Source organism: Legionella sp. km535, assembly GCF_003990085.1.
Classification (GTDB): Bacteria; Pseudomonadota; Gammaproteobacteria; order Legionellales; family Legionellaceae; genus Legionella; species Legionella moravica.
Genome location: NZ_RZGU01000021.1, coordinates 1 through 57,671, shown reverse-complemented (window position 1 = coordinate 57,671; position 57,671 = coordinate 1). Strand labels below are relative to the sequence as shown.

Sequence of the window (57,671 nt, the reverse complement as noted above, 5' to 3'; positions counted from 1 at the left end):
AACCCGCCATAAAACGTGGATAAATCACTCTGCCCAATGGATCAACACCCATCATATCCATACTGGATAATTGCTCTGTTGCTTTCATCAAGCCAATTTCGGCAGTCAAAGCTGAACCAGCCCGTCCAGCAAACAACAAGGCACTGATTACCGGTCCTAATTCTCGTGCAATGCTTAATGCCAGCAATTGTCCCAGCTGGCTGGCAGCGCCGAATTTTTGCAAAGTATTATATCCTTGCAATCCAACAACCATACCGATGAATAACGCCGATACGACAATAATCAAACAGGACAACACGCCAACAAAATGAAGTTGCTGACGCAACAAAGGCCATAATTTAGGTATATTAGGCTTTCTGAACAACATGGTAAATAAAAATAATCCTGAATTACCAATAGTACTTAATACCTGTATACCACGATTACCAAGACGCGCGATTGAATCAAGCATCTAATAACTCCTCTGTATAAGGTCTGGCAGGATAATGGAATGGAACAGCTCCATCCGCTTCACCATGCATGAACTGCTTAACTTGCGGTTCTGCAGATTGAATTAACTCATCAGGAGTTCCCTGACCAATAATTTTTCCACCTGAAATCAAATAAATATAATCCGCTATTGAACAGGTTTCTTCAACATCATGAGATACAATTATGGTTGTGGTGTGTAACAACTGATTCAGCCGTTTTATTAAACGCACCAAAACCCCCATTGAAATTGGATCCTGTCCTGTAAAAGGTTCATCATACATCATCAGCTCAGGGTCAAGCGCTATAGTTCGTGCCAATGCCACACGCCTTGCCATTCCGCCAGATAACTGGGCTGGCATTAAATTCGCTGCACCTCGCAAACCGACTGCTTCGAGCTTCATTAACACTATATCACGCAACATGGAAAAATTTAATTGAGTATGTTCTCTCAAAGGAAAAGCCACATTGTCAAATACAGAAAGATGAGTAAACAGTGCACTGCTCTGAAATAGCAGGCCCATATTACGCCTTGCCTCATACAACGCTGAACGAGAAAGCTGATGCATGTTTTGACCGTGTACGAACACCTCACCATTGTCGGGTGTTAATTGGGCGCCGATCAACCTGAGCAAGGTTGTTTTTCCAGAACCGCTTGGACCCATGATAGCAGTAATTTTTCCCTGCTTCACCACCATATCTATGCCATCAAAAATGTAGCGGTTATCCCGGGTAAAGGTCAGATTATTAATTACAACCCAATTTTCAGGCATGCTCTCATTTCCAATTTTAGTCTGAATTTAGAAGTATATACTGGTTAAAAAAAAAATGTGGTTTTTAATTGCGTTTGAATTAAAAAAAAGTTCATTTATAAAAAAAAATAGGGTTACATCATTCAAAAGCAATGTGTTAGAATGAAAAATACACAAAAAATAATACACTTTGCCTATGAATTTTTGCACACTTGGACTCGCAGTTATTGAAACTGAAGCACAAGCTGTCTTCGAATTGACTCAGCGAATTGATGCTCGATTTGAAAAGGCCTGTGAGTTACTGCTTGCCTGTAAAGGGCGTATCGTAGTCACAGGAATGGGCAAATCCGGACATATAGCCAACAAACTGGCCGCTACATTCTCCAGCACCGGTAGCCCCGCTTTTTTTATGCATCCTGGAGAAGCCAGTCATGGTGATCTGGGGATGATCACTCCTCAGGATACCGTTGTAGCAATATCACATTCCGGCAACACTGTTGAACTGGTAACCATCCTCCCATTATTAAAACGCCTTGAAGTACCGCTGATTACCTTAACCGGAAATGTTGACTCAACCCTGGCCAAATCAGCCGATGTCAATCTCGATGTCAGCATCAAGCAAGAAGCATGTCCACTAGGACTAGCCCCGACAACCAGTACTACCGTTTCTCTGGTCATGGGAGATGCATTGGCAATAGCCCTTCTTCAAGCACGCGGCTTTAGTGCCGAAGATTTTGCCTTGTCCCATCCAGGCGGGGCATTGGGTAAAAAATTATTACTCCGAATAGACGATTTATGTCATAAAGGCGATCAATTGCCACTGACCAATGAGAAAGCAACCATTAGTGAAGCGCTGATTGAGGTAACCGACAAAAAACTGGGCATGACCTGCGTTGTGGACAATCACGGGATACTGGTAGGCGTGTATACCGATGGAGATATTCGAAGAACCTTAACCAGCCAATACGACATCAATACGACTCAGCTCAAAGAAGTAATGACCCGCAATTGCAGAACCATTCATACGGGAATGCTCGCAGCCGAAGCCCTGGCGATAATGCAAAAATACAGCATCACTTCCCTTGTAGTGGTAGATGAAATGAACAGACCTCATGCGGTGCTTCACTTACATGATTTGTTAAAAGCCGGCGTTTTTTAACCTAGAGAATAAAATGAATGAATTAATTGAAAAAGCAAAAAAAATTCAATGCCTTATTTGTGATGTCGATGGAGTCCTTAGTGATGGACTACTTCATATTGACAATCATGGTAATGAATTAAAATCCTTTCACGTCCAGGATGGAATGGGTCTAAAATTGCTTATGGCTATTGGCATAGAAGTTGCAGTAATTACTACCGCTCGCAATGCCGTTGTAGATCACAGGATGAAACAGCTAGGAATAGTCCATTATTTTAAAGGACAAGTTGATAAGCGAAATGCATACCAACAACTTAAAAAAAATCTGGGCTTGCATGATGAGCAATTCGCCTATATCGGTGACGACTTACCCGACTTACCATTAATCCAGCAAGTTGGATTGGGTGTAGCCGTTGGTAACGCAGTCCCCCAGGTAAAAGAGTTTGCTGATTGGCAAACCCAGCAAACAGGTGGTCGTGGAGCAGTAAGAGAACTGTGCGACTTAATTCTGAACGCACAAAATAAAATGGATTTAGCACTGGAAGGTTATCTAAAACAATGAACGCCATCAAACAAGCAGCATGGTTGTTTTTTGCAATTGCACTTCTGGCATGTTCCAGTTGGTATTTTACCAACTCAAAGAAACTCATTAGTTTGGATAACGATATACTGTCCAATACTATCGATACGACAATCACTCAATTGACCGTAAGTCAATTCAATAGTGAAGGCGTACTAATTAACTTATTAACCACTCCGTTAATGGAACACATCCCCAAAGATGACATCCACCTGCTTAGGACACCCCATATTATTATTCATCAGGATGATCAACCTGCATGGGAAATTAATTCCAAGCGCGCTAAATCCTTCGAAGGCGGTAAACGCATCACGTTTATAGAGCAAGTTGTTGTTCACCAAAATCCTGGCGATAAAACCCAGGAAAGCACCTTGAAAACAGAAGAAGTAACCTATTATCCAAAAGAAAAGAAAGCAACTACCGACTTGTTCGTGACTTTTGAACAACCAGGAAACATCATACAGTCAACGGGAATGAATGCTTATCTTGATGAAAAACGCGTCGAACTGCTACACCAAGCCAGAGGTAGGTATGAGCCAGCGAAAGGCTAGCTTCAGTTTATTACTGATTTTGATGCTGAATGTTATGGTTGGTTATGCCCTTCCCTCAGACAAAGAACAGACTATGCATGTCATCTCTGACTCCGCCGATTTAAGCCAAAAAAATCATAAAGGTGTCTACACTGGTAACGTAGAATTCATTCAAGGTTCAACCAATCTGAATGCAGCAAAAGCCATCACCCAAGGTGATGCCAAAAATCAGTTAGTCCTGGCCATAGCCAATGGTGAAAAAGGGAAACAAGCTCACTACTGGACCGAAACCGGCCCCGACAAGCCACCTTTTCATGCCTATGCTGATACTATAAAGTATTACCCATTAAAACATCTAATTGAATTAATCGGCAACGCGCGTATTGAACAAGGAACCAATTCATTGTCCGCGGCTAAAATTAGCTACGACACCCTGGAGCAGCATGTTGTATCTGAAAGCGACGGGAAAACCAGAACAACCATTATCATTTATCCAGAAAAGAAACCGACATGAGTCTATTAGAAGCCCGAGAGTTAAAAAAATCTTTTAAATCCAGAACTGTTGTTAACGGCATTAGTATTAATATCAAAAAAGGCGAATGTGTCGGGTTATTAGGGCCTAACGGAGCAGGTAAAACCACCTGTTTCTATATGATAGTAGGCCTGCAGTCCTGTGATGAGGGTCAGATCATTCTCAATGGTACAGACATTACCCATTCCGCAATGCACCAAAGAGCGCGATTAGGTATAAGCTATCTACCTCAAGAAGCCTCAGTATTCCGTAAACTAACCGTTGCGGAAAACATCATGGCAATCCTGCAGCTTAGGACTGATTTAGACGAACAAGCCCGAGAAGAGAAGCTGGATTTGCTCCTTCAGGAATTCCATATTACCCATATTGAAAAAAGTCTGGGAATGTCCTTATCAGGTGGCGAAAGAAGACGGGTTGAAATTGCCAGAGCTTTAGCAATTGAACCCTCGTTTATTCTTCTTGATGAACCCTTTGCCGGTGTTGATCCAATTTCGGTTATCGACATTAAAAGAATTATTCAGCATTTGTGCGATCAGGGCATTGGTGTGTTAATTACGGATCATAATGTCAGAGAAACATTGGATATTTGTGAACGCGCCTATATTGTAAGCCAGGGAAAAATTTTATGTGAAGGTGCTCCGGAAGTCATCCTGGCTAATAAACAAGTGAGGGCAGTATACCTCGGTGAGGATTTTGCCTTATAGGATCTCAATGCTAGTACTGATTGATAATTACGACTCATTTACCTATAACCTGGTACAATATTTTCAATGTTTGAAGCAAACGGTTTCAGTTCATCCCCATGATCACATTAGCATAGCGGATATAAAAAAACTTGCCCCCAAATTTATAGTCATTTCACCGGGCCCCAATTCACCTGATGAAGCAGGCATTTCCCTGGAAGCAATCAGAGCATTTCATCAGGAAATTCCTATATTAGGTGTTTGTCTTGGCCATCAATGCATGGCTCAGGCTTTTGGAGGAACTATTATCTCAGCTCCTGAAATCATGCATGGCAAAACTTCTGAAATCCGCCACAATAATAGAGGACTCTTCAAGAATATTCCTAATCACTTTAAAGCCACGAGATATCACTCGCTGGCAGTCGAAGAATCCAGTTTGCCCGATTGTTTTTCTATAGACGCCTGGGCAGATAATACAATTATGGCAATTTCACATCGTCAATACCCTCTTTTTGGTCTACAATTTCATCCCGAAGCAATTTTAAGCCAATACGGTTTGCACATATTAGAGAATTTTTTAAGTTATGAAGCCCAATCAACTATTTGAACAACTCATCGCGAAGAAAGATCTGAGCCCCTCTCAAATGCATGAAGTCATCCATGACTGCATGACGGGTCAATTAAATGATCTGCAGATCGCAACTTTTTTGGCTCTCATGCGAATGAAGGGCGAAACAGCCAATGAGTTGACTACCGCGGCATCTGTAATGCGTCAATTAGCTCATCCTCTTGCACTTGGGGAGAATCTGATTGATATCGTTGGCACCGGTGGCGATGGCAAAAATACCTTTAACGTATCTACTGCCTGTAGTTTTGTAGTAGCTGGAGCAGGAATTCAAGTTGCCAAACATGGAAATCGCTCCGTCTCAAGCCGAAGCGGTAGTGCCGATTTATTGGAACAGGCGGGATTTGCCCTGAATCTTACTGACGACCAGATGATGGCCTGCATGAAACAATGCGGCTTGGCTTTTCTCTTTGCACCCCATTATCATCCTGCCATGCAGCATGCACGTTCAGCGCGCCAACAGTTGGGAATTAGAACACTGTTTAATTTACTTGGACCACTGGTCAACCCTGCGCGAGTTAAAAAACAGGTGGTTGGAGTGTATCCAGCAAGCTGGTTAAAACCGTTATCCATCGTATTGGCTAATTTGGGCAGTGAACGCTCATTAGTCATCAGTTCACACGATGGCCTTGATGAAATCAGTATTGCCGCACCTACCGATGTTGTAGAGTACCATGATGGAGTTTATAAAGAATGGCTAATTCATCCGGAACATTTTGGTATAAAACACCAATCACTGGATGCCATTATTGTTGACTCACCCCAGCAAAGTCTGGAATTAATTTCATCAGTACTTTCCGGAGCCCAGGGTGCTGCTAGAGACATGGTGCTACTGAATTCTGCTGCGGCCATTTATTGTGCCAGGGATGAATTATCATTCGACCTTGCTCTTGAACAGGCTAAAGCGTCAATAGACAGTGGTAAAGCAGCCCAATGTTTCACCAATCTTCGAAATCTAACTCAACAATTAACTAAAGAATCTCACCATGAATAGTATTTTACAACGCATTGCTCAACATAAGCAGGAAGAAGTTGCCCAATCTAAAAAAGATAAGCCCCTGAGTTCCCTTGCAAATGAACACGAAATTCAGAGACGAGATTTTCTGGCAGCACTTCAATCCGGTTCGTCCCCTTCAATCATCGCAGAAATTAAAAAAGCCTCTCCCAGTAAAGGATTAATAAGAGAACACTTTGATGTCGCAGAAATTGCAACTGAATATGCCAATAATGGCGCAAAATGCCTTTCCGTTTTAACCGATAGAGATTTCTTTCAAGGACATCCTGATTATTTGGCATTAGCAAAATCACAGTGTAATCTACCCGTTCTAAGAAAGGATTTTATCATTGACCCATACCAAATCCATGAGAGTCTGGCATTGGGTGCGGACTGTATTCTTCTTATAGTTGCCATGTTAGATGACATGCAATTAACTGATTTTTGTCAATTAGCCCAGGAGCTTAAGCTGTCCGTACTTGTTGAAAGCCACACCAGGGAAGAACTGGAGCGAGCCATAAAATTACCAACTCCATTGATAGGCATCAACAACCGCAGCCTGCATACCTTTAAAACAGACATGCAATTAAGCATTCAACTAAAAGACTGTGTGCCCTCAGATAAACTCATTATTTCGGAAAGTGGAATCAATACACGAAACGACATTAAATTAATGCAGTCTCATGGGATTAATACCTTTCTTATCGGGGAAAGTCTCATGCGAGCCCCAAACATAGGCGAAGCGCTCAAAGGATTAACCTGCGATCCCAGTTAATTACTCTTCATATCCTGGCTCAGGAGTATCAATGGGTTCTGGTTCGGGTAATTCCGGATATCCTGGTTCCAACGGTTCTGGATTTATTGGATACTCTATTGGCTCCGCGGGGTACTCATATGGGGATTCCGGTATTTCACTATTTCTCAAAGTAACACCTTTGGGTTGTCATTTTATTTAATTATAGCAAAGCCAAATTCGACTACATTGAAACACTAAAAATATTTATGTCATGCCTTGGTCTGTAGCTCGTGATTGCTGAAAGTTTAGTATTAAAGCAAATTATGGTACCCTTTCGAAATTAAGTATTTCTTCACTACTCAGCCATCTGCATGAGGCAATCGAAGATAAAATGACAGAATATTGGGGAACTCGAATGAAAGTTGCTTTAATTACTGGTGCTGCCAGTGGCATAGGACTAGCCCTAAGCCAACTATACCTCCAACGTGGCATCAAGGTAATCATGGTGGATAAGGACAGCTCCAAACTTATAAAAGAGGCCAACGAACTGAATGAGTTATATCCTGGATCGGTACTCAATAAAACGTGTGATATCACCAAGCCTGATGACATTGATCAACTGCTTGCCTATGTCGATACTCATTGCGGTAGAATAGACTGGCTTTATAATAACGCCGGGATTATTGGATCTTTGGCTCCAGTCTGGGAGTTGCAGCCTGAACAGCTTAATCAGGTCATGGATGTTAATTTACATGGAATGATCCATGTCATCCGAATTTTTATACCTTATTTATTTAAACAACCATTTCATTCTCATATAATTAATATGGGAAGCTTGTATGGACTGTGTTCTGGTTCACAAATTGCAGCTTACTCCATGTCAAAACATGCGGTATTGGCTTTATCTGAATCCCTGTTTTATGATTTGAAAAGACTGGAAAAGCCAGTCGATGTATCAGTCGTATTCCCTTCATTCACCGACACCTCGTTATTATCAACTAATCCGGCTGAATCCAATTCGGTATTTCACGAATCATTAAATTCGCTATTAGCACACTCACGGCCCGCATCTGATGTTGCGTTACATATCATCCAGGAAGTAGAGCAGAAACGATTTTATATATTGCCAGATAAAGAAGTCAAAGGTTATTGTGAAGAACGGACAAACGCCATCGTTCGTCAGGAAAACCCTTATATTAATAACATTGAAAAGCTAATGAACGCTCTAATCAAACGCAAACACGCTTTAAGGTCAGTAGATAATTGACTTTTTTCATTGCTCGAAAACGCTTATTTACCGTACTCTAGGTGCGGTATCGAGACAATAGTATCAATGAGCGCGCTTTTGCGCGTCAGTATTTGAACCCCCTCACCCTAAACCTTCTCCCCCACGCTTTGCGCGGTGGAGAGTGGATTTGATCGGAAGAAGCTCAATTTCCCCGGGCACTAGTGTGCTTTCGCGAGGATGACTACCTTATATAATGGTACATTAGAATTGATGAATAGTAGGATGGTGTATTTAAAGATGCATCCTGTATAAAGGCTCCTTCAAATACCGAGAGCCATTTTCTAGCGTTTAATTCTGAATTAAAAATTCAACCAAATCGTTTTTGACCCAACATGTCCAATAATTCACGACGAAACCTGTGATAGTCAACTTCCAGAGCATGACGCCTGTTGGATTTAAAACGATAATGCGGTTTATTAATCTCTTTCTCTATTTTTTTATGCAATTGCTCTGGTCGCTTTAAACTTCCAGTAATGATGCGTGCAACAATTTTCGATTGATAATCAGCGAGTGGCCAAATACACCCTTGTGGCTGGCACAAACCGATAAAATACAAATTATCAAATTCTGGATGCATCATTTTTCGATACAGAGGAATTTTGGTGGAATTGCTAAAATCCAGGCACTCTTTATCAAAAAATGGAAAACTGATTTGATAACCCGTCGCAAAGATTACCGTATCAAACTCATCTTTGCTGCCATCAGTAAAATGCACTACATTCCCATCGAAGTGGGAAATGCCAGGACGAGGCAAAATTTTTCCATGACGAATAAAGTACAATAATTCCGAATTGATTGTTGGATGTATTTCCAGAGGGCCACAATCGGGCTTCATTAATTTGTATTTACCATAACGTCCCTGTAAGCCTCGAACTACCAGGCTAATAAATTTCTGTCTTAGCCAGGATGGCATCCATTGAATTTTAGCTACAGCAACATCAGTAGGTTTACCAAAAATGAATTTGGGGAATATATGATAGCCTCTGCGCATGCTGATACAGGTTTTAGGAGACACTCGGGAAATTTCTACTGCCACATCACAAGCTGAGTTTCCACCACCTACGACTAATACTCGCTTATCTTTAAAGATCGATGCCTTTTTATATTGATGGGAATGAAGCACCTCACCGGTAAATTCCCCCTGATATTCAGGCATAGTGGGATCCCAATGATGGCCATTTGCAACTAACAAATAGTCATAACATTCCTCATGAGTACCTTGGGAGTCTTCATAAAGGACATTCCATTTCTGCTCTTCAGTTCGCGCGACTTTCAAAACTGTTGTATTAAAACGAACGTATTTGTTCAGATCGAAATGTTCTGCGTAACTCTTAAAATAATTTAATAGCTGTGCATGAGATGGATAATCAGAATATTCCGCAGGCATAGGAAAGTCTTCAAACTGTGACCATCTCTTTGAACTTATAATATGAGTGGTTTCATAGACACTTGAATGATTATTATTCTCATCATATACCCAATTGCCACCTATTTGATTGTTTTTTTCAAAAGCCGTAATACTGGTTAAACCCTGTTCCTGCAAGTTTTTAATTGCTGCGATTCCACTCGGGCCAGCTCCAATAACACAGATACGAGGAGATATACAGTCTTTATGCGCCCTTACTATTTCCATCAATTAACACCTTTTCAACTTTATCCAAAATCATCGCCTGTACGACTTTATCTTTATCAATAGTGAAGTGATTTACATTAACCTCTTTTAATGAATTCACATTAACATTTTCAATTTGTGTTGCTTCAGGATTCACTGCCCTTAACTTTAGGCCACTAAACATAGGAACGTAACCGGGTTTATAAACATTGAGTACCTGCTTTACATTTGGAGGTACTATGGTTTGAGATACGGCATCAACGGTAACTAACAGAGCAACAGGTACACCCGCTTCATTAAGATTACGCGCAACCTTAATCTGCTCGTTAGCTCCTAATGAATGGCCAACTAAAATTATAGGCCGGTGATCTTTTTGTTTGTAATAGCGAGTGATGATGTTTCGACTGACTTCACCCGCGTTATACCACATGGTACTTCGGGAAGAGATATGATATTTGTCCGCTACAGTATCTCTTAATTGATTCATCCCCTTGCTGAAAATACCTAATCCACCGCGCATGGTATGCACTTCACCCTTTTTAGCAGGTGCTGAATTCACTTTTGACGTATTATTTTGCCCAGTACTTGTATGATGTGTCGCTTTTTTTCTATAAGCGCTTCGAGAACCGGATAAATCGACACATCCAGTTAAAATAACACTCGTTAACAACAATAAGAATGGTATGAAAAAATACGTTTTCCGGGTGCGATAAGAGTTCATATTATTTTTATTGTGATTTATCGAAACCTCATCATAACGTATTCTTGATTTATTTTACAGAGGCTTAGCTATTCAAATAATAACTTCTTTCCCCCATGCAACATCATTCCGAATGTAATGAGAGATCAACTTTTCCTCTTACCTGTTGGGAAGGTAGCGTGAAGCAAAATCCATTAGTCTAATAAAACAATAGGATCCAGGTAACGCCCTTGCCCCCAGGAAACGTGGACTAGCTCCAATGCATGCCATTGAGCTTCCTGTTCTACCTGCGTAGCAATCACCTGAATATCCAGAGTTTTTGCCATCTCGTTAAAATAGTGTATAAAAAACTGTTTACTTTCATTTTCATCAATATCCTGCACCAGACTTCCATGCAATTTTAAGTAATCAACATGAAGCTCACTTAAATAATGCAAAGGAGAAAAATGAATTCCAACTCGATCCACACCAATCTTTACACCCAACTTTTGCACTTGTTTTGCAAATAATTTCACTTCTGTGAATGATTCAAGAACTTTACTCTCGCTTATTTCTAATGACAGATTTTTTAATACAGCCTGGGGTATGTTTTTTAATTGATGTAAATATGCATCTCGATGCTCATGATTCACTATAGTATCTTCAGATACATTCAGCGCAAAACACTCATTGGAAGCAATTTTTTTGGCAGCCAACTCGTTAAGCGCGTACTGGTCAATCAGATATGCCAATCCCATTTTTTCAGCTGCCGGCATAAAATAACCAGCACCCAACTGCTCATTATTCTGATCTAGAATTCTTACGAAGATCTCTTTGTGTAAATATTCTTTACCGTTGGTAACCCCTTGCGCATATAAATGCATCTTTTTTTGGTTTAAGAATACAACCAAATCATCACGGGTAATTAACCGTCGATACTTAAAGGTATCATGTTCTTTTTGACAATAAAAAACCTGCTGTTCCCGGGCTTTTTTAACCGACAAATCAACCATGGATAATAAATTGGATACACTTTGATGAGCAAAATAACCAGAAGCTCCCATATGAACCTGACACAATTTAATGTCACTGATTTCCTGCCTTAAGCTGCTTTCAAACTCCATACATTGGTTATCAAATATCTCAGGATCGAGTTCATGGCTAATTAAAGCAAAGGTACTTCCACTAATTCGTGCAATTGAACTGACCGAAGAGTGACTCCAGAATTCCTTGCATATTCTTGCAACGAGTAAAACCAGGTTATCACCCTGCTGATAACCCTGTTTATGATTCAGCTCATCCAGACCATCAATAACGATCATTAAGACATAACCGGGAATATACTCATCCTCATTATCTAAAATTGCAGATAATTGCTGTAAAAAATAACGCCGGTTACTTAATCCCGTCAGAGGATCCTGATAAACCTGTACCCGTAAAAGTTCGGCTTGCTGTAATTGGTCTTCGAATAATGATTTAATTTTTAACACCATCTGATTCATAGCAAGAGTCACCTGCTTCAATTCTGGAGTACGAGGTATGTTCGTTTCGATGGGAAACTCATGCTCTGAGATTGCTAAAGCCTGTGAAGTGACTCTTTTTAAGGGTCTCATCAATAACTGAATAAACCCATAAGTTAAGAGCAAGGCAGCTAAAGCAAATACAAAATATGCCTTAACCATTTCAACAGCGTTTCGCCACAAAGAAGAATAGACATTATTAGGATCACTGATCACCGATACCTCCCCTGCCTGCATCCACCCGTCCATAACCAATGAGTTCTTTTTAGTTAAGGGCCATTGGATCAAATGGACAAACCACTGGGGTATGTTATTGTGCGGCGACACAAATTGTTTGGTCACAATGACTTTACCCTTGATGTCTTTAACCTGAATAAAGGAAAAATAGCCTCTATCAAATACTGCTTGAACCATGGAATTCACAGTTGGCAGATCATGATTTAATAATGATTGAGATAATGACAATCCTAATGAGGTAGCCGTATCCTGAGCGTTGCTCTCCAGTTGCTGGATAAAAAAGTTGCGGGCATTATTCATCGTTATGAAATAAGTGCCAATAAAAACGAGGAGTAACATCATTAAAACACATAATGCCATTTTCTTGTTCAGTGTCATGGTCTTTCACCTTTTATTGCATACGCTTCATTAATTCATCCCATTTGCCCAAACCGTTGGATTGCCCCATAAAGGAACTTTGACCCCGTTGTTTGGCCAGCCATAAACCTTCACCATTAAAACTGTATATTGGTTTGAGATCTTTACGCTTGGATGCCCGCATGATGTCAGGCTCCAAACTGTCTAATATAAGAGGCTCTGCTTCAGGAGTTGGATAGTAAGACAAAACCATATGTGCCTGATTTAATTTAAGGGATGTAACATAAGTAATTCTTAACCGCTCTGTTGGCACTCCCAGGGCAATTAAAGTGAAATATTTAATTATTGCAAAATCTTCGCAATCCCCGCCGCCATCGATAATGAATTCCTCAGGAGATTTCCAATAATCATCCACACCCTGGGATTGCAGATCGGATTCATAATTGAATTGATTAAAAAACGAATTTACTTTCTCTAACTTGATGTCTTCAGATTTATTCTCAAAATCTTTTATTAAATTACCCCAGGCTCGAAATCTTTTTTTAATATCACCCTGGGACTTAAGCTCCATTTGGTGAATTTTTTCAATAGTTACGGGTGCTGAAGCATGAAGACAGGAGCTGGTTAAATAAAAAAAAGCCAGGCACATCAAAAAAAATGTACCTGGCGTTCGATTATGCTTTTTGGGGCTTATTTTTGAATGTAACAAGTACCCCTTGTACATGAGCCAGTTCCTTTAATCGTTCCATTCCATTCCCCGCATGCCCGCGATATTCATAAGGCCCTACAAGTACAGTCAGGCGCTTATCACACACAGTCATGAAGGCTGAAAAACCAAGTCCTTGCAAGCGATTTACCAAAGCAACGGCATTACTTTTCACATTAAACACACCCGCGGAAACATACCATAATTTAGGGGTTACTTGCTGAGGATAAGTAGTGTTCTTATCGATTATCGCCTTATTAATTGGAGTCGTTTCCATATTTTTAACGGGCTGAGCTAAAAGCATGGGACGATCCGTATCATTAGGATAAGGTATCTCATCCATCTTTTTATTTAACAGAATATGCGTCTGAGCTGAGCTAAATACATCGTTATTTACCACATTGACAGGCAATCTTAATTTTAAATAATTCAATAATTTACCCATACCATTCAGAATTCTAAAGCGAGACAGCATCTCGTCATTTTGGCCACGAGCCAGCTCAATTTCTGATTGATAATATTCATTCTGGGAATCCAGCAAGTCGAGCAAGGTTCTTTTTCCTACCTTAAATTCATCCTGATAGGCAGCACGTGTTTTTCGTGAAGCAACGACATGAGTTTTTAGAGGTTTTAATCTAAGCGCTGCGGAAGTATATACATTCCAGGACAAACGGATTGCTTCTTTCAATTGAAGCAAACTACGATTTTTTACTTCATATGCTTCCTGTACCTGATAAGCTGTCTGACGTACATAAGCTTCGTCTGCGCCACCACGAAACGCATTATAGTTCATTCGAATTGCAGCAAGATCAGAATTATTGGGACCAACCAAACCACTAAGATTTCTGTTTTTGGAAGCACTCAACACCAAATCAACTTTAGGATAATATGCTGCTCTGGCTACCTCATACTGAGCTTTAGCTTGCTTGATGTCAGCATAACTGGATTTAACAGTAGGATGATTATCCAAACCTTTTTCAAGCGCTATTGCCAGAGTGCTGGGCAACTCCTTATCGGTCGGTATGTGTGGCCATGTTAAATGTTCCGGCCATTTTCCTACCAGTTTTGCGTAGTTGATTCGCACTTCCTGAAGGTTAGCCTGGGCACTGATTTTATTGGATTCAGCAAGAGCAAGCCGCGCAACAGCCTGATCTACTTCAGCTTCACGCGAAATTCCAGCATCAGCCCGTTCTTTAATCATCTTAAAAACAGCTTTATGGGCCTGAAGGTTACTTATGGAATAAGCATACAAACGCTCATGCATTAACACAGCCAGGTACGCTTTCGTGATATCCAGAGCCAGATCCTCAGCAACACCCTGGGTTTTCCACCGTTGCCCCTGAGTTAAATATTGATTCCGCTTTACTTCATTAACTATCCCACCGCCAGAAAATAAATTCTGCTTGAACTCAACTGCAGATTCGGTACGGTCTAATATAGCAACATTAGTATCATCAATTGCAGTAGTTGTCGGGTTTAAACTTCTCTCACGACCAAACCCACCTGTTACATCAATAGTAGGATAATAAGCTCCCTTAGCTTTATCTATTCCTTGTTTAGCCGACAATCCTTTTGCCGTATTGGACAACACATCAGGATTTGAAATCATCCCATGTTGAACAGCATCATATAATGAATCAGCTGCCGCATACGAAGAAGTAAAAATAGCAACCGATAATATTACATGTCTCATCCCGCGTCCTTATTCCATCAAAAAATAAGATGATAAAGTTATCTGATTCTACTAAGTTAATTCATGTAACGACATGCTTCAATAGATTTTGAATTCTTTTTATATCTGTTAGTATAAGCAAATGATTGATATGTTGGATATTTTTTCATTATGACTGGTAATTTTTCAGTTGTCTCGGTTAGCCAGCTTAACAGACAAGTAAAATCCTATCTTGAAAATGAATTAGGGATCGTTCATGTTGAAGGGGAAATTTCAAATTTGAGCAAACCCTCATCAGGACATCTTTATTTTACTCTCAAAGATAACTCGGCTCAAATACGGTGCGTATTTTTTAAAAATCGACATTTTGGATCTTCTGCAAGAGAACTTGGTGACGGGAAACAAATCGTGGCCAGTGGTACATTGAGTCTTTACGAAGCACGGGGAGATTATCAACTCATTGTCGACGAAATAACAGACGCAGGCTTAGGCGAACTCTACCAGCGATTCGAGGAGTTGAAAAAAAAACTTGCAGCTGAGGGCCTCTTTAATCCAGCCAGGAAAAAAAAGATACCTGAAATACCAAAGACCATAGGTATTATCACCTCATCCAGTGGTGCAGCACTTCGTGATATTTTATCTACCCTGGCGCGACGTTTTCCATTGGCAAAAATCATCATCTACCCGAGCGAAGTCCAAGGTGCTACAGCCCCACAGCAACTGATTAAAGCATTGCAATTTGCAAATGCTCACCCTCGCTGCGATGTACTGATACTGGCTCGAGGCGGAGGAAGTATAGAGGACTTATGGGCATTCAATAACGAACAGTTAGCCCGTGAAATTGCTGTCAGTACCATTCCTATTGTATCGGGTGTAGGACATGAAACCGATTTCACCATTGCGGATTTTGTAGCGGATCTCCGAGCCGAAACCCCGACTGCTGCTGCAAATGCCGTAACCCCAAACTGTATTGAGCTATTCAATCGTATTCATCATGCCATTGCCCGTTTACAAACTGCCCAAAACAGACTCATGCAGAACTATCAGATAAAAGTGAAGCACCTATTAGACAAAATCTCCTCACCACGGCAAGCCATCAGTGCTTACTGGCAAACAATTGACTATCTTGAACGCCAATTAATTTCAAACCAGGCACAATGGATTATCCGAAAGAAACATGATGTATCCCGCTTTCTATCTCTGTTGCAGGCTAACAATCCCAAGACACAGATTGAACAAACCCAACTGCACATGAATCAGATTGTGGCGCAATTAATCCTTCAAACCAAAAGTAAAGTCACCCAACTAAGGCATCAATTGACAAATAATTTATCAACTTTGCACGCAGTAAGTCCCTTGGCTACACTAGACAGAGGATATGCCATTGCTACTATAGACAATAAAGTGATTTTTTCGACACAACAAGTACGTATTGGAGATGCAATCAATGTGCGTTTGGCAGAAGGCCAAATCGCCTGTGAAGTTACTAACATTAAGGACTAATAACAATCATGAATAAATTAATTCTTAGCGCCACTGTATTTTTATGGAGTCTGTCTGCTCACCTTTTTGCGCTAGCCTTGCCTGAAAATCATGCGGTCAATGGCGGATTAACGATTATCCCCATTGACATTAACAAGCAACCAGAAGCTTTTTATCATGGGAAGAAAATCCCGGTCATTCCCAGCTCCAAACCGAATCAGTGGTTGCTGATCGTGGCCATACCTTTATCTAATAATGAACCGATTCAATACCTGGATCTTACAAAACCCATAAAAACCACCATTCCATTTCAAGTCAGTGATAAATTGTACACAACGCAATTTTTAAATATCAAAGACATCAGCAAGGTTGATCCTCAACCTCAGGATTTAGTTCGTATTGAAAAAGAAACCCGCAAACTAGCCAAAATCTACGCAAACTACTCCAATGCTAATCCTTTCAAACAACAATTTGCAGCGCCTCTACGAGGACCTATCAGCAGTTTATTTGGCTTGAAAAGAGTTTATAACAAACAACCCAGAGATCCTCACTCAGGACTGGATATCGCGACACCAGAAGGTGAGCCAATTCATGCAGTAAATGACGGTATGGTTGTAGAGACTGGAGATTATTTTTTTACTGGAAATACGGTGATTATTGATCATGGCATGGGTGTATTCTCTCTGTATGCTCACCTGAGCAAAATTCTCGTAAAATCCGGCGAACCGGTGAAACAGGGACAAGAACTCGGCCTTGTAGGAATGACTGGTAGAGTAACAGGTCCTCATCTTCATTGGTCGATGATAGTGAATCAAACGTTGGTTGAACCCCTGCTCTTTGTACCTGTTCGCAATATTGCAACGCCACCGGTACAACCCAAAAAAGCGGTTAAAAACGAAGAGCAGTCCATGGTCAAATCATGATTAATGAACTCGGCAGCAGCCTTGATTTAATCATCCTGCAAACGAAAAATAACTTCAAAGTTCTTGGAGTTATTTTTCTGCTCCCCTGGTCCATTTTTTTTATTAGTCAATTTGTTACCAAACGAATTCTGTTATTGGGTATCATTCCGAGGCACCTTCGAGGACTACCTGGAATTATTTGTACCCCACTACTCCATGCTAACTTTAATCACATATTTTTTAACTCAATTCCTTTGCTTGTATTAAGTAATTTCATTCTAATCAATGGCCTTAATTATTATCTGACAGTGACTGTATTAATAACTGTTTTGAGTGGTCTGGCAATCTGGTGCTTCGCAAAACCTGGTTTACATATCGGTGCCAGTGCATTAATAACGGGATACTGGGGATTTCTGATTTGTAACATTTATCAACAAGGTACATTAACTACAGTAATTCTGGGTTTAGTCAGTCTGTATTATTTTGCCGGTATTTTTTTTGGAATTTTCCCAAGAAAAAAAGGAGTATCCTGGGAAGGACATTTGTTTGGATTACTCGCGGGTTTAGCAACCAGTTATTTGGTTACACACGATACAAATCAACTCGTTTTAACCACTAATATCCTCTCATAAGATTCATTTCTACCGTTTCACTAATGACCGTTCGGGAATTGATATGCATCCTCTAATATTCTTCCTTACTCTGTGCTATCCTAAAAATAAAGAATATTAAGAGACAGAAAATGCCATCACTTAAAACTCTATTGATATCAAGTATGTTAAGCATGGTTTTCTCACCAGTATTCGCTGGTGGATGCTGTGAGAAAATGGGTGGGACAAACTACTGCGATTCATCTGCCGGCCGTTTAGTCTGTAATAATGGGTTTTACTCAACCTGTTACTGTGATCGCCATGCAGTGATGGATTTGCAACTACTAAAAGGGTGTTGCTTATGGCAAGGAGGAGTTTCTCCAGATTATGTTACATCTGGCCTGGTCGTATGTAACGACGGCTCAATATCAGAAGAATGCTCTTTACAAAACCCTCAACAAAGCGTCGCTACCTGGTAATCTGTACGAACGTTATAAACTCAAAAAAATCGATTCTTCACACTTCATATGCTTCATACAATGAGGATCTATAGCAAGGATCCTCTGAATGCTGCCTATCAAAAGCCTGATTGGATTGGATAAAACGAATAATTAAGTGGTCACAGCAATTTGCACATTGCATAAAAACCGTCTAATCTGAAATCATGTTAAACTAAAAAAAAGCAAGTAATTAAAATGGAAAACTCCAAATCGCCTAAATTTTCTGGCTCCACTCTTGTTGATCTATTAGAGTTTCAAGCTATCCAAAACAATAATAAGATTGCCTGCAGCTTCATGACAGTGGATAATAACGGTGAGGAACAAATCCAGACGTTGTCTTATAAAGAGCTTGATATAAATTCACGAAAAATTGCAGCTCTATTACAAAATAAACAATTCAAAGCAGGCGAACGGGCTATTTTAATTTATCAACCCGGGTTGGATCTAATCAGTGCATTTTTTGGGGCGATGTATGCCGGCTTAATACCTATACTAGTTTATCCTCCTCACAATCCCAAATTAGTCCACAAATTACAAAATATAATACAAAACTCAAATCCATCCGTCTTGCTTTCAACAGAAGTGATTTTAAAAAAATTAAAAAATCTTAGAAGGCTAAAATGGATTAACGGAGTACCACTAGTCAATTATTTTACAAATAAACTAATTCCTTATAACGTCCAACTTACAAACTGGAACCTGGACCAGTTAAAATGGATCGCAACTGATACAATCCCCATTACCTTAGAGACAAAATGGAGCAAACCCGATATTCAAGGAGATATGTTAGCATTTCTCCAATACACATCAGGCTCAACTGGTGTACCCAAGGGGGTAATGATATCTCATAAAAACATTATACATAATCTTGAAAAAATCAATCATGCCTTTTGTATCAAAAATGATGATGTTTTTGTATCCTGGTTGCCTCCCTACCATGATATGGGATTAATTGGCGGTATACTTGAACCTATATACAGTGGTACAGAAACCAATCTGATGAGTCCTATAACATTTCTTAAGCATCCTGCTAAGTGGCTTACTACCATTAGCAATATGAAACAAAGAGTATATAGTGGCGGTCCTAATTTTTCATACGATTATTGTGTCAAGAAAATACCTTTAGAAGTTCGAAATAAACTCGATCTTTCCAATTGGTTTGCAGCCTGGAGTGGCGCTGAGCCAATTAGATATGAGACTATAGAATCTTTTATTTCGGCTTTTAAACCTCATGGATTTACAGAAAATGCCTTATGCCCTAGCTACGGATTAGCAGAGTCGACTTTAGTTGTTACATCTCATTCACCAGGATCAAAACCAAAAGTTATCGAAGTATCCAGAGACAGTCTTAACCAAGATAGCAGCATTAAAATCAATTCGGCTAAAGGAAAGACTAAAAAACTGATTAGTTGCGGATTACCTATTGATGACCTGGTTATTATTTCAAATAGTACCAACCTTCCATGTCCACCCAATGTAATCGGTGAGATATGTTTTTCAAGCCAAAGTGTGTCGAAAGGTTATTGGAATTACACCCAAAGTAACGATAAAGAATTTTTTTCTTCCTATAGAGGTGTTAATAACGATAAATTATATTTAAAAACAGGTGACTTAGGATTTTTATCAGAAGATGGGGAGTTGTTTGTTACCGGCCGAATTAAAGATCTGATAATAGTCAATGGTGTCAATCACTACTCTCACGATATCGAACATACAGTTTCTACCGCACACCCATTAATACGTGTAAACCAGTGTGCTTGCTTTGCATTGGATCATAACAATAATGAACGGTTAGTGATCGTTTGTGAAACCAACGCAGAAGACATCAAAAATGAAGGGCCGCAAATAATTGATGCAATAAAACATAAAGTACAAATTGAACATGAGTTGCCTGTGTTTTGGATTGCCTTAATAAGCCCTAAATCCTTACCTAAAACAACCAGTGGTAAATTAAAACGATTTGAAACCAAAGAACTCCTGATCAGTAAAAAGCTCGAGATTATGCATGAATGGAAAGAAAATGAACATTAAATTTTTGGAGCCAAAGCTATGAAAAGCAACTCTTCTAATACAGAAATCTATGAAAAGCTAATCGGCGTTATTTCGAAATCTTTGCATATCGACCAAATACAAGTAAAGCCAAACACCAATTTAAACTATGATCTTGGTGTATCTTCAATGCAACTCACTGAATTAGTATGTGATATTGAAGATGAATTTCATTGTACACTTTCCGATGAATCCCTGGCCTCTATTCAGACCGTTCAAGACCTTGCAAACAGCATTATTTCCGGACAAAAAAATACACATTAAATAAGGTATTTCTTTATGGATAGCACATTATTTTTAGATATAAAAAATCACTATGCAGATATTGGCAAAAAATTCGAGAATGCCTGTCAGGAAGCTCGCAAAAAAGGGTGTTTACCCGAAGGACTATGGAAAAGGCTTAGTGATGAACATTTTTTTCTTAATTCAATTCAATATAATAACGAAGATGGTCTTCATTTTTTAGCCGCTGCACTTGAGGGATTGTCTTATGGAATGCGATGTCCCGGTTCATGCTCGTCATTGATAATCCAAGCCGGTGTTGTTATGCCAATGATAAATCAATTTGGATCTGACGCATTGAAAAACAAATATTGGGACTCACTGATCTCTGGAAAATTAATCACCGCACAAGCAGGATCAGAATTACATGGTGGTTCAGAATCCAAATTAATACAAACAAAATTAATTCCAAATGATAAAGGATTTATCCTGAATGGAACTAAATGGTCTATAACTAATGGATCAATTGCAAATTTAATGCTGGTGACTGCGGAAATAATGGATACTCACCAGCCCGTTATTGTAGCAGTTGATTCTTCATGGAATGGGGTTGATAACACACATTCTTTATGTGCATCAGGCGTTGAAGATTCTGCGACCGGTCAAATTGATTTTAGCAATGTTCAAGTTCCATCAGAGTTTATTCTTGGAAAAATCGGAGATGGGTATACTATTTTACACTCAATTTTTTCTAGAGAGCGATTATTAGTAGGTTTTGTTAATATCGGTGTTCTGGAGCGAATCATGGAAGAAGCCATAGAATATACCGATACACGCATCGTTTTTAATAAAAAAATCATTGAGCATCAATACATCCGCAAAAGATTGACTGACATTAAATGCAATTACGAAATTTCAAAATTGCTTGCCTACCAGGCTATTGAAAAATTTATGAATGGACAGGAATCCTCCCTATTAGCATCGATATCAAAATTCTATGGTGCTAATTTAGCGACGGATGCGATTATGCATATTATCAAGATTTTTGGTAGTTATGGCGTACAGAAAGATCGCTACGATTATTTACTAGCATCCTCAATAGCATCATCAATTGGCGGAGGAACAGAAGAAGTTCAACGCGAAGAAATTATAAAACATATGTATTTGAATTACAGAAGGGAGAAATCTATAAAACATCAAGATTAATAACATAATGGGGACTAACGATACGATTTGAGTGAACCACTGTCATCCCGTCGAATCCTATCACCAATACACAAGTATAATGAGTTAATATGTTTCTCCCTGTGAAACCGTGAGTTGATGACTATTTTGATTTGGAAAAAAATTACAACTGTTTGATATTCCATTACCACGGCTGTCCCATTAAAAATATGACGTCTTTCCGAGCGTAGCGAGGAATCTCCTGCAAATTGGCACAATCTGAATTAATGCAATAATTATCATTACCTTTTAAACTCACTGTTTTTACAAGGAATTTAATGATGTCATTAGGCGCCTGCAGAAAAAGGCTGGCTGGGGAGACTCAACTCTTGATATGATTTTAATGGCCGCATTGTAATGGGATCGTGCAACCTTGCAGGAGATTCCTCGCTACGCTCGGAAAGACGTCACATTTTTAATGGGACAGCCGTGATTCCATTGCAAGCACGAAGAATTGGATTATTTTCGTGCTAATTTGTGTACCCCTAAAAACGAAACATATGAATTATGGAGCAAGCCTTGTAGCAGACGCTCTAACCCTGATCCATTAGACAAAATACGGTTGTTCAGTTAGTATTGACGTACTAAAAATTGCCCCATCCAGATAATGAAATATGGGTGAAACAGGTTGTTATGAGCGTCGAATTTTATAAATTAATGTTGATTACTCATCGACAGACTACTCCTATTCCTCAATACCTGAATTTTATAAAGCAGTGCATCTCATCAGGAGTCACATCCGTTCAATTGAGAGAAAAAAATGCAGATGAATCCTTTAAATTAGAATTTGCTCTGGAATTAAAACACCTTCTGAGCACTTATCAAATTCCCCTGATTATTAATGATGATGTTCATCTTGCCATGCAGGTGCACGCGGATGGCGTACATCTTGGGCAATCAGATACCTGCCCATTGAAAGCCAGAAGTCTATTGGGCATTAATAAATTCATTGGTCTTTCAATAGAGTCGGAGGATGAATTAACTCAAGCCAATCGCTCAGAACTTAGTTATGTTGCCGCAAGCGCGGTTTTTCCAAGCCATCATAAAAATAATCTGAAAAAAATATGGGGCCTGGAGGGAGTAACTCATCTATCCAACCACTCCAAACATCCTCTGATTGGTATTGGAGGAATTAACGAGGACAATTTAATCGACGTTCTTCAGGCTGGCGCACAAGGAGTAGCTGTGATAGGCGCGTTGCATCTGGCAAAGCATCCAGCAGATATGGCATTAACACTCCGCAAAATCATTGACCAGAGGAGTTTTTAAAAGATGTTCAACGACATAAAAAGCTCTTTCCTCCAAATCAGGAAAATAAACCCATTAATACTGTGTTTAACCAATTACGTCACTATGGACTTTATGGCAAACAGCCTGCTTGCACTTGGCGCAGCACCCCTGATGTCAGAGGATAGTTCCGAATTGGCAGAGTTAGTGAATATTTGTCAAGCTGTATACATCAACACTGGTACCTTAAACGATGCCTTTATAGCAAGAGCCCTTTATGCCGCGAACCTGGCTCGTTCTTTGAATAAACCAGTCATATTGGATCCTGTGGGTTCTGGAGCCAGTAAATTAAGAACATCTGCCTCCCTCAAAATCCTGCCCTTGGCAGATATTATCAGAGGTAATGCCAGTGAAATCATTTCTTTAACCGGAATGCATGGATTAACCAAAGGAGTTGAAACGACTCATCAAGTCGAGAATGCAATGGACGGGGCAATGTCCTTGGCTCATTCTCACAATAGCATCATAGTGATCAGTGGGCCAGAAGACTTTATAACCGATGGTACCCAAAAACAATTACTTCCTTTTGGCTCGGATCTCATGCCTCTAATCACCGGAATGGGATGCACTATGACCGCGGTTCTTAGCGCATTTGCCGCTGTTAATCCCAATCACTTTCAAACAAGTTCACATGCTGCGGCTTTTTTTGGTTTATGCGGCCAATTAACCCACCAACAAACACAAAAACCAGGTACATTCAGGCAAGCCTTTATTGATAATTTATACGATCCGGACTGGAATTTTTTTACTGAAGCAATCAAACACTCAAGAGTAAACATCTAATGCACTATAAAGCTTTATCCATAGCAGGTTTTGATGGTTCTGGAGGTGCTGGAATTCAGGCTGATCTTAAAACGTTTTCCGCTTTAGGCTGTTATGGAATGACTGTTCTAACCGCACTGCCAGTGCAGAATACCTGTGGTGTAAGAACCTGTTATGAAATCCCGCTGCAAGCAATTGAAGATCAGCTCAATGCCATTTTTGATGATATAAGACCCGACAGCATTAAAATTGGTATGTTGTTTAAAAGTGAGATTATTGAGCTGGTTGCTTGTATTCTTAAAAAAAGAGCGACCGATATTCCAATTGTCCTTGATCCGGTGACCGTCGCCAAAAGTGGTGATGCCTTATTATTGCCTGAAGCAGTCGATACATTAACCTCGGTACTCATGCCTCTTACAACATTAATCACGCCCAATATCCCTGAAGCGTACTCTTTTACAGGCATCAATGCTTCCTCGGAGGAAGACATGATATCTGTAGCTCAGAAACTCATTGGCTTAGGCCCAAAACATGTATTACTAAAAGGTGGGCATCTGCAATCTGCAGAATCCAATGATTTACTTTATGGAGCTGACGGATCAATAGCATGGTACAAAAATACCAGGATTAACTCGAAGAATACACATGGAACCGGTTGTACCTTATCTGCGGCAATTGCAGCATGTCTTGCTCAAAATATGAATTTAAATCAAGCCTGTAGCTTTGCAAAAAACTATTTAACTCATGCCATTGAAGCGGCTAAAGAGACCTCTGTAGGTTTTGGTAATGGCCCGGTTCATCACTTCTACCATGTGTGGCCAACTCTTTCTATACAACCGGGCTTAGCTTCATTGCATCATCAGCAGAAGTCAGATTAGATTCATTGACGCTTTTCATCTTGCGTTGCTCAATAAGCTCGCCAAAACATAAAGCACTCATTACCACTAATAAATAACCTGCTGTTGAATAGCACAAAATAGTATCTGAGAAAGAACCGATGCAGAATGAAATAAGTATTCCTAAAAGGATCGGTTTCGTTTCAGTTAATTGAAATGAAGTAATCAATAAACTGCCTAAAAAGATGATTAATAACACCAAGCCTGCCAATCCCTGTTCTGATAGAGTCATCCAATATTGACTGTGAGGATCAGTCAGCTCTGGCCCCCAACTGGGCACTGGATTATCTTGTGAGAAACTGTATTTAAAACCACCTGTACCAATGCCAAAAATCGGGTGTTTATCCCATAAGGATTGAGCATAATTATGGAACTGTATTCTATACCCCAGTGATGTATTTTGGTTGTTCTGTTTTAAAGCCTTAATGTCCGAGATTAAATCATGAACTCGGGCATACATGATTGGACTTTCATGATAAACCAATCCTACCAGGCTGCTAAACAATACAACACCCACTAATGCTTTTTTAATACTGAGCTTTTGAATAATCAGAAAAGCCATTAAAATAAAATAGACAACATAACCGGTTCTACCCGTATTGATGAAAAGTACCTGATAACTCATTAATCCGACAAGGAAGGAGTATATCCCTCTCAACCAGCCTGTGTATCTAAAAGCATAAAGACCTGCTATATAAGCAGCAAAACCCATCATAAACCCGGTAATAATATGATTATAAAAAACTTCGCCAGGGTCACCTTGCGTCAATATATTCTCAGCTTTAAGTATAGAAATAATGCAGGTTAAAAGCATGGCTGCCAAATAACTGTTCAGCGTCATCGTTCTTATTTTGGGATTTATAAATGCAACAGCAAGCACTGGTAGATAAATTAATTTTGAATATTTACCAACTACCGTCAATTGCATGGAAAAAGGTGCAGGACTCCAAAGGCAAGCAATTACAGAAAATAACAATAAAGCTAAAGCAGATAGCCCCCATAATGAATTAAATGCATACGGAATGTATTGACTGTATTGCGGGGTCAGTAATACGGCTCCAACCGCACAAGCAAAAAAAATCGATTTAAAGGTGGGGCTAATTGGAATAAAAAACATAAACAAGACAAATAATATTGAAGTTACCAATATACCCTTTCCTTCCAGCAATGGTAGTCTCACATTTCATCCTTATCGGTATTTGTTATACAAGGTAACTCATTGATATTACGATCTCTATAAATCTGTTTTACACCACGATAAAAAGTTCCTTGCGCGCTAATAACAGCAAATAAAAATCCAAGCTTACCATCTAAAAATCCACGCTGTAAAATAAAACATCGACTAAACATCCAGCTTGTACTCGCTAAAACCCGAATGAAGCTCATATTTTTATTAGATTCAATTCGAATTTTTGCGGAGTATGATGAATATTTATTAAGCTTATACAAGACATGACTTAAATCTCTATACGAGTGATGCTGTATGGCATTTTTTAATTTGCCAATACGTGCCGTTGCTGATACCAGTATTTTTTCATGAACAATGTCATTGCTGTAATTAGCGTTAGCTCGTTTAAACAACCGTATATGTCTTTTTGGTGATGCTGAATATTTTAAAAGCTTGTTGTAAAAGAACATTTGAATGGGCACACGAAATGCGTCAGCTGAATCAGATGAAATGACTTTCATGATTTCTTCCTGCAACGCACTACTAACAGACTCATCTGCATCAAGGTTCAAAACCCAATCACCAGTTGCTTTTGCCAATGCTCGTTGCTTTTGAATTCCGTACCCCTGCCAGTCCGTCTGAAACACCTTATCGGTATATTCACGAGCAATTGCTACGGTATTGTCAGTACTACCTGAATCAACAACTATAATTTCATCAGCAAAACGTACAGACTCCAAACATCGTCGAATGTTAGACTCTTCATTTTTAGTTATAATAATTACTGTGAGCATGGCCAATGAAATAAGCAGAAAAGGAACATTATATCCAGAATTAATCAGGATTGTAACTGGCACGCTTTATCAAATCACGGCTGTCCCATTAAAAATATGACGTCTTTCCGAGCGTAGCGAGGAATCTCCTGCAAGGTTGCACGATCCCATTAAATTTGTACTGTTCAATTGATTTGGTCATCTAAAATTCTGCATGCAGCGTAACTGCTGTTGATGTCAATGTCTGAAAGTCCCATAACGTACCAAGTAGTAGCCTGTTTGCAAGCAAACAGGATTTTTGAGCTTCGATAAGATCCTGCGGCAAGCCGCAGGATTTAAGAAATGATTAGCTTCCAGAGATAATTAAAAAGCACCTTTTCTGAATATTAAAAGACACCTTCACGATGGTCCTGACTGTCAAAATGCAACTTACCATCTTTTACTCTAAGCGTAACATGACCACCATGCATCAATTTACCGAATAAAAGTTCATCTGCTAATGGTTTTTTCACATTTTCCTGTATCAAACGCGCCATGGGACGAGCACCCATCGCTTTATCGTAACCATGCTCAATTAACCATTCACGAGCAGATTTATCAACAGTAAACGTAACACCTTTATGACTGAGTTGCTCATCAAGCTCCATGATAAATTTATCAACAACCAAACCAATAGTTAGTGAATCTAATGGGGCAAAATTGATAATCGCATCCAGTCTGTTTCTAAATTCAGGACTAAATTGTTTCTTAATTACTTCCAATCCATCGTTAGCATTATCCTGTCTGGAGAATCCTATTGAGTTACGCACAATCTCACTGGCACCAGCATTACTGGTCATCACTAAAATGATGTGTCTGAAATCAGCCTGTCTTCCGTTTGTATCTGTCAAAGTACCGTGGTCCATAATCTGTAATAGCAAATTAAAGACATCCGGATGGGCTTTTTCAATTTCATCCAGTAATAAAACAGCATGCGGGTTTTTAGTCACAGCTTCAGTCAAAAGCCCGCCTTGATCATAACCAACATATCCAGGAGGAGCACCGATTAAACGTGACACTGTATGCTTTTCCATGTACTCTGACATATCAAATCGCAGCAACTCAATTCCCAGAACATTAGCCAATTGTCGTGTGACCTCTGTTTTACCAACTCCTGTAGGTCCTGCAAACAGGAAGCATCCAACAGGTTTTTGTGGTTCTCGAAGACCTGACCGACCTAATTTAATCGCTGATGCAAGTGCAGTAATCGCCTGATCTTGTCCATAAACCAGTAATTTCAGGTCACGCTCTAAATTACGCAATGTATCTTTATCTCGAGCAGAGACTTTCTTGATGGGTATACGGGCAATTTTAGCAACAACACTTTCAATTTCGGTGACGCTAATAATTTTTTTACGTTTGTTAGCAGTTAACAGGTTCTGGTAAGCGCCAGCTTCATCCACCACGTCAATTGCTTTATCAGGTAAAAATCGATCGTTAATGTATTTCGCTGCTAATTCTGCTGCTGCTTTTAATGAAGGTATAGTGAATTTAACGCCGTGATGTTCTTCCAGACGGCCCTTCAATCCTTTCAGTATTTCAAAAGTTTCATCAACCGTTGGTTCGGAGATATCTATTTTTTGAAAACGTCTGGCCAAAGCTCTGTCTTTTTCAAAAATGCCACGGTATTCCTGATAAGTTGTCGATCCAATACATTTTAATTCACCATTGGCCAACAACGGCTTTATCAAGTTGGATGCATCCATAACACCACCTGAGGCAGCACCTGCGCCGATAATGGTATGAATTTCATCTATAAATAAAACAGCGCCCTCTTGTTGCCCCAATTGTTTAAGAACCGCTTTCAAACGCTTCTCAAAATCACCACGATATTTGGTTCCAGCTAATAAAGCCCCCAAATCGAGTGAATAAACAACACAACCACGAATAGCATCAGGTATCTCTCCGTCCACGATACGACGGGCTAACCCTTCTGCAATAGCGGTTTTACCTACTCCAGCTTCACCGACGAGCAATGGATTATTTTTGCGGCGTCTGCACAGAACCTGGATAGTACGCTGAATTTCTTCATGCCGGCCAATTAACGGATCAATTTTACCTTGTTTGGCACGTCGATTAAGATTCGTACAGTAACTGTCCAGAGGAGATTCATTACCCTCAGGTGACATCATGTCCTCATCCATAGAAGAGTTCATGTTGTCTTGCATCTCGTTATTTTGATATTTTGAAACACCATGCGAAATGTAATTAATAACATCAAGTCTGGTAATATTTTCTCTTCTAAGAAAATATACTGCCTGACTTTCTTGTTCACTGAATATAGCAGCCAGCACATTGGCGCCGGTTACTTCTGTTTTTCCAGCAGATTGCACATGAAACACAGCGCGTTGTAATACTCGCTGAAAACCCAAAGTTGGCTGAGTTTCCCTGTCAAGTTCATCTTCAGGAATTCTTGGCGTAGTTTCATCAATAAATTCAACTAAATCTCGGCGAAGAGCCTCGATGTTTGCGTCACATGCCTGCAACACATTACCTGCTGCTGGGTTATCAAGCAAGGACAACAGCAAATGTTCAACAGTCATAAATTCATGACGCTTTTCTTTTGCTTCCTTGAAGGCTAGATTCAAGGTGAATTCTAGTTCTTTATTTAACATTGTCGTTGCTCCTTTCCAGCCCACCACCAGTCATTCGGGTTCCATGCTAGATAGCAATGGATGTTGATTCATTCTGGCGTATTCATTTACTAGGGCGACTTTTGTTTCCGCTATATCTCTTGTAAACACGCCACATACGCCCTTCCCTTGCATATGAACCTGTAACATCACCTGAATTGCAATTTCTTCACTTAAATGAAAAAAATGTTTCAGTACTTCTACCACAAAATCCATTGGTGTATAGTCATCATTGAGCAATACAACTTTATACTTTCTAGGCAGCTTAACTTCTGTACTTGATTCAGTATCAGCTATCTCGTGCCTGACATATTCCTCTAAATTTTGCCCGCTCATAACTTACAACCTCATACTATTTTTATAGACTCCCTACACACATTTGGCCAGTAAATTTCGCTATTTTTAATTAAATATTTAGCCTTTGAAATAATCAACAGCATATTGGCTAGTAAGAACTCACTCAATTGTAAATTTATCGTATCAATTTAACATCAATGCTCTTATAAAAACCATTACTGAAAATTGATTATTTTATAAGTCGATGCTTCTTTTACAAAAAGAGCACTCTAAACTGTATAGAGCCAGGATTTGACCTTCCAATCATCAAAGTACTTGATTGGTTTAATGGATTAAACCATAACGTCAACTCGTAACGTTTCATAGTTTAAAGCCATCCATAGATTCACGCATCGTTGAATACTTAATACCAGCATGTGTTGACAATCCGAACTGAGACACCCCGCGAACGCGTCGCGGGAAGTTTACAATCGCTTGATGAATTGTCAACACATCCTGCTTACATGTGTTTTATCATTTCATCAGCAAAGCCAGAACTACTTACTAATGTAGCACCGGACATACCACGTTCGAAATCATAAGTCACTGTTTTCGCTTCAATTGCACCTTCCATGCCTTTAATAATCAAATCAGCAGCTTCAGTCCAACCCATATGTCGTAACATCATTTCAGCAGAAAGAATAATAGAACCTGGGTTCACCTTATTCTGACCGGCATATTTTGGTGCGGTTCCATGAGTAGCTTCAAACACGGCAACATCATCACTCATATTAGCCCCAGGTGCTATTCCTATACCGCCAACCTGAGCAGCTAAAGCATCAGAAATGTAATCACCATTCAAGTTCAAGGTGGCGATAACACTATACTCTTCAGGTCTTAGCAAGATTTGTTGTAAAAATGCATCAGCAATGACATCGTTTATGATAATTTGCTTGCCCGTCTTGGGGTTTTTGAATTCCATCCAGGGGCCGCCTTGATATTCCTTTGCGCCAAATGTATCACGAGCAACCTGATATCCCCAATCCTTAAATGCACCTTCGGTAAACTTCATAATGTTGCCTTTATGGACCAAAGTAACAGTCTGACGATCATTATCAATAGCATACTGAATTGCAGCTTTCACCAAACGGGTAGTACCTTCTTTAGATACTGGTTTGACACCAATACCGCAATGTTCAGGGAAGCGAATCTTTTTAACCCCCATTTCAGTTTGCAAAAACTGAATTACTTTTTTAGCTTCTGGAGAATCAGCGGACCATTCAATTCCAGCATAGATATCTTCAGCATTTTCACGGAAGATGACCATATCAGTTTTCCAAGGCTCTCTGACTGGGCTTGGAACACCTTTAAAATAACGGACAGGACGTAAACAGGTATAAAGATCCATATCCTGACGAATAGCAACGTTCAAAGAGCGTATACCACCACCAACAGGCGTAGTTAAAGGACCTTTAATCGAGACCACATATTTTTTCAGTGCGTCTATAGTTTCTTTCGGTAACCATTGATCACTGCCATAAACCTGAGTGGCCTTCTCGCCAGCATACACTTCCATCCAGGCAATTTTTCTCTTATTGCCATATGCTTTCTCAACAGCAGCATCAACAACACGAATCATCGGAGGCGTCACATCAACCCCGATACCATCACCTTCTATAAAGGGAATTATGGGATTATTGGGTACACGAAGAGAAAGATCAGCTGCCACTGTAATGGCTTCACCTTGTGCAGGTACTTTTATTTTATCGTATGTCATTGACCACTCCGTAAATTTTAGAGAGATAAATCATAGCATGTGATAACACCGAATCCCAAATATGAATTTATATAAATTTTAAATATGGGGTCTGGTTGGATTGAACATGATTGGAGGCGATGTTGTCGAGGGATCTCCGCCATATGACGTGGCTCAAACCACAGCACTCGTAGAGGCTTCAGTTGCGATAGACATGTTATACATTCTCGGGGATACCCAAAAGCGAACGAGCTAGAAGGTTTCGAGATCAATTGCCAAAGCTTACTGGCTGAGAAGCATGTTGAAAACATCATTTATTTATGTGATGCTTCACTGCTTACAGCCAGAATAGATGCTAGCGAATATGGGGTTATCCAAGTGTGAGTCCTGATAGGAGTCTACGTTCAATCAATACTGCTATCACTTAAGCACTAAGCCCAGGTTCATCTCATCAGAACATCTATTTTAAAATAACTGGTTTGGTCCGTTGTCAATTCATTTTAAATTGAAATTGAGCAACCAATGAGGTTCTGAATAACGCAGCATCCATCTAACTTAAAGGGAATTATCAATTTTCATGAACGCAATAATCAGTTTATTTCTATTATTTTGCATCACTCAAGCAAGTTTCGCTTTCACAAAAACAGAAGAAGAATTACTGACTCAAGTGCAAAGGCAGACTTATCATTATTTTTATGATTTTGCTCACCCGTCAAGCGGTATGGCGCGTGAACGGAGTAATCAAACCTATCCTGATTATGATCCAGGAGTCACTATCACCACCGGTGGTTCAGGATTTGGCTTTATGGCAACCATTGTTGCTGTTGAACGGAACTTTATTAGCAGAGAACAAGGAGTTGATCATCTGCTTAAAGCAGTTCGCTTTCTGGATACTCAGGCCGATAAGTTTCATGGATTATTTCCCCATTGGATGAATGGAGACACCGGTAAAACATTTGCTCTTTGGCAGTATGATGATGGAAGCGATCTGGTTGAATCGGCATTTTTATTTCAAGGCTTATTAACTGTTCATCAATATTTTGACAGTAACACTCCTAAAGAACAGGAATTACGGCAAACCATTGATAGATTATGGCGGAATGCAAACTGGAATTGGCATACAAATGGTACAAATGACACTCTCTATTGGCATTGGTCACCAAATTATGATTGGCATATGAATCATAAAATTCGGGGATGGGATGAAACCTTGATTACCTATGTATTAGCCGCAAGTTCACCGACCCATCCAATTTCCAAAGAAGTTTATGAAAATTGTTATAAAAATTCGCCAACTTATTATAATGGAAATGAATATTATGGGGTGAAATTGCCGCTAGGAGTACCTTTTGGCGGTCCGTTATTCTGGTCACATTATTCATTCCTTGGTCTTGATCCTAATGGATTAACCGATGGAACAATTAACTATTATGAACAAGCTGTCGCTCACACCAAAATCAATCACGCTTATTGTGCCGATAATCCCAAAGGTTATCAGGGATATAGTGACAGCTGTTGGGGATTGACTGCGTCCGATATTGATAATGGCTATGGTGCTCAATCCCCGACTCAAGACGTTGGCGTTTTAACACCCACAGCAGCACTTTCATCGTTTCCCTATACGCCGAATGAATCCATGAAGGCACTAAAATGCTTCATCAATCATCCCAAATTATGGAGTACTCTAGGATTTAAAGATGCCTACAATCCAACAACCGGTTGGGTAGCTGAAGGGTCTTTGGCCATTGATCAAGGACCAATAATTGTAATGATTGAAAACTACCGGACGCAATTGCTCTGGCGGTTATTTATGTCTCATCCTGATGTGCAGCGAGGACTAAAAAATATTGGGTTTCATTCACCCAGGATCAATTGATATGACCCACTATAAACTCTGTTGTTTGGCGCTATGCAGTATGGTCTCATTAGCACATGCCCAGCCAGACAAGCCCAAAGAAGCATTCATTGAGACTCTGTTAGCACGCATGACTACGGCTGAAAAAATTGGCCAATTGAATTTACTAACCGTCGGGTTAACCGAAACCGGACCGGTCAGCAATCAGGAAATCGATTCTAAAATCAAAAAGGGCCAAGTCGGTGCTCTGATGAATGCTTATTCCCCAAAAGTTATCAAAGAGTTGCAAGACCTGGCAATTAAAAAATCACGATTAAAAATACCCCTGTTATTTGGTTTTGATGTGATTCATGGTTATCGCACCATCTTCCCCACCCCGCTAGCCCAAGCTTCAAGCTGGAACCCGGACCTGATCCAGAAGCTAGCCCATGCATCAGCAATTGAAGCAGCACAAGATGGGCTTCATTGGACTTTTAGCCCCATGGTCGATATTGTGAGGGATCCGCGTTGGGGCAGAGTGATGGAATCTGCTGGAGAAGACCCTTTTCTGGCATCAAAAATTGGCCAAGCAATGGTCACAGGCTATCAAGGAACTGATTTATCCCAACCTTCATCAATAATGGCTTGTGTCAAACATTTTGCCCTCTATGGAGGAGCTGAAGCAGGCCGTGATTACAACACTGTTGATATGAGCCAGGCGCGAATGCATAACGACTATTTACCCCCATACGTCGCAGCCATTAAAGCTAAAGCCAGAAGTGTGATGACCTCCTTTAATGAAATCAATGGCATCCCGGCAACGGGCAATTACTGGTTAATGAAAGAACTATTACGTGATGCATACCAATTTGATGGCTTGCTGGTTACCGATTACACTGCCATCAATGAAATGATGGATCATGGTGTAGGTGATGCCAAAGAAGTAACTCGTTTAGCCATGAATGCAACCACGGATATGGACATGGTTGGAGAGATGTATGTCAATCAATTACCTGCTTTATTGAACGACAAACAAATTACAATAGAACAAATAAATGAAGCAGTAAAAAGAGTACTCGGCGTAAAATGGGATTTAGGTTTGTTTGAACATCCCTATCATCAAATGGATCAACTAGCCTATGATAAAAAGGAGCATCAAGCTTTAGCTCTTGAGGCGGCTCTTGAAAGCATTGTTTTATTAAAAAATACCAACAAGGTACTCCCACTTAATCCCAAACAAAAAATAGCCTTTATCGGCCCATTCGTAAAAGATGCAAATCAACAGCTCGGAGAATGGCGAGCCATTGGCCGACCCGAAGAGGCGACGAGCCTGTGGCAAGCTTTGAAAAAAAATCAGTACGCGGCTGATATTCTTTATGCAAAAGGCTGCAACTTTTCTGATAATAAGGAGTTGGTAGCCTATTTGAACCAACATGGCGGTGCCATACAAAATGATGATCCTCAAAAATTATTAAACGAAGCATTATCTGTTGCCAATCAAAGTGATGTTCTGGTCGCTGTTTTAGGGGAGCCTTTTGGAATGAGCGGCGAAGCTGCCAGTCGTACCCGAATTGGGCTATTACCCAATCAGTTAAAATTATTAAAAGCCCTCAAAAAGCTCAATAAACCCATCATACTGGTATTAATGAATGGACGACCTTTAACCATTGAATGGCCGCATCGTCATGTCGATGCTATTGTAGAAGCCTGGTATGGTGGCAGCCAAGCAGGTACTGCTGTTTCTGATGTTTTATTTGGACGCTACAATCCATCAGGTAAATTAACCATGACCTTTCCCCGTCATGTTGGCCAAATCCCGATCTATTATAATGCCAAACCTACTGGCCGGCCTTACCGCCAGCACAGTCAACAATTCGCTGAAAAATATAAGAGCAAGTACATTGATGAATCCAATCTACCAAGATATCCCTTCGGTTATGGCTTGAGTTACTCCAGGTTTCAATATCATGATCTGCAATTAAACAGATCGACATTACACAAAAATACGCCAATTACTGCGTCAATTATTGTTACAAATAACGGAGCGTATGATGGTCACGAAATCGTACAACTATACCTCCATGATAAAATAGCATCATCAACACAACCGGAACGAGTACTCAAAGGCTTTAAAAAAATATTTTTGAAAAAAGGAGAGTCCAAACGCGTTACCTTCACTATCACTGAACCGATGCTTCGTTTTTATAATGCACGTCTGGATTATGCATCTGAACCTGGAGCGTTTGAACTTTATATTGGCCCTAATTCACAAACAAAAATAAAAACACAATTTATTTATGAATAAAGCAAATGAGCCGTTATAAAGTTAACCTTCTGTGGGGTGATTCTGATCGCCCCACCCAAAATCCAATGCTCGCATTATGTCTAAAAATGCATACAGATTATTGGTCATTCAAACTGTAGCTAAGCATACTCCAGCATTTTTATTTGTTCGTATAGCTGATCATAACCCGCTTCAACATTAATGTATTCGCTTTTAGCCAAATATATAGATAATGATCCATCATCTGTTGCTGAAGGCTTTTGTAATATTCCATTAAATCCCTGGAGTTTTAAGCGAATATAATCACTGAATTTGGTTACTAAATAAAAGTTTCTGAAATAATTATCAGCACTCATATGTACCGCTTTAGCATCGTTAGCCAATTGATGGCCCGGCAAGTAGTCTTTTAAAGAATATGAAGAATTATTATGTACGGCGATAATTTTGCCATTAGGCAACAATTCTTTAATTTTATTTGCCAGCTTTTTAACTTCTCTATGAGCTTCTGGTGAATAGGAACTGTATTGAGCCAATGTTTTTTTTATTCCATTATCCGTATAAATTCTGTTGGGATCAAATTCATAGCGTTTATTATTTAAATGAAAAACGATATTTCGCCCACCTGAGTGGACTAAGGTGATCAAACTGCCATTGTCTTTACGGATGACTCTTTTTGCTGCTTTCAAAGCGGTTTGTTCATTGTGATGTACGTGTACGTAGGTTTTTTTGCCTTTACCAACAGTTTGCTGGATGACAACACGTTCATCCCCAACCATCACTTTATGATTAATCGCACATCCCGTTTGCGCTAAAACCAATAAAGCAAGTAGTATCCATTTCATGAACAAATTTCACCATTAAGAGTAAATTTACACCATTGTATAGTGATAAAAATGAAAAAACAATCAAATAGCGGCCATGAATTGATTTAAATCATACATTGAGCAGTTGCCTGGGATGAAGAATAAAACTACCATTACAATCCTGACCATTTTTAATCATCATGACCCTATGCCTCCTATAATTCTCTTCAATAAACCCTTTGGTGTTGTAACGCAATTTACAGGGGAACTATATGAGCAGACCTTGGCAGCATATATTAAGGTTCCAGATTTTTATGCGGCAGGGCGATTAGATAAAAACAGCGAAGGTTTGCTTTTATTGACTAACGATGGCGCACTTCAACATCGATTGACCCATCCCAAATTTGAAAAAAGCAAGTATTACTGGGTACAAGTAGAAGGTATTCCTAGCGATGATGATTTAAAACCATTGCGAGAAGGATTAACCATTAAAGAATGCAGATTTTTACCCGCTCAGGTTCGTCAGATTGCTGAACCTCTGCTTTGGCCACGAAACCCGCCAATACGAGAACGAAAAAGCATTCCGACCAGCTGGATTGAAATCATCCTGAAAGAGGGTAAAAATCATCAAATTCGAAAAATGACTGCCGCCATTGGCTTCCCTACATTAAGATTGGTAAGGCATCGGATAGGTGATTGGCAATTAGGAGATTTACAACCTGGTGAATATACACTCATTCAATAATGAGAAGCTTAGGGGCTGTTGACATTTCATTATTTCCAAGCCTACATTCCGCGACTTGTTCTTGGAATGGAGAGATCTTGCATAAAACAAGAATATATTGCGATTAAAAAGATTGAACTGGATCCCGCGAACAAGTCGCGGGAAGTCGAAACTTGAATTGTCAATAGCTCCTATGCGAAAATGCTGAATTAAATGGCAAAGCCTCGTCAGATGTGCATTATGAATCGAATAAACTCAACCAGATCAAAGTGCCAATCATCGATAAGCCAAACGGCTTAATAAAGATCCATCGCCCAATAATCTTATCCAGGGCCAGAAAAACATTCCCAATACCGCACTTGCAAGCGGCATAAGCAGGCTGTAGTGAAAACCTAACATCGCGTCGATAAACGAAATGACGGATTGATATAAAAGGCAAAAGAATCCTATAAGGCATATTTGCTGTATCATGGAGAAAAATTGAAATCGTCTTGATTTGCTCGAAGCAATCCAGGTCACCAGCAGGAATGCAAATGAATGTTCTCCGATTACTGTAGAAAGAAGCACATCCAATAAAAGACCCGTAAATAATAAAGTGGTCAACCTGAAGTTCCCAGGCAAATAATACTCAATGTACAATACTAATAACAAAACCCAGGGCGGACGAAAAGCAGACAAAAACTCAGGCATTGGCAAAATCGATAATACCAAAGCCCCAAGAAATCCTACCCCTAATCGCAGATAAAGATTCTTCATCAGGCAGATTCCTCAGCATTCAATCGCTCATTGATTTGAGAAGTTAATTCCTCTTGCTCCAGATCGGGCCAAATTAAAAGCACCAGACGATTACGATTCAGCAGAGCAACAGGACTTACCATTACTTTTACAAAATCTTCACCAGGAATACTATTGACCCGCTCAACAAGCCCCACTGGATACCCTTCCGGATATCGTCGCCCTAAACCGGATGTCACCAAAACATCGCCAGGATGAATGGATGATGTTTTCGGTAGATTAATTAGAGACAATTGATCAATACTGTTATTACCAACGAGTATCGCCCGCTCACCAGTTCGATTATTTCTTACCGGAACTGCACTCTTGGAATCGGATATTAATAATACCGTACTGGTCATTGGCCCTACATCGATTACCTGCCCCATGACGCCTTTTGCATCAAGCACCGGTTGTCCAGAATAAACCCCATCACGTTTTCCCTTGTTTAAAACCACTATCTGCCGAGAATTGCTGGTATCGACTGCAAGAATTTGCGCAGCCATAGCCCGCATATCAGCCTGGGACGAGGTCAATAATAATTCTTTTAATTGTGAATTTTCCTTCTGGATCACTAATAATTTTTGCAACTCAGCTTCCAGCATGGTTTGCTGATAACGTAACTGCATGTTTTCATCGATTAATGCTTTTTTGGCACTGACTAAAGATTGAACCCAGCCAACAACCCGAACCGGGTAATCAACAGCATACTGTAAAGGAGAAACAACTAAAGAAAAACCACTTCGGACATTATCCAGGTAATGATAATGATAATCAGAAATCATCATAAAAATAGAAAAAACAAGGGCCAACACAAATCCAATAGAACTGTGCCCGCCCTTAATAAATAATCTACTGTGTTTACTATTCTGTTGAGAGGAAATCACCGCCGCGCAAATCCATGGTTTCTAAAGCTTTACCACCACCACGTGCTACACAGGTCAATGGATCTTCAGCAATTAATACAGGTAACCCTGTTTCTTCCATCAGTAAAGTGTCTATGTTTTTCAACAAGGCACCACCCCCGGTTAAAACCATACCACGTTCAGCTATATCCGCTGCCAATTCGGGTGGAGCCAGCTCTAATGCTGCTCGAACCGCACCTACTATTCCTGATAAAGGTTCTTGTAATGCCTCGAGAATTTCTGCACTTGTCAAAGTAAAACTACGTGGGACTCCTTCAGCGAGATTTCTTCCACGCACTTCAATCTCAAACAAATCACGACTTGGAAATGCAGAACCGATTTCATGTTTAATGCGCTCTGCTGTCGTTTCACCAATCAACGTACCGTAATTACGACGAACATAAGAGACAATAGCGTCATCAAATTTGTCACCGCCTATCCGTACGGATTGATGATACACAATACCGCTCAGGGAGATAATGGCCACTTCAGTAGTTCCACCACCAATATCTACAACCATGGATCCGCTAGCTTCTTCGACTGGCATTCCGGAACCCAGAGCAGCAGCCATAGGTTCTTCAATAAGAAACACTTCCCGTGCTCCTGCACCCATAGCTGATTCACGAATCGCTCGCCGCTCAACCTGAGTAGAACCGCAAGGAACACAAACAAGAACTCTTGGGCTTGGTCTGAGAAATTTATTTTCATGAACTTTGTGGATGAAATGCTGGAGCATTTTCTCAGTGACAAAAAAATCCGCAATGACACCGTCTTTCATCGGCCGAATGGCGTTTATGTTACCGGGAGTTCTTCCTAACATGCGTTTTGCTTCAATACCTACGGCAGCTACTCGCTTTTGGCCTGATTCATTACGCAAGGCAACCACGGAAGGCTCGTTAAGGACAATGCCCTTATCCCGAACATAAATCAATGTATTTGCTGTTCCTAAATCGATTGACAAATCGTTAGAGAACACCCCCCTTAATTTTCTGAACATATGCAGTAAGATCCCGTTCTTCTTTTTGGATGCTACTTTATCCTATATTTGAGTAAAAATCGACAGTTGAATTGTAAGAAATTTAAATAATTGCGTAAATTTTGAGGTTAAGACAGTGATGCAAAAATCAAGTTGAGTCAGGTCTCTGAGGGCTTTCCCATTTTATTAGTGTTCCAGTCACTAAAGAATGCCTCATCCTGTTCGGTACAATCATCCTCAAATGAATTGGATGCTCCATCTCATTGGAGCACGTCATCCTGGTTACAGTGAGAAATCTTCTTAACTCGACTCTGTGCCTGCATTGAGTAATCCTCTTACTGCCACGAGATGGCATGATAATTTCAAGCCCCGAGTATCCAAAGCATTTAATCCTAAATGCCAAGGATCCTGGGGCTTGCCCCAAGCACTTAATTGATAACAAAAACTTCTTTTAATTTATCACGATTAGTATTCATGAAACGTTGCCCAAAGCCTTTAACTTCAGAGAGTTCTTCAATGGATTTAAACCCCTTATGACTGTCTCTGTAAGCAATGATTGCTTCAGCACGTTTCTTTCCAATACCTTTAAAGGAACCGGTAAGCGCAGCCAGATCTGCATGATTCAGATCTATTTTGCTTGCTGAAGGAGCATGGTGCTCTGGTTGTTTTTTAGGAACTGTATCTGCTTGAGCAGGAAGGGTTACAACGAATAATGACAATAACATAGCAATGAATCTTGCTTTCATAATGTTCTCCTAATTGTTGGACTAAGCGGCTCGTTCCAGAGCCGCTGCAAAGTATCCCAATATTTTATTTAAGTGTCGAGAAGATTTTTAATTATTTTTGTTGAGAAAAACTGTAGAGAACATATGAGACGCATGATGTTAATTTCTTAACCATGTCCAGATGAAGAAATTCATTTGGGCCATGAGCATTAGAGTGAGGACCCAATACACCAGTAATCATAAATTGGGCATTTGGAAATTGCTCCCCAAGCATCCCCATAAAGGGAATAGTGCCGCCCTCTCCCATGTATGCAGCGGGTTTACCATAATAAGTCAATGAAGCTTCATCAGCCGATTCAGCTAACCAATCAGAAAGCGATGGAGCATTCCATCCCTTAGACCCATCATCGACCCGAAAACTGACTTTGGCATTATACGGTGGATTTACCGTTAAAGTTTCCAGCAAAACCTGGGATGCTTCTTTGGGATTGACCAACGGAGGCAGGCGCATGGATAGTTTTAGCGCGGTTTTAGGGCGCATGACATTCCCAGCATCTGCTATAGCAGGAAAACCGTCTGCACCCGTTACTGTCAATGCAGGTCGCCAGGTTCGATTCAGGATTAATTCCGGTTGTTCAAGCCTGACCGGTTGCACCTCATCATGCCAGGCAAATTCAGTATACACCTGATTACCAAGCACCAGCGCACAATCTTTGGCCTGATTGATTCGCTCTGCAGGAATATCGCAATAAAGTTGTGGGAGTTTAATTTCACCTGTTGTTTCATCTTCAATTCGACTGATTAATTGTCGTGCTACTCTAAAACTGTCCGCAACAATACCACTGGCATTACCAGAATGTACTCCTTCATGGATCAGTTCAACCGTCAACTCGCCAACAACATTTCCCCGCAAAGAAGTAGTCATCCAAAGTTGTTCGTAATTACCTGCACCCGAATCAAGACAGATAACCAGAGAAGGTTTGCCAATCCGTTCTTTTAGCAGCTCAATGTAATAAGGCAAATCGTAACTGCCGCTTTCCTCACAAGCTTCAATAATCAATACACAGCGAGGATAAGGAATATTCTGTGCTTCCAAAGCTCGAATCGCGGTTAATGAGGCATAAGCAGAATAACCATCATCAGCCCCCCCTCTCCCATAAAGAAGACCATTTTTCAGTACAGGTTTCCATGGGCCCAAGTCCTCATGCCAGCCAGACATTTCCGGTTGCTTGTCCAAATGACCATAAAGTAAAACGGTTTCATCTATCTGGCCTGGGATCTCTATAAAAATTAAAGGAGTTCTATTCTCCAAACGCAAAATGTCTAGTTTCATTCCTTTGGGCGCATGAGCGGTACACCACTGAGCGATATGAGCAACAGCTTCATCCATATAACCATGTTCTTGCCACAGGGAATCAAAGTGAGGTGATTTATTAGGAATTTTAATATAGTCACATAAACTGGGGATTATTTCTTCCTGCCATTGCTTACTGACATAATCATACAGTTCTTGGGGATTGAACATGTGCTTGCTCCTTGATTATTCCTACAATTTTATCTGTAGCAGACTCAATTTTTAATGCTTTGATTTTATCATCAATATCACTCGCCTTATTAGTTACTTCCCGGAGAGCAGCTAATAACGTTTCTGCATTCAAAGCGTGATCCTGAATCACTACACTGATACCCAATCCCTGAAAATAACGCGCATTTTGTATCTGATCACCTCGACTCACCGTTGCAGATATTGGAATGAGGATATGCGGTTTTCCTAAAGCAAGTATTTCATATAAAGAATTTGCTCCAGCTCGGGAAATGACAACTGAAGCAGCCGCAAACAAATCTGCAAGCTCTTCATTGGCATATTCAAACTGACAATAACCTTTAATCTCATTCAAGGCAGGATCTTTTTTCCCCTTGCCACATAAATGAATGACTTGAAATCGTTCGGTTAATTGCCCAAGAGCAGCCCTCACACTCTGATTGATAGATCCTGCACCTAAACTACCCCCAATAACCAGCAAACACGGTTTTTCGCTATTAAAACCACACAACTCCAGACCTTTCGCCCTGGAGCCAGCAAATAATTGTTCACGAATCGGAGTGCCGGTTACTTCAATCTTGTCCTGATTTTTGAAGTGCTTTTTACCGGCATCAAAGGTGAGGCAAATTTTATTCACAAACGGAAAAGAAAGTCGATTAGCTAATCCTGGAGTCATATCTGATTCATGGGCTACCACAGGAATTCGATTTAACCAAGCACCGATAACTACCGGAAAGGCAACAAACCCACCTTTAGAAAACACGACATCCGGTTTTAATTTGTGAAACAAGCAAAACGATTGAATAATTCCAATCACTATTTTAAAAGGATCAAGCACATTTTTCAGACTAAAGTAACGACGCAATTTTCCACTACTGACCGCATGAAAAGGGATTCCCAGATTTTGGATCATTCCCTTTTCAATACCCTCATCAGAACCGATGTAATTGATATCCCATCCTTCTGCTTTAAATTCTTTAATTAATGCCATATTGGGAGTGACATGTCCGGCTGTGCCTCCTCCAGTAAATACAATGCTCTGGCTCATAATACTTCCCTAACTAATAAACTTAAGTCAATTGCGTTGACTGATTTGGTGATAGCCCCAACAGAAATAAAATCTACACCGCAGCGTGCTACTTCAGCAATATTTTCACTATTGATACCACCTGAAGCTTCCAACTCACAGTACTTAGGCTGATTCATTTGTACCGCCTGGATAAGCATCTCCAGACTAAAATTATCCAACAGTATCCTGTCGGGATGAGCATCAAAAGCCTCACGCAATTCGTCGAGCGTTTCCACTTCAATCTCAACTAATAAATGTTTGTTCGTTTTTCTGGCCAGGTTTATCGCTTGAGCAATAGTCCCACACGCTTTGATATGATTTTCTTTGATTAAAAAGGCATCGTAGAGTCCCATACGATGATTCACTCCACCACCACAATGAACCGCATATTTCTGAGCCAATCTTAGGCCAGGTATCGTTTTACGGGTGTCCAGCAATCGCGTCTCAGTTCCGCGAAGTTTCTCTACATAATGATGAGTTTGTGTTGCTGTGGCAGAAAGAGTCTGCAAAAAATTTAATGCCGTACGCTCCGCAGTTAAAATACTGCTCGCAGTACCGTGAATAATGCACAAAGAAGCAGGCGCGGCTAACCAATCACCTTCGGAAACCAGCCATTCAATCTCAATTTTATCGTCAATCTGAGCAAAAACCTCATTAACCCAGGGTTGCCCACAGACTAGCATCGATTCTCTGGAAATAATCTCTGCTTCAACGATAAGGTGAGAAGGCAACAGCGCTGCTGTAACATCACCTGTTCCTATATCCTCAAGTAAAGCACGCTTTACATCGGAGGCTACCTGTAACGAATCTATTTTCAAACCTTGAGTTCCTTGTTCTTGTTAGCATATCGCGCTTTTAATAAGGGAGGCGCGATAAAAGTAGTTACTAAAACCATCAACACGATTGATGAAAACAATTCATCAGAAATCACACCTAATGTTCGTCCAATAGACGCAAACACCAGTCCTACCTCACCACGGGGCAGCATGCCAATACCAATCAACAGACGGTCATCTTTACGATTTGCTCCTAATCCACTGAGTAATTTTCCAATGATTGCAGCAAGAATCAAACCGCTGGATAAAATAATGACGTTCCAGCTGCAGAATGTTTCTAATTTTACCTGAAGACCTATCACCATAAAAAACATAGGGGCCAAAATGGACTCTAGTGGAGAAATTAAATGATGAATGCTTCGATTCTCTGATTTATGGGATTCTTGTGATTTAAAATAATCATCGTGAATAATCACTCCGGCTGCGAAAGCACCAATAATAGCGGCCAAGTGCACAAACGAAGCCAACCAGGAAAGAGCCATTACAAAAATGAACGATATAAACAGCTTTGATTCCCAGGGCTCAAGACGACGCAATAAATGAACTGATTTACGTAAAAATATTGGCCCTAAGACCAAAGTACCAGCAAAGAACAGTAGAGAAGATATAATAATTCGTACTACCACTCCAAAATCAACAGCATTACTAATTACCACGCTACTGACCACGGCCAATAAAATCAATCCTAAAATATCATCCAACATTGCAGCGCCAAGAATTGTTCGTGCTTCTCGTGTGCGAAGCTTATTCATTTCTTTGAGTACTCTCGCTGTGATACCAATACTGGTGGCGCTCAACGTTGCTGCAATAAATAAATCTGCCTGAGCATGTGACGCGGGTATTAAAAAATAAGCAGCCAGAAATCCCAAAATCATTGGTGCCAGAACCCCAATAAGAGCAACTAAAATGGATTCTTTTCCAGTATGCTTTAGTTCCTCCAGGGAACTTTCCAACCCGACCATAAACAAGAGAAAAATAACACCCAAGCGCGAAAAAATATCCACTATGTAGGCAATTTTAAGATACTCCGTCCCTTCAGCACCGCTTAATGCCTGCGTGATTTGCTGCGCATAAAATGGATTCGGTATCACTGAACTGACAGCTTGTCCGATAGAAACTCCATTTAAAACTTCCTTCATTACATTAAAAATTGAAGAGCCTTCTCGCAGAATAACAATGAGTTGATTGCCAAAAAAATAACTCACATTCCCTACAATAACACCCATCAATAATTCACCAAGTACTCCGGGTTGATTAAAGAGTCGAGCAATATATCTGCCCATGATGGCAAAGAACAAAATGCACGTTACACCGAGCAAAACTGAGGCTACTGGATCAGCATGATCTTCAGAGCCTGCGGCAAATGCAATCATCGGGCAGATGCTTACTGCAAAAAACCACCATTTAGAACTGCGCATAATTCAGGCCCCCTTTCATGTAATTAATGATATCCGTATGCAACCTGAGTCTGTTGACAATTCAGATTTCGACGTTCCGCGAACAAGTCGCGAAAAAAAGGCCTGAAAAGAATGAACTGTCAACAGCCCCTAAAAGTTTTGAACTATCCTTATTGTTTATCTCACCCATTGATACATCTTAATTTGTAATTTTGTAAGGTTGTCATACCCCATTTTTTCATGCCTCCCCGCCAATGCGGGGATGCATAGATACTGCCTCTACTGTTTAGCCAAAAACAGACAGGTTTCCAAAACAGAATCGGGATTTAAAGAGACACTCTCTATTCCCTCTTTCATAAGCCATTGAGCAAAATCCTGATGATCTGAGGGGCCCTGTCCACAAATGCCTATATATTTACCTGCATTTTTACAAGCAACAATTGCCATATGCAACAAAGCTTTAACTGCATCATTGCGCTCATCAAATTGACCGGCTACCAAACCCGAATCTCTATCCAACCCTAAAGTTAATTGCGTCAGATCGTTAGAGCCAATTGAAAAACCATCAAAATGCTCTAAAAATTCACTGGCCAATAAGGCATTAGATGGCAGTTCACACATCATAATAACCCGCAAACCATGTTTGCCACGCTCCAGTCCGTGTTGCTTTAAAACCTCAATGACATCACTGGCTTCAGAAACGGTTCTTACAAATGGAATCATGACCTCCACATTGGTTAAGCCCATGTCCTCCCGGACTCGTCTGACTGCCTTACATTCTAAAGCGAAGCACTCGGCAAATTGTGAGGAGACATAGCGTGATGCACCTCTGAAGCCCAACATTGGATTTTCTTCATGCGGTTCATACAACTTACCGCCAACAAGATTAGCATACTCATTGGATTTAAAATCAGATAACCGAACGATCACTGGCTTGGGATAGAACGCTGCAGCTATAGTAGCTATCCCTTCTTTTAACCGTTCAATATAATATTCTACAGGTGAGGAATAGGCGACAGTTTTCTCAGAGATAAATTTCTTAAGTTCTTTGTCCTGCAAGCTGTCAAAATCAAGTAAAGCCCGGGGATGAATTCCTATTGTATTGGAAATCAAAAATTCCAACCGAGCCAAACCAACTCCGGAATTAGGTATTGATTGAAAGGCAAATGCCCGATCAGGATTACCCACATTCAACATCACCTTCATCGGTAATTCAGGCATGGTTTCTACATCAAGTCGAACTTGCTCAAAAGGTAAGAAACCAGCATAAACAATCCCCGTATCCCCTTCTGCACAACTGACCGTGACTTCATCTCCGTCAGTAATGGTTTTCGTTGCATCCCCACATCCCACTACTGCAGGAATTCCTAATTCACGTGCAATAATAGCCGCATGACAGGTTCTTCCTCCTCGATTGGTCACAATTGCAGAAGCACGCTTCATCACCGGCTCCCAATCGGGATCAGTCATATCGGAAACCAGAACATCACCGGGCTGCACCTTATGCATTTCGCTAATGTCTTTAATGATTTTTGCCTTGCCCTGACCAATACGTTGCCCTATGCTGCGGCCTTCACTTAAGACGGCCCCTTTTTTCAGTAAGGTATAACGCTCCAAAACCTGTTTGCTGTCTCTGCTTTTTACTGTTTCAGGACGTGCCTGTAAGATATATAATTTTCCATCTTTACCATCTTTGGCCCATTCGATATCCATGGGACGACCGTAATGCTTTTCTATTATTAATGCCTGTCGGGCTAATTGCTCAACTTCTTCAGCATTTAAAGAAAAAAGTAATTGCTCTGTCGGATCAACGTCTACAATTTTAACTCGTCTCTCCAAAGAGGGATCATCACAATAAATCATTTTTAATGCTTTACTGCCCAGATTACGGCGAATCACAGCTGGGCGTCCTGCAATAATACCCGGTTTGTGTACATAAAACTCATCAGGGTTTACTGCTCCTTGAACAACCATTTCCCCTAACCCGTAAGAGGAAGTGATAAAGACAACCTGATCAAAGCCTGATTCTGTATCCATGGTGAACATAACACCACTGACAGCTATATCACTGCGTATCATTTGTTGTATCCCGGCCGATAACGCCACATCACCGTGTGCAAAATTATGATGAACACGATACGCTATAGCTCTGTCATTGAACAATGACGCAAAAACATGTTTAATCGAATCTAAAACAGCATCTATCCCTTTAACATTTAAAAATGTTTCCTGTTGGCCTGCAAAAGAGGCATCGGGCAAATCTTCGGCTGTCGCTGAGGAGCGGACTGCAACGCTAAAATCATCATGACCTATTCGATCAGCCAACTCTTTATAAGATGCACGAACAGCATGTTCAAATTCAGGGGTAAAGGGGGTATTCACTATCAACTCTCGAATGTGTTTACCTACTACAGCCAATTGACACACATCATCTGTATCCAGGGAAGATAATTGTTCATAGATTTTCTTATCAAGGCCATCACGAGATAAGAATTCCCGAAAAGAATCCGCAGTAGTTGCAAATCCACCGGGAACAGAAACACCAGCTGAGGATAAATGACTGATCATTTCACCTAGAGAAGAATTTTTACCGCCTACTTGCTCCAGGTCCCGCATTCCAAGTTGCGCCAAATCGATAGTATGTAGTTTAACCGTCATATCAACCCCAAATTCATAAAATGATAGCCATTCTACTTAAATTGTCAGCCTATTGGAATTAGAACCTTCAATGTCTTTGAAAGTTGCTCTAACTGAAGGCAAATAAACATGGGGCTGTTGACATTTCATTATATTCAAGCCTACTTTCCGCGACTTGTTCGCGGGACGTCGAAACTTGAATTGTCAACAGCCCCATGACAACAATAATAACGCGCCCCGATCCTTCTTTGGTTGAAATCGTACAAAGTGAGATTTTGAAATCGGAATTGTCAATACAGCTTAATTGTGCGTTACTATAAATTGCTGTAAGTTTTCAGGATGAACAGGTGCACTTAAGCCTATTCAAAAGTTCAATTATCACAAGGAAGTTACCATGTTTAAACGTATAGCACTCATTTCTGTTGCCTTATCTTTAAATACGATCTCCTTTTCCAGCATAGCCTGTTCTGCCTTGGTTTTTAATAAAAACAAGCCCGCAACTGTTGCAGTCAATTTAGACTGGAAATACAGGGAAGGTACCGTAGTAATTCATCCACGCGATACTCTGATGGTTTCCAGTGTTGACAGTCATCAATATCACCCTCTCATTTGGAAGAGCCGTTACGGTAGTGTAGTGTTTCATGGTGGCAGCCGCTTTAAACCAGGACCTGCCGCAGATGGAATGAATGAAAAAGGACTCACCGCTTCAGCACTTATCCTGAGTTCTTCTCGTTATTCAATCAGTAGCGATAAACCTGCATTAAGCACATCTGAGTGGGTACAGTATGTTCTGGATAATTTCCAAAATGTACAGGAAGTACTTGATGACAGTTCCAATTATCAATTGCTCCCCAATAATTACCGTAATGTAGGTATGAATCTTCACCTGATGATCAACGATGCAGAAGGCAAATCCGCTGTTCTTGAATATTTAAATGGCGAATTGGTCATTCACACTCAGGATAATCTAATACCTCCGGTGCTAACCAATATAGACTATGCCTCAGCACTGGCTGTTCTTGATGAGTATGGTGGGTTCGGGGGCAATAAACCTCTTCCGGGAGGATATGATTCAAAATCACGTTTTGTGAGAGCTGCACATTTCCTCAAAAAATTGCCTGGTTATGTAGCGAATGAGGAACATATTGCATATGCCTTCAATAGCTTGGGACATGTCGCGCAAGCGCCCGGAACTTCTTCACCTACACAATTGAGTATGGTTTTTGATCTCGGTACAAAAACCATCTATTTCCGTAGCATCAATGAAGCCAATATCAGAATGATTCCCATAAACGACATTAACTTTAATGAACTAAAAGACAGTTTATCTTTAAATTCCTACCAGCATCTCGCAGGAAATATAATCCATCAGTTCAAATCAATGGATGACTAAACAATAAGGGCGCAAAGCGCCCTTATCAATATAATAGATGGTCTTAAAGTTTCTAGGTCCCAATACTTACTTCAGGGATATTGCCCGAACCCTCAAATTTATCCTGTTTTTTTGTGCCAGTCATATCCTTATGGCAAGCAGCGAGAGCTTTGGAAAAATCTTTAAAGAAATTTGATTCACCAATCATAGCGAGGATACCTATTTTACGTAATTTTTCCTCAACGGAATCATTAGCACCGCTTAAAATTACGCGCACTCCACGTTGATGTAGTCCCGCAATAACTTCCTCAAGAGTTTGCAATCCGGTGACATCCATAAAGGGCACCCATCGCATTCTAATAATCAAGATGCTTGGGTCTGTATGGGTGAATGCTAATGCTCGCTGAAAAATTTCTACTGCCCCAAAGAAAAAAGGACCTTCAATGGCATAGACCAACACACCAGGAGGTAATTCATCCAGATTTTGTTTTGCCAATTCCTGAGAGAGATCAGCCTGTGACATTTGCTGCACTTCGACGCCTAAAGCCATTTGACGCATAAACAAAAGGATGGCAATAATCACCCCGATATTTACAGCCACAACCAAATCGACAAAAACAGTTAAGCAGAAAGTTACCAGTAAAATCGCTACATCCGCTCTTGGCGCCAATTTGATGATTTTAACGAAATGATGAACTTCGCTCATATTCCAGGCAACTACAAATAAAATAGCGGCAAGCGCAGCAAGCGGAACATTTACGGCTAAAGGCGCTAAAAATAAAACAATCAAAATTAACGTCACAGCATGAATTATTCCAGCTAATGGGCTGTTTCCGCCATTACGGATATTGGTTGCTGTACGCGCGATCGCACCAGTTGCAGCAAATCCGCCAAACAAAGGCGTCAGGATGTTTGCTAATCCTTGCCCAACCAACTCTCTATTGGAATTATGTTGCGTACCAGACATACCATCAGCCACAACAGCAGATAATAAAGATTCAATTGCGCCAAGCATGGCAATGGTAAAAGCTGGACCAACCAGTTCAATAATGCGATCCAGATTTATGGAAGGTAATTCAAAAGTAGGCAAACCCTGAGGAATCCCGCCAAACATAGTACCTATAGTAGCAACACTTTCAAAATGAAATACAGATTGAAAAACCGTTGCGACTACCAAAGCAATCAATGGGCCTGGGACACGTTTTAATCCGGGGATTCTGTTGGAAAAAATAACCATGAATAATGAACAGAACCCCAATAGTGCGGTAGGTATGTTTAATTGTGGAAACGATTGAATCAGGTGCCACAATTTTTCATGAAAATGTGCACCGGTTGTTGGGGGTAACCCTAAAAAATATTGCCACTGCCCGACCCAAATCACTACAGCAATCCCCGAGGTAAAGCCTATAATGACTGGGCTGGGTATGAACTTAATTATACCGCCCAGGCGTGCAAGACCAAAGAACAACAACATAAAACCAGCCATTAATGTGGCAATTTGCAATCCTGATATTCCGTATTTGGCAGTAATCCCGGCAAGCACTACGATAAATGCGCCAGTGGGGCCTGCAATTTGCAACCGGCTTCCCCCCATTATCGAAACAACCAATCCAGCAATTATAGCAGTGTACAAACCTTGTTCCGGTTTGGCTCCTGAAGCGATGGCAAAAGCCATTGCAAGGGGCAAAGCAACCACGCCAACGATTAATCCAGAAACAATATTTTGTAGCCAATATTTTTTTTGGAATAACCCAGCCTGGTAGGACTCGATAATAGTTTTCATAAAATTGAACCAACTTATTAGAAATTGCGACTATTATACGCACATGGAACAAAAATGTGTTAATTATGATATAAAATTTCTCACTTTAATTCACATCTTGCCTCGCATCTAATATTATATATGCTTTCTTATTTGGGTAGGCTACCTATGACACTTTCAGCTTTAAACGCAATCTCCCCCATAGATGGTCGTTATATCAATAAAACAAGGTCCTTAAGTCCTTATTTTAGTGAATTTGCGTTAACTTATTTTCGTTTGATGGTTGAAATTCGCTGGCTTGAATCTTTGGCAGCAAATGAGACAATTACTGAAGTACCTCCATTAAACGCGAACTCAAAAGCATTTCTTGCTGCACTTATTGAACATTTTGATGAAGCTGAAGCAGGAAAAATTAAAGAATTAGAAAAGCAAACAAATCATGATGTAAAAGCCATTGAGTACTATTTAAAAGATAAGTTTCAGAATCATGAACAACTCAAATCCATCGTTGGATTCATTCATTTTGCCTGCACTTCTGAAGACATTAATAACCTGGCTTATGCACTTATGGTAAAACAAGCCATTGCACAGGTTATACAACCTACTCTGGCTGAAATTATGGGCAGCATCACCTTGCTTGGCAAACAGCATTGTGATGCAGCGATGTTGTCCAGAACACACGGTCAACCTGCAACGCCAACAACTATGGGTAAGGAACTGGTTAATTTCGTTGCCAGACTTAAAAGACCTCAGCAACAATTGGCTGAAGTGCTGATCCCTGGAAAATTCAATGGTGCAGTGGGCAACTACAATGCACACCTTATTGCCTATCCAGAGGTTGACTGGCGTAAGCATTGCGCTAATTTCGTTACCTCATTCGGTTTATCGTTCAATCCCTACACGACTCAGATTGAACCCCATGATGGTATCGCTGAAGTATCGCAGATCATGGTACGAATCAATAATATTCTCCTGGATTACACCCAAGACATTTGGAGTTATATTTCTCTGGGTTATTTCAAACAGAAGACTATTGCCGCTGAAGTAGGCTCTTCAACAATGCCTCATAAAGTAAACCCGATTGATTTTGAAAATGCCGAGGGAAATTTGGGACTGGCAAACGCCCTGTTCATTCATTTTTCCAATAAACTGACCCAGTCACGTCTACAGAGGGATTTATCAGATTCTACCGTGTTACGTAATTTAGGCGTGGCTTTTTCTTACAGTTTAATCGCCTATTACTCCATCACCAAAGGTAACGATAAATTACAAATTAATAAAACGGCCCTCGATGAAGATTTAAATTCGAATTGGGAAGTTTTGGCTGAAGCAGTTCAAACGGTAATGCGCCGTTATAACGTGCCGGATGCTTATGAACAATTAAAAGCACTGACACGTGGTCAAGGTATTGATGCAGAGAGCCTGAAACATTTTATCAATAATCTGTCCATTCCCCAGGAGGCAAAAGCACAACTCTCTTGTCTGACTCCAGAATCCTATACAGGTCTGGCGATACAGTTAGTTAAGGCCTTTTCATGAACGATACCTTATCACAACAGGGGCAAGCCTTTACATACGATGTTCTTGTTATAGGTACCGGATTAGCTGGATTACATTATTGCCTGCAATTATTGGAAATCCAGCCCCAATTAAAGATCGCATTAATCAGCAAAGCAGAATCAATTGAATGCAATAGCCGTTATGCACAAGGTGGAATTGCTGCTGCCTTTTCCCCTGAGGATTCACTCGAATCCCATGTTTCCGATACTCTGCTAGCCGGTGATGGGTTATGTTATCAACCCGCTGTAGAATTTATTATTCGTCAGGGACCGGACATAATAAAACAACTGGGACAGTATGCCGTTAAATTCAAACAGAACACAAATGGAGAATTTCATCTGGCGAAAGAAGGCGGACATTCCCACAGACGCATCTTCAATTGCGGTGATCAAACCGGTTTAACAATAACTCAAACGTTGAACCATTTAGCGCGACAACACAAACAAATTGACTTTTTTGAGCATCACGTAGCAGTCAACTTGATCACTCAGTACCTTCCACACCGAACCGATAATCAAGGAGAGGTTTTAGGCGCTTACATTCTGGATTGCCAACACAATCGCATCCATACCTTTTTGGCAAATTGCGTGATTTTGGCGACTGGCGGCGCAGGAAAAACATACCGTTATACAACCAATCCTATGGTTGCAACGGGAGATGGTGTGGCCATGGCATACAGAGCAGGAGCTCGCGTAGGCAATATGGAATTCTATCAATTCCACCCCACCCTTCTTCATCACCACTCCTTGAACAACTTTTTAATCTCTGAAGCAGTTCGCGGCGAAGGAGCCTTGCTCAAAAATCCTGAAACAGGCGAACGGTTTATGAAGCAGTATGCTCCTGAACACATGGAGCTTGCCACCAGAGATGTTGTTGCCCGAGCAATATTTAGTGAAATAGAACAAAGCCAGGCAGGATACGTTTATCTGGACATTACGCACCAAAGCAAATCGTTCCTGAAAAAACGATTTCCCCAAATTTACTCGACTTTATTGTCCATAGGCATAGAAATGAGCCAGGACATGATTCCTGTAGTTCCTGCAGCCCATTACCAATGTGGTGGAGTATTAACCGACGTTGATGGCCGTACTGACCTGAAACGATTGTATGCTATAGGTGAAGTAGCGTTTACCGGACTTCATGGCGCCAATCGGCTGGCAAGTAACTCTTTGTTAGAAGCGTTGGTCATGGGTGCAAACGCGGCTCGATGCACTCTAAAAGACATAGCATCCCCAATTAAGCCAATGGATGCCGTGCCAAACTGGAGTTCACCCGGGGAAGTCAACGCCAGACGTGCCAGTCAGATTAATGCCCAATGGAGAGGCTTACGGGGTGAAATGACTTCCTATGCCGGAATAGTGCGTACTGAAGCAGGTCTTCAGGATCTACTACAATTAATAATGAAACGTAAGAAAATTATTGAAGAATATTACTGGAAGCATTCCATTACACGAGATTTCATCGAGTTAAGAAATATAATACTTAATGCAGAGTTAATCGTCAGAGCCGCCTTAGCACGACGGGAATCGCGTGGAGGCCACTTTAGAGAAGATTTTCCAGGTAAAAATACAAAAGCTCAGGAAAGCATTGCCAAACTGGGGCCTGTAGATAATTCTTTAGGCTAGAATTTATTGGCAATTCAGATATCGACCTCCCGCGACTTGATTGTGGGATCTATTTCGATCTTGATGAATACATGATGTTTGTTCCCAATTACATTTGAGGTAGATTTGATGTTTAAAAATTCGACTATTTACCAACCAGAAACAACCTTAATGCACATCCGAAATGATATGAGCATTTGCCAAAGCGATTACCCAATTGATTGGTATCAGGAAGAGTTCATACCCTATGCCGAAGAATATCAGGCACTTCCAGATCGTAAACTGACCACAGTATTGGAATGGATGAAACCCTATATTAAGAAAGCGCAGGATCATTTCGGTGATAAAATGCTGCTTCTTGCTCACTACTATATGGGTGGGGATATTGTTCGTTTAATTGAACAGTTCGGTGGTAAAATTGGGGACTCCTATCAGTTAGCCCTCATGGCTGCGAACCATCCAGAAAAATCAGTCATTATCGAATCCGCAGTCCATTTTATGGCGGAATCCATCAGCATACTCGCCAACAAATCACAGCAGGTGTACATTACCAATCCAAAATCAGGATGTACCATGGAAATGCTTGCCAAAGACTTTATGGTTGAACCCGCGTTTATGGATTTAAATGAACGTTATGGTGCTGAAAACATTATACCAGTATGTTATATGAACACGTCTGGTCGAGTTAAGGCGATGACTGGAGCACAAGGTGGAGCAGTGTGTACCAGTTCTAACGTTAAAAAAATATTCCAGTGGGCACAAAAGCAAAACAAAAAAATACTGTTTATCCCTGATCAACATATGGGAGAAAACGTAGCTTATTGGTTGGGAATTAATAAACTTGCTTATTGGCCTGGTGGAACCGCAGGAGCACGCTATTCTTTGCCGGAGCAAGACAAAAAAACTCTGGATCAATTCGATAAATCGGAGTTGATTTTATTTGCCAGCGAATGTGCTGTGCATACACATTATCAGCCAGAAATGTGTGAATACTGGCAGGAAAAAGGCTATACCACCATTGTGCATCCAGAGTGTCGAAATGCCGTCATTCGAGTTGCTCAATATTCAGGTTCTACAGCATTCATTTGGGATCATGTCGTCAATGACAGATCGGGCACCAAACGTTATGCCATAGGCACAGAAAATCACATGGTTGCCAACCTGAAACAATATTGTAAAGGTTTAGGAATCGAAGTAGTCAATCTGGCAGAAGCACCTAAAAAGGATGAAGAAAATGGCATAGGCTGCGGTTGTGCTACCATGTCACGCAATGATCCCCCTCATTTGGTTGCTTTGGTTGATTTGCTACGCCAGGGTAAAAACATGGCTTACAACGAAGTTAAAGCAGGAGATGTTGTTAACGAATTTACAGGAACCCGAAACAGACTTCCGGTCAATGATCAGCAATGGGTTATAGATAATGCTAAAAAAGCCCTGGAAATGATGATTAATATCACAGAAGATCGCATTTAATCCCAGACATTTCGGTTTATACAATTGAATAGTGGTGTGTACCTAACGTATACGCCCTGTTTACTGTTCTGGCTAAAACAAATGAACTCCTGAGCCATTATTTAACAATTAAGGAATTCAACATTTCCTTAACTTCAGTAATTGTTGGAACCGCCAGAGGATACTTGTCTTCCAGATCCAAAACAAACTTCATCACATCACCTGGCGCTTTTAAATCATCTTTAACCTTAAATATCAAAGCGTAGATAAAGTTTGCACTTTGGATGTGTGGATTTCGTTCAGGGCGATGCTTGTCATATAATTGAGGTTGCACCTCTTTATCCCTGATATCTATGAGCTTACGAAGCACCAGTTCTTTAAACACTTCATTTTTTGGTGAAAGTTCATCCATTTGATGTTTCACAGCATCAGAGCTGTCCTGCTCATCATGGTTTAAATGGCTTCCTTTATCTATATCATCCACGACTTATACCCTCATTCAGATTCCGGTAGGATAATCCAAGTTAAGTATAGCCACAGGCTCAAGTGTTTACAAATCAATCAATGGAGATTAACGTTCAGAAGTATCTGCAACATAAAACTGGCATTGAGTTAATCCTTCCGTACAGACATAACCACCTAATGTATCTATCCAGCTATTATCAGAGCGTGCTGGAATTTTTGTCAAAACCTGCCACCAGATCGAGTAATCACCCACAGAGTTTCTATAAGTGCAGGTTACTCCCTGACCATATCGGGCAACAAGAATATTCGCTTTTACGAAACGTGTGTTTTCGTCACCTTGGGGTCTGTTCAAAGAAAAAGGATTTTCTACCCACGGAGATGGCGGAACCCCCCATTTTAAAGAAGTTGTGTTGGGATCGGGGCAATGGGTACTATACCCTGCAACACTAAAGGTGAATAAAGTTATTCCTAAAACAAAAGAGCTGAACTTATTCATGCATACCTCATTCAACAAACTTCAAATCAACTATAACTCATATTTTAGGTCATTATTTAATTAAGTGGTTCAAAATGTCAAACTGGATTAAAAACTCAATTCAAAAATGGCTATGACCACAGGTTTAAAATCAATAAGTTTTAAACATAAAGTTCATATAAAGCCCAGCCATAGCGAGAAAATAAAGATAAATCGAATTCCAGATAAATAATTTTGTGAAATCCATTGTTAGTATCTTAATCTTTGTTATAATGACCGCGCGTGCCGGGGTGGCGGAATTGGTAGACGCGCCGGATTCAAAATCCGGTGATGGTGACATCGTGTCGGTTCGAGTCCGACCCTCGGTACCATTGAGACATTTTGCAACAGTTCTCAATGGTTCACAACGGCACATAACTCCTTGATTCTTATTGTAATAACATTGACATCTACTTCTCAAAAACTTCTCAACTATTCGTTATTTTTCGCATATAACCGCGAGCACTTTGGGTAAGATCTTGAGTAAGATTTTTTATCCCCCCATTCAAAGTTGCCGCTTAGTTGAGGTAATTACAAATGCTTTCAGATGCAAAGATTAAATCATTAAAGATAGAAGATGGAAAACGCCATGCTAGACCGTGATGGCCTAGTACTTGAAATAAGACCTAGTGGCAAAATGACGTGATCAACCAAAATGTTACACCCCAGTTAAGCAACTTTCATTAATAAATCGCTCTGTTTTTCAAATTGATTTGGGCTTAAATATCCCAAATATGAATGTAATCTGTGGCTGTTATAGAACATGG

Annotated in this window: 54 protein-coding genes and 1 tRNA gene (1 of these 55 running past the window's edge); 28 read left to right on the top strand and 27 right to left on the bottom strand. The window is 40.4% G+C overall.

Annotated elements, in window-relative coordinates; genetic code table 11:
* Together mlaE and ELY21_RS12360 are read right to left on the bottom strand one after the other, a co-directional pair.
* Positions 1 to 451 carry the 5' portion of a lipid asymmetry maintenance ABC transporter permease subunit MlaE gene (gene mlaE, locus ELY21_RS12365; protein WP_127109922.1) on the bottom strand. Its footprint begins 332 nt before the window's first position, so 451 of the gene's 783 nt are visible here — the first part of the coding sequence; its start codon is at positions 449 to 451; the stop codon falls past the left edge of the window.
* On the bottom strand, positions 444 to 1,241 hold the full coding sequence (locus ELY21_RS12360; protein ID WP_127109920.1) for an ATP-binding cassette domain-containing protein: 798 nt from the start codon (positions 1,239 to 1,241) through the stop codon (positions 444 to 446). The genes mlaE and ELY21_RS12360 overlap by 8 nt, the downstream gene beginning before the upstream one ends.
* 175 nt (positions 1,242 to 1,416) lie before the next feature.
* On the opposite strand from ELY21_RS12360, the gene ELY21_RS12355 reads away from it, so the two are divergent.
* Genes ELY21_RS12355 through trpC form a run of 8 tightly spaced genes read left to right on the top strand, consistent with a single transcriptional unit; the run spans position 1,417 to position 7,077 of the window.
* Positions 1,417 to 2,379 (top strand): KpsF/GutQ family sugar-phosphate isomerase, encoded by a 963-nt coding sequence (locus ELY21_RS12355; RefSeq protein ID WP_127109918.1) that lies wholly within the window; start codon positions 1,417 to 1,419, stop codon positions 2,377 to 2,379.
* A 13-nt stretch (positions 2,380 to 2,392) separates the two neighbouring features.
* Positions 2,393 to 2,920, top strand: coding sequence for a 3-deoxy-manno-octulosonate-8-phosphatase KdsC (gene kdsC / locus ELY21_RS12350; protein WP_127109916.1), 528 nt, complete (start codon positions 2,393 to 2,395; stop codon positions 2,918 to 2,920).
* Positions 2,917 to 3,489: an LPS export ABC transporter periplasmic protein LptC gene (gene lptC / locus ELY21_RS12345; protein WP_127109914.1), complete on the top strand. Its 573-nt coding sequence runs from the start codon at positions 2,917 to 2,919 to the stop codon at positions 3,487 to 3,489. The genes kdsC and lptC overlap by 4 nt, the downstream gene beginning before the upstream one ends.
* Positions 3,470 to 3,982 (top strand): lipopolysaccharide transport periplasmic protein LptA, encoded by a 513-nt coding sequence (gene lptA, locus ELY21_RS12340; RefSeq protein ID WP_127109912.1) that lies wholly within the window; start codon positions 3,470 to 3,472, stop codon positions 3,980 to 3,982. Before lptC ends, lptA begins: the two co-directional genes overlap by 20 nt.
* Positions 3,979 to 4,704 (top strand): LPS export ABC transporter ATP-binding protein, encoded by a 726-nt coding sequence (gene lptB, locus ELY21_RS12335; protein WP_127109910.1) that lies wholly within the window; start codon positions 3,979 to 3,981, stop codon positions 4,702 to 4,704. Before lptA ends, lptB begins: the two co-directional genes overlap by 4 nt.
* 7 nt (positions 4,705 to 4,711) lie before the next feature.
* On the top strand, positions 4,712 to 5,290 hold the full coding sequence (locus ELY21_RS12330) for an aminodeoxychorismate/anthranilate synthase component II (protein ID WP_127109908.1): 579 nt from the start codon (positions 4,712 to 4,714) through the stop codon (positions 5,288 to 5,290).
* The gene (gene trpD, locus ELY21_RS12325; RefSeq protein ID WP_127109906.1) at positions 5,268 to 6,302 is read left to right on the top strand and encodes an anthranilate phosphoribosyltransferase; all 1,035 of its coding nucleotides are present in this window, start codon (positions 5,268 to 5,270) and stop codon (positions 6,300 to 6,302) included. Before ELY21_RS12330 ends, trpD begins: the two co-directional genes overlap by 23 nt.
* A complete protein-coding gene (gene trpC / locus ELY21_RS12320) occupies positions 6,295 to 7,077 on the top strand; it encodes an indole-3-glycerol phosphate synthase TrpC (RefSeq protein ID WP_127109904.1) in 783 nt (260 codons plus the stop codon). The genes trpD and trpC overlap by 8 nt, the downstream gene beginning before the upstream one ends.
* Here the strand turns inward: trpC and ELY21_RS15745 are convergent, their stop codons facing one another.
* Positions 7,078 to 7,227 (bottom strand): hypothetical protein, encoded by a 150-nt coding sequence (locus ELY21_RS15745; RefSeq protein WP_165482382.1) that lies wholly within the window; start codon positions 7,225 to 7,227, stop codon positions 7,078 to 7,080. It abuts the gene before it with no gap.
* Between the two features lie 226 nt (positions 7,228 to 7,453).
* Here ELY21_RS15745 and ELY21_RS12315 point away from each other — a divergent pair, with 226 nt between their 5' ends.
* Entirely contained in the window at positions 7,454 to 8,305 is an 852-nt protein-coding gene (locus ELY21_RS12315) for an SDR family oxidoreductase (protein WP_127109942.1), read from the top strand.
* Between the two features lie 328 nt (positions 8,306 to 8,633).
* Here the strand turns inward: ELY21_RS12315 and ELY21_RS12310 are convergent, their stop codons facing one another.
* The 5 genes from ELY21_RS12310 to ELY21_RS12290 all read right to left on the bottom strand — a co-directional run bounded on the left by ELY21_RS12310 (position 8,634) and on the right by ELY21_RS12290 (position 15,130).
* Positions 8,634 to 9,959 carry an NAD(P)/FAD-dependent oxidoreductase gene (locus tag ELY21_RS12310; RefSeq protein ID WP_199741711.1) on the bottom strand — a complete coding sequence of 442 codons (1,326 nt, stop codon included), beginning with the start codon at positions 9,957 to 9,959 and terminating at the stop codon, positions 8,634 to 8,636.
* Entirely contained in the window at positions 9,937 to 10,659 is a 723-nt protein-coding gene (locus tag ELY21_RS12305; RefSeq protein WP_127109900.1) for a hypothetical protein, read from the bottom strand. Before ELY21_RS12305 ends, ELY21_RS12310 begins: the two co-directional genes overlap by 23 nt.
* A gap of 173 nt (positions 10,660 to 10,832) precedes the next feature.
* Positions 10,833 to 12,752 carry an EAL domain-containing protein gene (locus tag ELY21_RS12300; RefSeq protein WP_127109898.1) on the bottom strand — a complete coding sequence of 640 codons (1,920 nt, stop codon included), beginning with the start codon at positions 12,750 to 12,752 and terminating at the stop codon, positions 10,833 to 10,835.
* 13 nt (positions 12,753 to 12,765) lie between these two features.
* Entirely contained in the window at positions 12,766 to 13,455 is a 690-nt protein-coding gene (locus ELY21_RS12295) for a transglutaminase-like cysteine peptidase (protein WP_127109896.1), read from the bottom strand.
* Positions 13,406 to 15,130: a TolC family outer membrane protein gene (locus ELY21_RS12290; RefSeq protein ID WP_127109894.1), complete on the bottom strand. Its 1,725-nt coding sequence runs from the start codon at positions 15,128 to 15,130 to the stop codon at positions 13,406 to 13,408. The genes ELY21_RS12295 and ELY21_RS12290 overlap by 50 nt, the downstream gene beginning before the upstream one ends.
* A gap of 150 nt (positions 15,131 to 15,280) precedes the next feature.
* Between ELY21_RS12290 and xseA the strand changes: the two genes are divergently transcribed.
* The 10 genes from xseA (at position 15,281) to thiD (ending at position 25,005) form a co-directional block, all read left to right on the top strand.
* The gene (xseA, locus tag ELY21_RS12285) at positions 15,281 to 16,612 is read left to right on the top strand and encodes an exodeoxyribonuclease VII large subunit (RefSeq protein WP_127109892.1); all 1,332 of its coding nucleotides are present in this window, start codon (positions 15,281 to 15,283) and stop codon (positions 16,610 to 16,612) included.
* 8 nt (positions 16,613 to 16,620) lie between these two features.
* The gene (locus ELY21_RS12280) at positions 16,621 to 17,514 is read left to right on the top strand and encodes a M23 family metallopeptidase (RefSeq protein WP_127109890.1); all 894 of its coding nucleotides are present in this window, start codon (positions 16,621 to 16,623) and stop codon (positions 17,512 to 17,514) included.
* A complete protein-coding gene (locus ELY21_RS12275; RefSeq protein ID WP_127109888.1) occupies positions 17,511 to 18,125 on the top strand; it encodes a rhomboid family intramembrane serine protease in 615 nt (204 codons plus the stop codon). The genes ELY21_RS12280 and ELY21_RS12275 overlap by 4 nt, the downstream gene beginning before the upstream one ends.
* A 110-nt stretch (positions 18,126 to 18,235) precedes the next feature.
* Positions 18,236 to 18,562, top strand: coding sequence for a neurogenic locus notch (locus ELY21_RS12270; protein WP_127109886.1), 327 nt, complete (start codon positions 18,236 to 18,238; stop codon positions 18,560 to 18,562).
* 216 nt (positions 18,563 to 18,778) lie between these two features.
* Complete coding sequence (locus ELY21_RS12265) at positions 18,779 to 20,614, top strand: fatty acyl-AMP ligase (protein WP_127109884.1); 1,836 nt, start codon at positions 18,779 to 18,781, stop codon at positions 20,612 to 20,614.
* 18 nt (positions 20,615 to 20,632) lie between these two features.
* A complete protein-coding gene (locus ELY21_RS12260; protein WP_127109882.1) occupies positions 20,633 to 20,896 on the top strand; it encodes an acyl carrier protein in 264 nt (87 codons plus the stop codon).
* 15 nt (positions 20,897 to 20,911) lie between these two features.
* Positions 20,912 to 22,060 (top strand): acyl-CoA dehydrogenase family protein, encoded by a 1,149-nt coding sequence (locus tag ELY21_RS12255; RefSeq protein ID WP_127109880.1) that lies wholly within the window; start codon positions 20,912 to 20,914, stop codon positions 22,058 to 22,060.
* A gap of 651 nt (positions 22,061 to 22,711) precedes the next feature.
* Entirely contained in the window at positions 22,712 to 23,347 is a 636-nt protein-coding gene (gene thiE / locus ELY21_RS12250) for a thiamine phosphate synthase (protein ID WP_127109878.1), read from the top strand.
* 3 nt (positions 23,348 to 23,350) lie between these two features.
* The gene (thiM, locus tag ELY21_RS12245; protein WP_127109876.1) at positions 23,351 to 24,148 is read left to right on the top strand and encodes a hydroxyethylthiazole kinase; all 798 of its coding nucleotides are present in this window, start codon (positions 23,351 to 23,353) and stop codon (positions 24,146 to 24,148) included.
* Positions 24,148 to 25,005, top strand: a complete 858-nt coding sequence (gene thiD / locus ELY21_RS12240) for a bifunctional hydroxymethylpyrimidine kinase/phosphomethylpyrimidine kinase (protein ID WP_127109874.1) — start codon at positions 24,148 to 24,150, stop codon at positions 25,003 to 25,005. The genes thiM and thiD overlap by 1 nt, the downstream gene beginning before the upstream one ends.
* Here the strand turns inward: thiD and ELY21_RS12235 are convergent.
* The 5 genes from ELY21_RS12235 to icd form a co-directional block, all read right to left on the bottom strand.
* Positions 24,956 to 26,203: an O-antigen ligase gene (locus tag ELY21_RS12235; protein WP_127109872.1), complete on the bottom strand. Its 1,248-nt coding sequence runs from the start codon at positions 26,201 to 26,203 to the stop codon at positions 24,956 to 24,958. The genes thiD and ELY21_RS12235 overlap by 50 nt on opposite strands.
* Positions 26,200 to 26,985: a glycosyltransferase family 2 protein gene (locus ELY21_RS12230; RefSeq protein WP_127109940.1), complete on the bottom strand. Its 786-nt coding sequence runs from the start codon at positions 26,983 to 26,985 to the stop codon at positions 26,200 to 26,202. Before ELY21_RS12230 ends, ELY21_RS12235 begins: the two co-directional genes overlap by 4 nt.
* Before the next feature lie 365 nt (positions 26,986 to 27,350).
* A complete protein-coding gene (gene clpA, locus ELY21_RS12225) occupies positions 27,351 to 29,618 on the bottom strand; it encodes an ATP-dependent Clp protease ATP-binding subunit ClpA (RefSeq protein WP_028385114.1) in 2,268 nt (755 codons plus the stop codon).
* 30 nt (positions 29,619 to 29,648) lie between these two features.
* Positions 29,649 to 29,972 (bottom strand): ATP-dependent Clp protease adapter ClpS, encoded by a 324-nt coding sequence (gene clpS, locus ELY21_RS12220; RefSeq protein WP_127109870.1) that lies wholly within the window; start codon positions 29,970 to 29,972, stop codon positions 29,649 to 29,651.
* A gap of 460 nt (positions 29,973 to 30,432) precedes the next feature.
* Complete coding sequence (gene icd, locus ELY21_RS12215; protein ID WP_127109868.1) at positions 30,433 to 31,689, bottom strand: NADP-dependent isocitrate dehydrogenase; 1,257 nt, start codon at positions 31,687 to 31,689, stop codon at positions 30,433 to 30,435.
* Between the two features lie 100 nt (positions 31,690 to 31,789).
* Between icd and ELY21_RS16055 the strand changes: the two genes are divergently transcribed.
* The 3 genes from ELY21_RS16055 to bglX all read left to right on the top strand — a co-directional run bounded on the left by ELY21_RS16055 (position 31,790) and on the right by bglX (position 35,807).
* Complete coding sequence (locus ELY21_RS16055) at positions 31,790 to 31,924, top strand: arginase family protein (protein WP_370272635.1); 135 nt, start codon at positions 31,790 to 31,792, stop codon at positions 31,922 to 31,924.
* A gap of 321 nt (positions 31,925 to 32,245) precedes the next feature.
* Entirely contained in the window at positions 32,246 to 33,544 is a 1,299-nt protein-coding gene (locus ELY21_RS12210) for a glucoamylase family protein (protein ID WP_127109866.1), read from the top strand.
* A gap of 1 nt (position 33,545) precedes the next feature.
* On the top strand, positions 33,546 to 35,807 hold the full coding sequence (gene bglX, locus ELY21_RS12205; protein WP_199741710.1) for a beta-glucosidase BglX: 2,262 nt from the start codon (positions 33,546 to 33,548) through the stop codon (positions 35,805 to 35,807).
* A gap of 119 nt (positions 35,808 to 35,926) precedes the next feature.
* On the opposite strand, the gene ELY21_RS12200 is transcribed toward bglX, so the two are convergent.
* Entirely contained in the window at positions 35,927 to 36,628 is a 702-nt protein-coding gene (locus tag ELY21_RS12200; protein ID WP_127109864.1) for a protein tyrosine phosphatase, read from the bottom strand.
* A 169-nt stretch (positions 36,629 to 36,797) separates the two neighbouring features.
* On the opposite strand from ELY21_RS12200, the gene ELY21_RS12195 reads away from it, so the two are divergent.
* Complete coding sequence (locus tag ELY21_RS12195; protein WP_127109936.1) at positions 36,798 to 37,334, top strand: pseudouridine synthase; 537 nt, start codon at positions 36,798 to 36,800, stop codon at positions 37,332 to 37,334.
* 255 nt (positions 37,335 to 37,589) lie between these two features.
* Here the strand turns inward: ELY21_RS12195 and mreD are convergent, their stop codons facing one another.
* From mreD to ppsA, 9 genes are all read right to left on the bottom strand, one after another.
* The gene (gene mreD / locus ELY21_RS12190) at positions 37,590 to 38,069 is read right to left on the bottom strand and encodes a rod shape-determining protein MreD (RefSeq protein ID WP_127109862.1); all 480 of its coding nucleotides are present in this window, start codon (positions 38,067 to 38,069) and stop codon (positions 37,590 to 37,592) included.
* Positions 38,069 to 38,974 (bottom strand): rod shape-determining protein MreC, encoded by a 906-nt coding sequence (mreC, locus tag ELY21_RS12185; RefSeq protein WP_127109860.1) that lies wholly within the window; start codon positions 38,972 to 38,974, stop codon positions 38,069 to 38,071. The genes mreD and mreC overlap by 1 nt, the downstream gene beginning before the upstream one ends.
* Entirely contained in the window at positions 38,952 to 39,989 is a 1,038-nt protein-coding gene (locus ELY21_RS12180; RefSeq protein WP_018577556.1) for a rod shape-determining protein, read from the bottom strand. The genes mreC and ELY21_RS12180 overlap by 23 nt, the downstream gene beginning before the upstream one ends.
* Positions 39,990 to 40,396: 407 nt before the next feature.
* On the bottom strand, positions 40,397 to 40,714 hold the full coding sequence (locus tag ELY21_RS12175; RefSeq protein ID WP_127109858.1) for a helix-hairpin-helix domain-containing protein: 318 nt from the start codon (positions 40,712 to 40,714) through the stop codon (positions 40,397 to 40,399).
* Positions 40,715 to 40,805: 91 nt separating this feature from the next.
* On the bottom strand, positions 40,806 to 42,218 hold the full coding sequence (locus ELY21_RS12170; RefSeq protein ID WP_127109856.1) for a M20 family metallopeptidase: 1,413 nt from the start codon (positions 42,216 to 42,218) through the stop codon (positions 40,806 to 40,808).
* Positions 42,193 to 43,284: an undecaprenyldiphospho-muramoylpentapeptide beta-N-acetylglucosaminyltransferase gene (locus tag ELY21_RS12165; protein ID WP_127109854.1), complete on the bottom strand. Its 1,092-nt coding sequence runs from the start codon at positions 43,282 to 43,284 to the stop codon at positions 42,193 to 42,195. The genes ELY21_RS12170 and ELY21_RS12165 overlap by 26 nt, the downstream gene beginning before the upstream one ends.
* Positions 43,281 to 44,123, bottom strand: a complete 843-nt coding sequence (nadC, locus tag ELY21_RS12160; protein ID WP_127109852.1) for a carboxylating nicotinate-nucleotide diphosphorylase — start codon at positions 44,121 to 44,123, stop codon at positions 43,281 to 43,283. Before nadC ends, ELY21_RS12165 begins: the two co-directional genes overlap by 4 nt.
* Positions 44,120 to 45,559, bottom strand: a complete 1,440-nt coding sequence (locus ELY21_RS12155) for a cation:proton antiporter (protein ID WP_127109850.1) — start codon at positions 45,557 to 45,559, stop codon at positions 44,120 to 44,122. The genes nadC and ELY21_RS12155 overlap by 4 nt, the downstream gene beginning before the upstream one ends.
* Before the next feature lie 258 nt (positions 45,560 to 45,817).
* The gene (gene ppsA, locus ELY21_RS12150) at positions 45,818 to 48,196 is read right to left on the bottom strand and encodes a phosphoenolpyruvate synthase (RefSeq protein ID WP_127109848.1); all 2,379 of its coding nucleotides are present in this window, start codon (positions 48,194 to 48,196) and stop codon (positions 45,818 to 45,820) included.
* Positions 48,197 to 48,569: 373 nt separating this feature from the next.
* On the opposite strand from ppsA, the gene ELY21_RS12145 reads away from it, so the two are divergent.
* Positions 48,570 to 49,568 carry a linear amide C-N hydrolase gene (locus ELY21_RS12145; protein ID WP_127109846.1) on the top strand — a complete coding sequence of 333 codons (999 nt, stop codon included), beginning with the start codon at positions 48,570 to 48,572 and terminating at the stop codon, positions 49,566 to 49,568.
* 52 nt (positions 49,569 to 49,620) lie between these two features.
* Here ELY21_RS12145 and ELY21_RS12140 read toward each other — a convergent pair whose 3' ends face one another.
* Positions 49,621 to 51,330 (bottom strand): SulP family inorganic anion transporter, encoded by a 1,710-nt coding sequence (locus ELY21_RS12140; protein ID WP_127109845.1) that lies wholly within the window; start codon positions 51,328 to 51,330, stop codon positions 49,621 to 49,623.
* A gap of 147 nt (positions 51,331 to 51,477) precedes the next feature.
* On the opposite strand from ELY21_RS12140, the gene purB reads away from it, so the two are divergent.
* The 3 genes from purB to nadA all read left to right on the top strand — a co-directional run bounded on the left by purB (position 51,478) and on the right by nadA (position 55,946).
* Positions 51,478 to 52,848 carry an adenylosuccinate lyase gene (gene purB / locus ELY21_RS12135; protein ID WP_028385097.1) on the top strand — a complete coding sequence of 457 codons (1,371 nt, stop codon included), beginning with the start codon at positions 51,478 to 51,480 and terminating at the stop codon, positions 52,846 to 52,848.
* Complete coding sequence (nadB, locus tag ELY21_RS12130) at positions 52,845 to 54,494, top strand: L-aspartate oxidase (protein WP_127109843.1); 1,650 nt, start codon at positions 52,845 to 52,847, stop codon at positions 54,492 to 54,494. Before purB ends, nadB begins: the two co-directional genes overlap by 4 nt.
* 108 nt (positions 54,495 to 54,602) lie before the next feature.
* Complete coding sequence (gene nadA / locus ELY21_RS12125; RefSeq protein ID WP_127109841.1) at positions 54,603 to 55,946, top strand: quinolinate synthase NadA; 1,344 nt, start codon at positions 54,603 to 54,605, stop codon at positions 55,944 to 55,946.
* A gap of 97 nt (positions 55,947 to 56,043) precedes the next feature.
* On the opposite strand, the gene ELY21_RS12120 is transcribed toward nadA, so the two are convergent.
* Together ELY21_RS12120 and ELY21_RS12115 are read right to left on the bottom strand one after the other, a co-directional pair.
* Complete coding sequence (locus tag ELY21_RS12120; protein ID WP_127109839.1) at positions 56,044 to 56,409, bottom strand: hypothetical protein; 366 nt, start codon at positions 56,407 to 56,409, stop codon at positions 56,044 to 56,046.
* An 87-nt stretch (positions 56,410 to 56,496) separates the two neighbouring features.
* The gene (locus ELY21_RS12115; RefSeq protein ID WP_127109837.1) at positions 56,497 to 56,886 is read right to left on the bottom strand and encodes a DUF3757 domain-containing protein; all 390 of its coding nucleotides are present in this window, start codon (positions 56,884 to 56,886) and stop codon (positions 56,497 to 56,499) included.
* Positions 56,887 to 57,149: 263 nt separating this feature from the next.
* Here ELY21_RS12115 and ELY21_RS12110 point away from each other — a divergent pair.
* A tRNA-Leu gene (locus ELY21_RS12110) sits at positions 57,150 to 57,236 on the top strand.
* A 337-nt stretch (positions 57,237 to 57,573) separates the two neighbouring features.
* On the opposite strand, the gene ELY21_RS16050 is transcribed toward ELY21_RS12110, so the two are convergent.
* The coding region (locus tag ELY21_RS16050) for an IS3 family transposase (RefSeq protein WP_370272436.1) at positions 57,574 to 57,671 on the bottom strand (98 nt) is incomplete at its 5' end.

Bases quoted from the DNA above. Each gene is read 5' to 3' on its own strand.
- ELY21_RS12360 (WP_127109920.1), bottom strand. From the start codon at position 1,241: ATGCCTGAAAATTGGGTTGTAATTAATAATCTGACCTTTACCCGGGAT.
- ELY21_RS12355 (WP_127109918.1), top strand. From the start codon at position 1,417: ATGAATTTTTGCACACTTGGACTCGCAGTTATTGAAACTGAAGCACAA.
- kdsC (WP_127109916.1), top strand. From the start codon at position 2,393: ATGAATGAATTAATTGAAAAAGCAAAAAAAATTCAATGCCTTATTTGT.
- lptC (WP_127109914.1), top strand. From the start codon at position 2,917: ATGAACGCCATCAAACAAGCAGCATGGTTGTTTTTTGCAATTGCACTT.
- lptA (WP_127109912.1), top strand. From the start codon at position 3,470: ATGAGCCAGCGAAAGGCTAGCTTCAGTTTATTACTGATTTTGATGCTG.
- lptB (WP_127109910.1), top strand. From the start codon at position 3,979: ATGAGTCTATTAGAAGCCCGAGAGTTAAAAAAATCTTTTAAATCCAGA.
- ELY21_RS12330 (WP_127109908.1), top strand. From the start codon at position 4,712: ATGCTAGTACTGATTGATAATTACGACTCATTTACCTATAACCTGGTA.
- trpD (WP_127109906.1), top strand. From the start codon at position 5,268: ATGAAGCCCAATCAACTATTTGAACAACTCATCGCGAAGAAAGATCTG.
- trpC (WP_127109904.1), top strand. From the start codon at position 6,295: ATGAATAGTATTTTACAACGCATTGCTCAACATAAGCAGGAAGAAGTT.
- ELY21_RS12315 (WP_127109942.1), top strand. From the start codon at position 7,454: ATGAAAGTTGCTTTAATTACTGGTGCTGCCAGTGGCATAGGACTAGCC.
- ELY21_RS12310 (WP_199741711.1), bottom strand. From the start codon at position 9,959: ATGGAAATAGTAAGGGCGCATAAAGACTGTATATCTCCTCGTATCTGT.
- ELY21_RS12305 (WP_127109900.1), bottom strand. From the start codon at position 10,659: ATGAACTCTTATCGCACCCGGAAAACGTATTTTTTCATACCATTCTTA.
- ELY21_RS12300 (WP_127109898.1), bottom strand. From the start codon at position 12,752: ATGACACTGAACAAGAAAATGGCATTATGTGTTTTAATGATGTTACTC.
- ELY21_RS12295 (WP_127109896.1), bottom strand. From the start codon at position 13,455: ATGTACAAGGGGTACTTGTTACATTCAAAAATAAGCCCCAAAAAGCAT.
- ELY21_RS12290 (WP_127109894.1), bottom strand. From the start codon at position 15,130: ATGAGACATGTAATATTATCGGTTGCTATTTTTACTTCTTCGTATGCG.
- xseA (WP_127109892.1), top strand. From the start codon at position 15,281: ATGACTGGTAATTTTTCAGTTGTCTCGGTTAGCCAGCTTAACAGACAA.
- ELY21_RS12280 (WP_127109890.1), top strand. From the start codon at position 16,621: ATGAATAAATTAATTCTTAGCGCCACTGTATTTTTATGGAGTCTGTCT.
- ELY21_RS12275 (WP_127109888.1), top strand. From the start codon at position 17,511: ATGATTAATGAACTCGGCAGCAGCCTTGATTTAATCATCCTGCAAACG.
- ELY21_RS12270 (WP_127109886.1), top strand. From the start codon at position 18,236: ATGCCATCACTTAAAACTCTATTGATATCAAGTATGTTAAGCATGGTT.
- ELY21_RS12265 (WP_127109884.1), top strand. From the start codon at position 18,779: ATGGAAAACTCCAAATCGCCTAAATTTTCTGGCTCCACTCTTGTTGAT.
- ELY21_RS12260 (WP_127109882.1), top strand. From the start codon at position 20,633: ATGAAAAGCAACTCTTCTAATACAGAAATCTATGAAAAGCTAATCGGC.
- ELY21_RS12255 (WP_127109880.1), top strand. From the start codon at position 20,912: ATGGATAGCACATTATTTTTAGATATAAAAAATCACTATGCAGATATT.
- thiE (WP_127109878.1), top strand. From the start codon at position 22,712: ATGAGCGTCGAATTTTATAAATTAATGTTGATTACTCATCGACAGACT.
- thiM (WP_127109876.1), top strand. From the start codon at position 23,351: ATGTTCAACGACATAAAAAGCTCTTTCCTCCAAATCAGGAAAATAAAC.
- thiD (WP_127109874.1), top strand. From the start codon at position 24,148: ATGCACTATAAAGCTTTATCCATAGCAGGTTTTGATGGTTCTGGAGGT.
- ELY21_RS12230 (WP_127109940.1), bottom strand. From the start codon at position 26,985: ATGCTCACAGTAATTATTATAACTAAAAATGAAGAGTCTAACATTCGA.
- clpA (WP_028385114.1), bottom strand. From the start codon at position 29,618: ATGTTAAATAAAGAACTAGAATTCACCTTGAATCTAGCCTTCAAGGAA.
- clpS (WP_127109870.1), bottom strand. From the start codon at position 29,972: ATGAGCGGGCAAAATTTAGAGGAATATGTCAGGCACGAGATAGCTGAT.
- icd (WP_127109868.1), bottom strand. From the start codon at position 31,689: ATGACATACGATAAAATAAAAGTACCTGCACAAGGTGAAGCCATTACA.
- ELY21_RS12210 (WP_127109866.1), top strand. From the start codon at position 32,246: ATGAACGCAATAATCAGTTTATTTCTATTATTTTGCATCACTCAAGCA.
- bglX (WP_199741710.1), top strand. From the start codon at position 33,546: ATGACCCACTATAAACTCTGTTGTTTGGCGCTATGCAGTATGGTCTCA.
- ELY21_RS12200 (WP_127109864.1), bottom strand. From the start codon at position 36,628: ATGAAATGGATACTACTTGCTTTATTGGTTTTAGCGCAAACGGGATGT.
- ELY21_RS12195 (WP_127109936.1), top strand. From the start codon at position 36,798: ATGCCTCCTATAATTCTCTTCAATAAACCCTTTGGTGTTGTAACGCAA.
- mreD (WP_127109862.1), bottom strand. From the start codon at position 38,069: ATGAAGAATCTTTATCTGCGATTAGGGGTAGGATTTCTTGGGGCTTTG.
- ELY21_RS12180 (WP_018577556.1), bottom strand. From the start codon at position 39,989: ATGTTCAGAAAATTAAGGGGGGTGTTCTCTAACGATTTGTCAATCGAT.
- ELY21_RS12175 (WP_127109858.1), bottom strand. From the start codon at position 40,714: ATGAAAGCAAGATTCATTGCTATGTTATTGTCATTATTCGTTGTAACC.
- ELY21_RS12170 (WP_127109856.1), bottom strand. From the start codon at position 42,218: ATGTTCAATCCCCAAGAACTGTATGATTATGTCAGTAAGCAATGGCAG.
- ELY21_RS12165 (WP_127109854.1), bottom strand. From the start codon at position 43,284: ATGAGCCAGAGCATTGTATTTACTGGAGGAGGCACAGCCGGACATGTC.
- ELY21_RS12155 (WP_127109850.1), bottom strand. From the start codon at position 45,559: ATGCGCAGTTCTAAATGGTGGTTTTTTGCAGTAAGCATCTGCCCGATG.
- ppsA (WP_127109848.1), bottom strand. From the start codon at position 48,196: ATGACGGTTAAACTACATACTATCGATTTGGCGCAACTTGGAATGCGG.
- ELY21_RS12145 (WP_127109846.1), top strand. From the start codon at position 48,570: ATGTTTAAACGTATAGCACTCATTTCTGTTGCCTTATCTTTAAATACG.
- ELY21_RS12140 (WP_127109845.1), bottom strand. From the start codon at position 51,330: ATGAAAACTATTATCGAGTCCTACCAGGCTGGGTTATTCCAAAAAAAA.
- purB (WP_028385097.1), top strand. From the start codon at position 51,478: ATGACACTTTCAGCTTTAAACGCAATCTCCCCCATAGATGGTCGTTAT.
- nadB (WP_127109843.1), top strand. From the start codon at position 52,845: ATGAACGATACCTTATCACAACAGGGGCAAGCCTTTACATACGATGTT.
- nadA (WP_127109841.1), top strand. From the start codon at position 54,603: ATGTTTAAAAATTCGACTATTTACCAACCAGAAACAACCTTAATGCAC.
- ELY21_RS12115 (WP_127109837.1), bottom strand. From the start codon at position 56,886: ATGAATAAGTTCAGCTCTTTTGTTTTAGGAATAACTTTATTCACCTTT.